This is a genomic window from Rickettsiella endosymbiont of Miltochrista miniata (assembly GCF_964031245.1).
Classification (GTDB): domain Bacteria; phylum Pseudomonadota; class Gammaproteobacteria; order Diplorickettsiales; family Diplorickettsiaceae; genus Aquirickettsiella.
Genome location: NZ_OZ035017.1, coordinates 1,268,774 through 1,326,444, shown reverse-complemented (window position 1 = coordinate 1,326,444; position 57,671 = coordinate 1,268,774). Strand labels below are relative to the sequence as shown.

Sequence of the window (57,671 nt, the reverse complement as noted above, 5' to 3'; positions counted from 1 at the left end):
CCGATTTTAAAAAAGGAGATATTTGGCAATTTGCTTTGCGTCTGCGTCGACCGCGTGCTTTTTGGAATCCCGGAAGCTTTGATTACCAAGCCGAGTTATTTCAACAAAACATTAGTGCCACAGGGTATCTTTTAGAAAAATTTCCTTTGCATTTAATTCAACGCGCAAATGCTTATTATTTTATTGATAATCTACGTCAAAAAATTACGGCAAATGTAAAAAAAGCTTTACAAGGTTACCCTTTATTAGGACTTATAAGTGCATTAACAACAGGAATACGCTGCGAAATTACCGATGAACAATGGCAAGTAATGCGCGGTACGGGGACTAATCATTTATTTGCTATCTCAGGTTTACATCTGGCTTCTATTGCGGGAATTATTTATTGGATAGTCCGTTTTATTTGTTGCCGGATACCTTATGCCACTTTGTATATTCCAGCGCCGAAAATTGCCAGTGCTTTAACGTTTTTATCCGCCATTTTCTATAGTGCTTTAGCAGGGTTTGCTATCCCTACGCAACGTGCTTTACTAATGTTATCCGCCTTTTCATTGGCGATAATAAAGCGACGTTATCTTACAAGTTGGCATTCATTTCATTTAGCGTTATTGATTATTTTAATCATAGAACCTTTTTCGGTTTTATCAGCGAGTTTTTGGTTATCCTTTACAGCGGTTATATTAATTTTTTATGCGGTTTCACATCGCATCAAGCCATCAAAGAATTGGCGAGCTTGGTGCCGAATACAATTGACTGTAAGCTTAGGATTAATTCCATTATCCTTATTATTTTTCCATCAAATTTCTTGGATAAGTTTTGTTGCTAATTTAATAGCCATTCCAACTATTGGGTTTTTAATTTTACCGCTCAGTTTATTAGGTAGTTTAATTAGCTTAGTAAGCTTAGTTTTGGGAAACCAACTCTTAATTTTCGCAGAACAAATACTGGAGTTACTTTGGAAAGGACTCAATTTTTTTTCAGAAATACCTCTGGCTCAATATTATGCATATTTATCAGGCCCTTGGATATTAGTTTCAAGTTTAATAGGTATATTATTAGTTTTGGCACCTAAAGGAATGCCAACTCGCTGTTTAGGTTTCATTTGGATCTTGCCCTTATTTTTTGGGGAAAGCCAGAGACCGCACTATGGCGATATTTGGATTCATCTTCTCGATGTAGGACAGGGTTTAGCCAGTGTAGTTCGTACTCAACATCACGTCTTGATTTATGATACAGGTCCTCGCTTAAGTCCATCTTTTGATACAGGAAAATTGGTTATACTTCCTTTTTTACAGACTATCGATGTTCAAAAGGTGAATTTGATGGTGATTAGTCATGGTGATAATGATCATAGTGGTGGAGCGATGATTATTTTAAAACAAATACAAGTCGACAAAGTGCTGAGTAGTCTTCCAAAAAAGTTTCTACCCAACATCGTAAATTTATGTGAAGAAAAGCTGCATTGGCAGTGGGATGGAATTAACTTCGAGATTTTATATCCACCTATGAATCATCATTATCTAGGTAATAATAGTTCATGTGTCCTAAAAATTAGTAACGGTTTACAAAGTATTCTATTAGTCGGAGATATTGAAAAAGCAGCAGAAAACTATCTTGTTCATTCAAAACAAAAAGATTTGCAAAGCTCAGTATTAATAGTGCCACATCATGGTAGTAAAACCTCTTCAAGCATAGAGTTTTTGAACCATGTGCAACCAGTCTATGCTTTATTTCCAACGGGTTTTCATAATCGATTTAAATTTCCACATAAAATCGTATTAAATCGCTATCAACGTTTAGGTTCTAAAATCTATAACACGGCAACGGAAGGAACTATTACGTTAAAATTAAATGCACTCTCTAATACTATACAAGCAGAGACTTATTACGAAAAAAATCATCATTTTTGGCAAGATTGAACATTAAGAGACAAAATATTTTAAATATTTATTTTGTGAACCGTATTATAAATTAAAAAGGGCCGTAAAACGGCCCAAGGGGGTATATCTGTGTTAGTAACGTCCTTGTAGCATCCTTGCTGACACTACATCCATGTAGTGCAGACATCCTTATCTATTCCACATAACATAAGGACTTGCTAATTAATTTCCAAATAAACAACCTTTTTAAGATTATCATTGAAAATTAAATCCTTGATTAGATCATTAGCAACACACATTACATAGATTAACAAAGTTATAATTTATTACAATGGGCGTTTGGCGGCTTCAGTTTTAACTTACACACTTTTGAGTAAAGACTTACAGGAGCTAAGGAGGGAAAGTTGAGTAAATGCTAAAGAAAATTAATAAATAAAATGAGTTAGCGTTTAATTATTTAAGTTAAAAGATTTTTTTTAAATCATCTTAAAATGTTGAAGTATAAAACTCATGATTTAATAACCATTTTTTAATAGATATTTCTTTTCCTAAATAGCCACCCAAATCCCCTTGGCCGATAACACGATGGCATGGGATTAATATCGGAAGAGGATTTGCTCGACAAGCATTTCCTATGGCTCGCGCACCTGTTTTTAATTGTTGGGCGAGGGTTCCGTAACTAATAGTTTTTTGTTTAGGAAGTTTACCCAATGCTTGCCAAACCCTATTTTGAAAAGGTGTTCCTTTTAGCTGGTAGGGGATGCTAAATTGAAAACTTGGATATTGGAAATACTGATTAAGCTGATTCACGATCCGGTCTACAATTTCTTCATTAGTGGCAATTAATGCCCTATCATCAGTTAAAAAATCAATCCTGGTAAGTAATTGCCCAATCGTGGATATCCCTAGCTTACCAATGGGAGTTTGGATGATAGCTTTATAAAACATAAAACGGTTAAGTTATCTACTCTTCTTTCTGTTTCAGTCTCTAGTAAAGCATTTTTCGTCATTGCGAGCGCGTAGCGCGCGGCAATCCATTGAAAAGCTTAATTTTTTCTGGATGGCCACGGCCTCACTGGCGTTTCGGCCTCGCCATGACGGGCCTATTAATTTTTGTACACACAAAGACTAGCACCTATTCTAAGGGATTGTTATCGCTAACATCTTCCTTTGTTGAAATAGAAGCTTGCATAGTTGTTACTAATTTTTCTTTAATACGCGCCGCTTTACCGCGAAGATTGCGTAAATGATATAGTTTTGCTTTTCGAACATCGCCGCGTCTCTTAATTTCTATGCTATCCGTTAGAGGACTATAAAGAGGAAATACTCGTTCCACTCCTTCACCATGTGAGATCTTTCTTACTGTAAAGGCAGAGTTGAATCCACGATTACGTCGAGCAATAACAACTCCCTCAAAGGATTGTAATCGTTCACGTGTACCTTCTTTAACTTTAATTTTAACCGCAACTGTATCTCCAGCACGAAAGTCGGGAATGTCCTTTTTTGATTGCATTTGTTCTTTTTCAATAGTTTGTATGAGATTGCTCATCGCTAACTCCAAATTTTATTCGCTATTTTCACGGATGAATTCGGCCAATAATACCTGCTCTTGCTCGCTAAGTATATGGTTTTTTAATAAATCTGGTCGGCGTTCCCAGGTACGTCCCAAAGCTTGTTTTAGGCGCCAACGAGCAATGGCGGAGTGGTCTCCCTGTAGCAAAACATCTGGAACCTTTTGCCCATCTATCTTTGAAGGGCGTGTATAGTGTGGGTACTCTAATAGAGCTGAGCTAAAGGAATCTTGCGAAGCAGATTCTAGATGACCTAATGCTCCGGGTCGCAGGCGGACTATAGTGTCGATAAGGCACATCGCGGCAAGCTCCCCGCCACTCAAAATAAAATCCCCTAAAGACCATTCCTCGTCGACTTCACTGTTTATAAGGCGTTGATCGATGCCTTCATAACGACCTGCAATTAAAATAAGTCCTTTACGTTGACTTAATTCTTGAGCCGCTACTTGATCGAATCGTCTCCCTTGAGGGGATAAATAGCTGACCTGAGGAGTTGAATGCAAGTTCTTTTGGCGCAATTTTGCCATCTTTATTGCAGCGAGTAATGGCTCAAACTTCATTACCATTCCGGGCCCACCACCGTAGGGACGATCATCTACAGTATTATGTTTATCTGTCGCAAAATCCCGAGGGTTCAAATAGGATATTTTTATCAACCCTCTTTTTTGTGCGCGTCCAGGTATACTCAAATTCAAAGGAGTAAACATTTCAGGAAATAGGCTAATAATCTGGATATCCATCAAAACTCAGCATCCCAATCGACAATCATGGTTTTATTCTCTAAATCGATAGACTGAATAGTTTGATCTAATAAAAAGGGAATTAAATGCCTTTTTTTGTCTGTGATCACCAATACATCGTTAGCACCCGTAGCAAAGATAGCTGAGATTATGCCTAGATAAATGTTTTCACAGGTATAGACTTTTAAGCCTTCTAAATCTGTCCAGTAATATTCGCGCTCTGTTAAGGGAAAGAATTTTTGTCGGTCAACATAGATTTTATAATTTGTATAAAGGCACGCTGATTCAGGCGTTGTACAGTTCGCGAGTAGCGCTAATATCTGTTGACCATGAAGGCGGCAATCTATTATCTCAATTGGAATAGGGGAAGAGGATTTATTGGGGGCTTCTAAATACCAGGGTCGGTAATCGATAATATTACTGACAGGTTCTGTATAGGAATTAATTTTAACCCATCCTTTGACACCGTAAGGTTTTCCTATCGTGCCTACTAAGACCTTTTTTTTTGTCATTTCTACCTCTTTACTCTAATTACAGCAGTATCATATCAAGCGTCTAGAGAGGTGGTCTTAGTAAGCTTTTGTATTAAGCCGCTATCGCCTGGTTGTCAGTTTTCTTAGCTTCATTTTTAGTTTTTTTCAGGAGACTTCGGACTTGCGCTGAAGTTTGAGCTCCTTGGGATAACCAATAGTTTACCCTGTCTTCTGCAATCTTTAACTCTACTTCTTTACCTGTAGCAACCGGATTATAAAAACCTAAACGCTCAATATAGCGTCCATCACGCGGTTTTCGGCTATCTGTTACAACGATGTGGTAGAAGGGGCGTTCGGTGCGGCCGCCTCGTGCTAAACGAATGGTAACCATGGAATAAATCTTCCTCTCTATTTGTACTATTTAAACGCTCAATTGAGTGCGCTTGCGTTAATAGCTAATGTTTTTAACATAAGCTTGCTAGATTGAAACCTGCCCGGATTCTACGCAAATTTTACTAATTTGGGAAGGGCTTTCCTCAGGGTTTCTAGACCTTACCGCGGGTAGTGGTTCTGTAGCCCTTGTAGCAGTTTGCCCATGGAGCCAGGTTTAGAGAAGCGTTTCATCATTTTTTGCATTTGATTGAACTGTTTTAAGAGTCGATTGACATCTTGGATTTGGGTTCCAGAACCATCAGCAATACGTCGTTTTCGGGAGCCTTGAATAGTGTCGGGAAAAAGCCGTTCTTTTTTAGTCATAGATCGGATGATTGCTTGCATTTGTAAAGTTAATTTTTTATTGAGCGTATTTTTAGCGCTAGCTAATAAAGCTGCATTATTGCTATCAGGAAGTTTATCTAAGAGCTTTTCCATTCCCCCCATATTGTCCATTTGTATAAGCTGATTTAAAAAATCTTCCAGATCAAATTTTTTGCCTTTTTGCAGTTTTTGATTGAGTTTTTGTATTGCTTTTTGATCAGTATGGCGTTGTACTTCTTCAACTAACGAGAGGACATCACCCATGCCGAGTATGCGCGAAGCAATTCTATCTGGGTAAAAAGGCTCAAGTGCCGTGACTTTTTCGCCGGAACCGATAAATTTAATCGGTTTACCTAAAGTAAATTTTACTGATAGCGCGGCCCCCCCGCGTGCATCACCATCCATTTTACTTAGGATAATCCCAGTAAGAGGGATAGTTTCATCAAAGCCCTTTGCTGTTTTTACAGCGTCTTGACCCATCATGCTATCGAGTACGAATAAAGTTTCTATGGGGTTACTGATAGCATGGATAGTACGCACCTCATCCATCATAGCGCTATCAATATGTAAACGACCGGCTGTATCGATAATAACGACATCTATCCCTTTATTTCGGGCAGCTTGGATAGCAGTTTGAACGATAAAAGTAGGTGTTTGTGAGGTATTACTCGAATGAAATAACACACCGATACTTTCGGCCAAGTTTTCAAGTTGTAAAATAGCGGCAGGGCGATGAATGTCGGTACTCGTCACCAAAACTGATTTATTTTTTTGTTCTTTTAGCCAATAAGCTAATTTTGCAACGGTAGTTGTTTTCCCCGAACCCTGTAAGCCTGCTAGCATAATTATGGCCGGCGTTTGCGTAGAAAGGTTTAATTCGGAAAGATCTGCGCCCATTATACTCGTTAAGGTATCATTCACGATTTTTATAAACGCTTGACCAGGCGCTAAGCTTTCTGTGACTTTTTGTCCAATGGCGCCCTGACGCACTTGTTCGATAATTGTTTTGACAACAGGATAAGCGACATCCGCTTCAATTAAAGCTTTTTTTACTTCACGTAGACTTTCCTTAATATTATGTTCGCTTAAGCGACCTTGGCCACGAATATTTTTAAAAGATTGTTTTAAACGAGCTGTTAAATTGTCAAACATGATTTTATAGTGATCCTGGATTTATCATAATTTTTAATGGGCTAATTCTACGCATAGTAGCAAAGCCCGGGTTTATAAAAAGGGACATGATGAACGACCCGAAAAATTCTGTTATTGTATACTCACAGCAATTGGGTTTTGGCCAAGGCGCCGCGAAAACGAAGCAACCAGAGTGTATTAGTATACATGAGGATTGCGAGTTGAGCGGCAACACAGGCAAAAATTCAAGTGCGAAGAGTATATCAGCTTAGCTGAGGAGTAAGCGAGACGCATTATGGTGCCCTATGCTGATTTTATTCATATTTTTCTTTCGACTCTCGCGCTAATTGTTTTAGGCGGTGCGGCACTCCAAGCATTGTTATTAGCCAGTCAAGAATGGATGCTTAAGCATAAACAAGCTATCGAGTTTATTCAATATTTCCCCCCTTTAGAAGTGATGGAAACCTATCTATTTACGTTGATTTCTATCGCTATCGTTTTACTGACATTAGTTTTGACAACCAGTTTAATTTTATTTCATCCTGTTTTTGAGCAGCGATTGTGGAAAAAGATACTTTTATCATTACTAGCATGGGGAGTGCTGTTAATGTTATTAGTCGGGAGAAGTTATTTTGGCTGGCGGGGAAAAATTGCGATTGGCTGGACGTTAATTGGCGCCAGTTTAATTGGAATAGTTTATTTAGGAACGATTTTTTTCATGCCTAATTTTTAAAGGATGAGACCTTAGCGCATGCACTATTCATTTGGATTTCTTGTTGGTTTATTAGTTTTTTTATTATTAGCGGCTGTCTTTTTTTCATTGGCAGAAGCTGCTATGTTATCCATAAATAGATATCGATTACGTCATTTAGTGAGGCAGCATAATCTTCTTGCTAAACGTGTGCAGGACTTATTAAAAAGACCCGATCGTTTGCTAGGGGTTATTCTTTTATGCGGAACTTTTGCTGATATCCTAGCTTCGGCAGTAGTTACATTGCTTGCGTTACATTACTTTTCGGCATCAGGTGTTTTTCTAGCAACCTTAGCGCTTACTTTTGTAGTATTAATTTTTTGTGAAGTTGCGCCAAAAACTTTAGCAAATTTATATCCTCAGCCAATTGCGTTGTTTGCTGTTTGGCCGCTAATTATTTTGCTGCATATTCTATACCCGTTTGTTTGGTTAACAAATTTAATGGCGAATTCTACCCTGCGTTTATTGGGAATAAAAATTCCCAAATTGAAGGCTGATCAATTATCCCGTGAAGAATTGGTAAGTTTATTGCGCGAGGGTACGGGGCATATGCCTAATGATTATAAAAATATGTTACTCAAGGTACTAGAACTAGGTAAAGGAACTGTAGAGGATATTATGATCCCTAGACAGGAAATTATTGGTATTGATATTAATCAGTCCTGGGATGTAATTTTAAAACAATTAATTAAGAGTGAATATACACGATTACCGATTTATCGCGGTTCTCTTGATGAAATAATAGGAATTTTACATTTTCGAAAAGTTTTAAACAGTTTAAGTCAGCAACAATTGAGTAAAGAGGTATTAATCGAAGCGGCAGAAGAGGTTCATTTTATACCTGAAGCAACGGCATTAAATAGTCAATTGTTAAATTTTCGTCGTGAGAAACATCGTATTGGTTTGGTCGTTAATGAATATGGTGAAATTCAAGGTCTTATTACCTTAGAAGACATATTAGAAGAAATTGTTGGTGAATTTACTACTGATATGGCCTTGATGCGTCGCGCTGTTTCATTACAAGCAGATGGCAGTTATTTGGTGGATGGAGGAATTGCATTACGAGATTTAAATCGTCAATTAAATTTAAATCTACCTTTACGCGGTCCTAAAACCCTAAGTGGATTAATTATTGAGACTCTTGAAGTTATTCCAAAAGTAGGTACCGTGTTTCAATTTGAAAATAAAACCATGGAAGTTATTCTGATTAAAGATAATATGATTAGAATCGTTAAGATTTTTCCAAATCGTGCTACTTTATCTAAAAATATTTAACTAAATTTGCTATTAAATTTATTTTTTTTGAAAAAAAATAAATAGTTGATATAATTACTATCGATATTTAATTTTCTATTGAAGGCGACTAAATGCGAAGAGTTACAGGGATAGGGATATCTCATTCTAAAAAACCATTTATTATAACAAGGATAAATTTTCTTGCTCGGGCGCGGTGCAGAGATAACCTTACTCAAGAACAAGGTTCAACTACATTTAAGCAAGCGGAAGATATCCCAGCTGGAAAAGATAATTCTCTCCCAGGAATTAAAAATATGAATTTTTTCTCGGGAGTAAAAGGGGAAGTGGGGGTTACTGTTTCTACGCCATCTCCCGCGCCTACGAAATAATTCTTTTTCGAATTTTTGAAAAATATACTCACAGCAATGGGATTTTTGGCAAGGCGCCGCGATAATGAAGCAACCGGAATGTATTCAAGATACATGAGGATTGCGAATTGAGCGGCAACATAGTCAAAAGTTCAATTGCGAAGAGTTATATTAAAATAGATAGCGTATTCCTACGCCTATCGCATTAGAGCTCAAGTTGCCGGCGCCAAATAATCCCCAAGCGCCACAACGGTGATGCGCTCTGACCACGAATTGTAAATCGGGATGACTAGGTACCGCAAAGGTCGCTTCTACGGTGAAAAAATTCAATAATCTTTTGGCATTGTTATTGGATGAATCATGCTCTTCTCGTAGAGGGATGCTGGTAGCATAAGAGAGTCCGTCACCAATAGCGAAAGTCGTTGTGACGTAATGATCCCAAGGAAAAGTTTTCCAGCGAAAGTTTAAATAAGGGTCGAATTCGTAAATGAGACCATTTGGGTCACGTCGCTGAGTTATATTGCCAGCCACTTCAACAGTACTGACCAAAGGCCGAAAAAAACGGCGTAAAGGGTTAGTTGGAGCTAATTCATAGGACAAATCGATGGAGTTCATGGTCCCGTATTTGAATTTAACATCTTGGGCAGTTAGCATCGGCCCAATATTATTACTAGTCATCCAACTATGGTAGAACAGGATCCCCCAGCGCTTATCAGGGATTGAAAATACATCCCTAGCTGTAGGTGCTGCTAATAAAGGGGTAGTGCACAGGCATAATAGTAAAGCCAAAAAATATCGACGCATAAATTTATTATTATTGTTTTTATATTGCGCAATATTATAAGTGAGGCTGGGTTGTAATTCAAGAAAAGACTCATTAATAAGAGGGTTAGGCTTAAGGCAGGTTTATCCAAATAAGGCTCAGCATCCGCCCTGTTATGTGGTCTCTGCGATAAGAGAAAAAACGCAGCTTATCGGAAAAAGTACAGTAGTTCCCCCCATAGATGGAGGTTATCCCTAGTTTGTGTAAACGTTGTTGGGCCAATTTATATAGATTTGCATGCCATAGGTTGTTCTCTATAGGCTGAAAAGCGCTTTCGGCAGTCTGATCTTTGTCCATGAAAGACCGAAAGACCTCTTCTCCGACTATAAAAGCTTGAGGGCTGATAGCAGGGCCTAACCAAACTAATATATCGCTGGGTGGTAAAGATAGTGCATCGATAGTAGTTTCTATAATGCCGCTACTTAGGCCTTTCCAACCGGCATGTATGGCTGCAATACAATAACTGCTGGAGCTGCAGACCAATAAGGGTAAGCAATCGGCGGTTTGTACAGCGCAAACTGTTTGTGCTGTTTTGGAATAAACGGCATCAGCCTGAAGGCTAGTGTTTGGATGATCGGCTGAAATAGCAACCTTCCCATGTATTTGTTCTAACCAGGTAATGGACTTTTTTAAGTGAAAGTTTTTTTGTAGTAATTGGCGGTTTTTAGATACATCGTCCAGGTTATCACCTACGTGCACGGCGATATTTAGACTATTATAGGGAGTCTGACTAAAGCCACCCGTTCTTGTCGTTGTGTAGGCTTTGACCCAGTGGGGAGCCGGCCAATCAGGAGTAATTAAATCAAGCATTGAGTTTATCTTCTCGCAAACAATTAATTAATTGTTTCATATCCTCAGGTAAAGGGCTTTGCCATTCCATGGGTTGCAAGGTAATAGGATGTATTATACCTAAACATTGTGCATGTAGAGCTTGGCGAGGAAACTGTTGCAAACAAATAATCAGCAATTCACTGGCCTTTTTTGGTAAGTGAAAGCGTCCCGCGTAGGTTTTATCACCGACCAATGGATGATGGATATGAGCCATATGCACGCGAATTTGATGAGTACGTCCAGTTTCTAATTTTACTTTAATGAGTGTGTGATGATTAAAACGTTCCATGACTCGATAATGGGATACCGCCGGTTTTCCACTCAATAATTCCGTGACGGCCATTTTCTTTCTTAGTCTCGGATGACGGCCGATAGGTGCATTGATAGTTCCACCGGCGATTAATAGACCTTGAATAACAGCTACATATTCGCGTTTCATAGTTCGTGCCTGTAATTGTTTGACCAATTTGGTATAGGCATTTAGAATTTTAGGAATGATTAATAGACCCGAAGTATCTTTATCTAAGCGATGTATGATTCCTGCTCGGGGAAGTTTTTTGAGTTCAGGTAAATAATGGAGTAAAGCATTAACCAGTGTTCTATGAGTATTTCCTACAGCAGGATGGACGACCAAGCCAGCAGGCTTGTTAACTACCAATAAAGCTTCATCTTCATAAATAATATCCAGAGGAAGCTCTTCTGCTTCCCAGCTAACTTCTTCAGTTAAGCTGGCCAAAATAGTAATTTTAGCTCCTGCTTTTATTTTATCCCGTGGTCGTTTGAGTTCATCATCAACCCAAACTTGTTGACAGCGAATCCATTGTTGTAAACGAGTACGGGAATAAGCAGGAAATAGCTGACTCAAAATTTGGTCGAGACGCTGCTCTGCTAAATGTTCTGGGACAATTGCTTGACAATTTATTACTTGAGCTGTGTTTTTCATAGAATATCGCTATAATGCTGACGGGAGCGATGCCTTTTTATTATGACTTAATAGAGGATACTATCTATGTTCAATGTAGCAAGCAATCTTGAATCCAATGAACGTCTTTCACGTTTAGTGATTGGGATCGTTTTATTGATTGGTGTGTTATTGGGTCTAGGCAAATTATTTGCATTTTTGGTGGGTGTTATTCTCATTATTGAAGCAATCATAGGTTGGTGTGGAATTCCTATTTTGGCAGAAAAATTTAAACTGAATGAGATTTTCCGTAAAAAAGATTAAATAAATTTGTTAGTCAAATTCATAATAATAAATTAATTTGACTTTTTGGATGTCGGATAAAAGAATAGCCAGTTGTTTCGCTTATTCCTTCCTTCACTTTAAAAAAGGGAATAAAGCATAGCTTTATTGAAATGAATTGTGAAAATATTTAAATTTGTTTTTTTAGTGGGTTTTATATCGGCTATGCTAACTGCATGCGCTAGCCATTCTAATGATCCTTTTATTGCATTTAAAGGACAAACAGTTAATCAAATCTATCAAAATGCAAAAGAATCATTGCTAAACCGCGATTTTAGTCAAGCTATTAAAGCTTACGAAGCATTAGATGTGTTATATCCTTTTAATCGCTATGCCGAAAAAGCTCAATTAGAATTGATATATGCATACTATAAAGATGGTGATGCGCCGTCAGCGAAAGCCGCTGCGGAGCGCTTTATCCATTTATACCCCAATAGCGAACATATTGATTATGCATACTATATGCAAGCTATGGCGGACATGGATCAAGATAGAGGTTGGTATTTACGTTATGTTCCGATTGATCTGTCTTTGCGTGATCCAGGCACCATGAATTTAGGATATCAAGAGTTTGCTGAATTAATTCGTCGCTATCCTGACAGCCAATACGTTCCAGATGCTCGTCAGCGCATGATCTATTTGCGCAATTTATTTGCAAGTTATGAATTACATATTGCTGATTATTATTTCCGTAGAAAAGCCTATGTTGCTGCGGCAAATCGTGCTAATGAGATTATCCAACGTTATCAAGGAGCGCCAGAAGTCAAACAAGCTTTGATCATTATGATTAAGTCTTATCGTATTTTGGGTTTAGAAGAGTTGGCGAGTCAGAGTTTGGCCGTGTTTAGATTAAATTATCCGGATGCGGATTATGTAAATATTTAAATTATTAAGTAATCACATAGATTTTAATTAGAAGAAAATCCTGAAGTAACCGGATAGCGTCGTTCCCGGCCAAAAGCGCGTGGCGTTATGCGAGGGCCTGGTGCCAATTGGCGACGTTTATACTCGTTCTTATCAACTAGATTAATAACTCTTTGCACTATTTCTCTGGCAAATCCTGCTTTAACAATATCATCTATACTTTTATCTTGTTCTATATAAAGTTCTAATATGGGATCAAGTTGAGAATAGGGAGGCAGAGTGTCTTCGTCTTTTTGATTTTCGGCGAGTTCAGCAGTGGGTGGGCGTTTCAATAACACATCAGGAAAAATACCATCACTGTTACGGTACGTCGCTAATTGATAAGCGCGAGTTTTAGACACGTCCTTTAGTACTGAAAACCCACCGGCCATATCGCCATATAAAGTACCGTAACCCACGGCCAACTCACTTTTATTAGTGCAATTTAAAAGCAGGCTTCCTTCTTGATTCGATAAAGCCATGAGTAAAATAGCACGGCAACGCGCTTGGATATTTTCCGTAGTAAGGCCTACGGGAGGATGCTTCGGATCTAAATTTAGTGTGCTTAAAAAAGCTGAAAAACTCGGCTCAATAGAAAATATACTCAATGTTATACTTAATTTTTTAACCAGTGTTTGTACAATCTCTTGGCTCAGTTTAGAGGTATAACGAGAAGGTAAAAAGACTGCATGAACACGATCTTCACCTAAAGCATCTACTGCAATAGCTAATACTAATGCAGAATCAATACCGCCGGAAAGGCCAATTAAAACCCCTGGAAAATGATTTTTATTGACATAGTCGCGTACCGCTAATACTAAGGCTTTATAGATGGCTTCATCAATTAAAGGTTTGGGTAAAAGAGTTTGTGGTATAAATTCAGCCAATGAATTAATTTTGAGGTCGATCAACCATAAGGTTTCAGTAAAAAAACCTGCTTCTGCTACAAGATGTCCCTTAGCATCAAATGCTTGGGAACCCCCGTCAAATACTAAATCGTCTTGACCACTCACAGCATGCACATAAAGTATGGGCAGCTTTGTTTCTTTTATGCGGGCTTCCGTAACCTTTAAACGTTGATTTGCTTTTGTGTAATCAAAAGGAGAAGCATTGATACATACTAATAATTGGGCGTCTTTTTCTTTAAGTGCTGATGCGGGTTTGCTGTACCAAAGATCTTCACAAATTAAAATACCTATACTTAGGCCTTTTATTTTAAACAAACCATCTGAATTTCCAGCTTTAAAATAACGTCGTTCATCAAAAACACCATAATTGGGTAAATATTGTTTATGGTAGGTCCTAACAATTTTTTTATCTTCTATCAGAGTTGCTGCATTAAAAACTCCCTCAGAACTATAATCTGGATGACCTAATAAAATGGCGATACCACTAGATCTTTCTTGAATACTTTTTAAGGAATGTTGGATTTGTAATTTAAAATCTTCACGTAAAAGTAGATCTTCAGGAGGATAACCACTTAAGGCGAGTTCAGGAAAAATCAATAGATTGACTGAAGCTTGCTTGGCTTTTTGTATACACTCTAAAATTATTTGTGTATTTCCTTTAATATCGCCCACTAAAAAATTTAATTGTGCTACGGCGATACGGAATATTGTTGGCATAATAACCTCGAGTTTATCTTGCCCAACGCATTAGTATAATGGCGATGAACATAAAAATGAGTATAGGGAGTAGTGCAGCTAAAAATGGTGGCCATTGATAGACAATGGCAAATGGGCCAAAAAAATCATTTAAAAGATAGAAACCAAATCCTACTGCGACCCCGGCAATCGTTTTCAAACTAGTAGCTAGGGTTCTTAAATGTTTGAAAGTGAAAGGAATAGCTAAACAAAGCATAACCCAAATAGCAGCTGGTTGTAGCAGTCGTTGCCAAAAAGCCAAAGAATATTGGCTGATATTTAAAAGATTTTTTCGGCGATAGCGAATATAATCATTAAGTTGTCTTAAAGACATTTCCTCGGGTTTAATAATAGAAATATTCAAGAGCTTAGGGCTAAAAGAAAACGGCCAAATTTCATGTGCAATATGCGTGGCTTGAATTTTTTTTAAGCTGATTATACTCGTTGAAATATCATAAGCATTCCATGCATTCTCTTCATAATTAACCTGTTTGGCAAAGCTTGCTTCCAATAGATTATTGTTATCATCAAATTGGTAACGGCTGACTTTATTTAAATGAGTGGGATCTAAAATTGATTGAATATAAATATAATTATGTCCATCTCGAATCCAAACTGCTCCTTGTTGGGTCATCAACGTTTGCCCATTTGTGGTAAGAAAGGACTTGTGATTTTCTGCGAGACGAGCGGCGTGCGGGGCTAATCCTTCCCCAATCAAAACAGTTAGAAAAACCATCAGCAAAGTCGCTTTAATTAAACTCCAAGCCATTTGATAAAGAGAGACACCATTAGAATGTAATATCATCAGTTCGCTGTGTTTCGCTAAAACACTTAGACCAAGAATACTGCCCAGTAAGATAGCTACTGGGAAAAAGCTATAAAATTGCGATGGGAGAGTGAGCAGTACATAATAAAAAGCACCTGCTAACGTATAGTGACCATATCCAATATCACGTGTTTCGGCAATTAATTTAATTAGCGAAAACAAGACTAACAATATCCCAAGTACAGAAAGAGTTGTGCTGATAATGGTTCTGCCTAAATAACGATCGATGATTTTCATGGTCTTAGCTTAACTATACGGAATAAATGATATTTGACCCTATTCCATCCCAAAGCATAACACCAGGCAAATATGATGGTAAGAATGAGCAGGCCATGTATCCACCAGAGACCCCAGTGGTAGGAAATATCACCATTTTCTATCCAATTACGTCCTACCAATAATAGATTTAGATACATAATATAAATGATTATGGCAGGTAATAGGTGTAAATATTTTCCTTGTCTTGGGTTAACCCGGCTGAGTGGGATGGCTAACAAAGCCAGAAGTAAAATCGAAATAGGAGCTGAAAGTCGCCATTGTAATTCAGAAAAATAACTCGGTTTATTCGCTTGACTTGCATCCCATAAAGTAATACTCGACAAAGCATCTTGCTGTTTATTAGCTGCCGTAGTATCTAAATCGATACGTATTCCATATTTTAGAAACTGCGTAATATAATATTCAGTTTGCCCAGGTATTCCTTGGTAGCGTTTTCCATTTACGGCGACAAAAAAAGGCTCTTTAGTGACAGAATTGACCATTTGGTAACCACTATTAGCACTAAGGATAGTCCAAGGGGTAATCTCGGAGGGTAAATCTTGTGGGTTTGTTTGTGCTAGGAAAATATTTTTTACTGATTTATGATCAGAAGAGACACTTTCCACATAAACGATGCGATGTCCTCCATTCGTTTGTTGAAAACTGCCGGGTTGTACCGTTTGTAATTCTACGGCTGTACCAGTCTGATTCAGCAGTTTATTTCGATAACTTAATAAGAATGGGTTTAACCATAGATTTAAACCTGCAACCATGAAGGTCAGTAGGAAAATAAAGGGTAAACTTAAACGCGTTAACCGACCTAGACTAAAACCACAAGCATTAAGTACTGTCATTTCATAATCAGCGTAAAGGCGGCCGTAAGTGAATAATATGGCAAGAAATAGGCTAAAAGGAAGCAGTATCGCTAAAAAGCGGGGAGACTCAAGGATTATCAGTTCCCATAGGATACCGGCAGCAAATTTTCCTCCTGCGACTTGATTAAGATAATGAACAAATTCATTGCTCATTAAAATAAGGAATAAAAGACTAGTAATGAGAGCAAGACTAGTGAGTATCTCTCGGGTTAGATAACGAAAAAGAATCATTTTGTAGGTTAAAAATAGAAGAGTTTAAATTATTTCATAAAGAAGGTATTGAATCTAGCAAATAAGTATAATTTAGGTAAACTGATCGATTAATAAAATAATTTGAGGTGGCTATGCAATATTCTATCAATTCAATTGATCTGATTAAACAAACCAGTGATTGTTCAATTTTCGGTATTTATCAAGGTAAGCGGCTCTCTCAATCTGCTCAGCTATTAGATAAACATAGTCAGGGATATATCCAAAAAATTTTAGATCAAGGCGATTTAATTGAAGAATGTGGTAACAGCATTGTGCTTTACAATGTCCCTGGAATATCGGCACCACGAGTCCTTCTTGTTTATTGTGGAGAAGAATCCAATTTATCCATAGGGGATTTCCGTAAAATTATCGGCTGTATGGCATGTGCCCTTAAGTCTTTGCAAATTGATGAAATAACAAGTTTTTTAACGGATATTTCCGTGAAAGCGTGTGATCTTGCTAAACAGATACGTCAGAGTATCGAGCTTATTGAAGATTGTTATTATTGCTTTGATAAATTAAAAACCGATAAAAAAAATGAAATATCTCCACCGAAAAGATTTATTTTTAATCTAACCAAGTCCCACGAATCAGAAAAAATTGCAGAAACGATAAAACAGGCCACGGCAATTACCGAGGGAATAAAATTAACTAAAGATCTAGCCAATCTGCCAGCTAATTTATGTACGCCCACTATCATGGCTGAATCAGCCAAAAAACTGGCGAATGAAGCCGGTCTTACGATTAACATATTAGATGAAGCAGCGATAAAAAAAGAAGGGATGGGTGGACTATTAGCTGTGTCGCAAGGTTCCGAAGAACCCGTCAAGTTTATTACTTTAGAATATCGAGGAGCAGCTGAACAAAAACCAGTTGTGCTGGTCGGTAAGGGGGTTACGTTTGACTCAGGCGGAATTTGTTTAAAGCCTGCTGCCGGTATGGAAGAGATGAAATACGATATGTCAGGCGCCGCTAGCGTGATGGGGATATTAAAAACCATTGCTGAACTTAAATTACCACTTCATGTGGTGGGGATAATGCCGTTAACTGAAAACTTACCGAGTGGCAGCGCAGTAAAGCCTGGCGATGTGATAAAAACATTATCGGGACTCAGTGTTGAGGTTATTAACACCGATGCGGAAGGACGTCTAATTTTGGCCGATGCCTTAACCTATAGCGAACGTTTTAATCCGGATGTGGTTATTGATATGGCTACTTTGACGGGCGCTATTATTGTTGCCCTAGGTGCAGTTGCGACGGGTATGATGAGTAATAATATTGAACTTGCTCTGGAAATCGAGAAAGCCGGCCAACAAAGTCAAGATAGAGTATGGCCTTTACCTTTATGGGATGATTATCAACAGCAAATTGATAGTAATGTAGCTGATATTTCTAATGTTGGTGTGGGAGGCGGTAAGAGTATTACCGCAGCTTGCTTCCTATCTCGATTTACTAAAAATCTGCAATGGGCGCATCTAGATATTGCTGGGACTGCCTGGAAAAGTGGACAAGAGAAAACCGCGACAGGTCGACCAGTATCTTTAATAGTGCAATTTTTACTGAACCGCTGTAAAAATAATAAGAAGTAAAATGCTCTTCTTATGCTTTTTTGCTTTTTATCTCACCCTATCATTAACGATGGGGCGAGATAAATAATCTTTTTTATTGTCCTTGAAACTTAATAGCGGGCGGTAAAGCAGAACATTTTTTCTGATCCGAGAGTGTACGTAGCCAATTATCACGTAATTGGTAAGATTGGATTTCTATACGTTCGGCATCAGAAAAGTCCATAAAAAACCAAGGAACAATTAAAAACGCCCCTGCAATCCCTAAACCAACATTTTTACCGGTTTTATTTTGTTTAGGAATAAGATTGGTGATTTTGGTTTGGTTATCCATTAACTCTTGCTTCAATGCACTGCAACTTAGACTTTCATCCCCTGGTTGACGCTGAGGAATTGGATTTGGCGTCTTTCCCGCACAAGCTGTCAATAATATGGCACTGACAAGAACACTGATTATTTTCTTTTTCATAGTCGGAAAACTCTTTTTATTGTTATAAAAATTTCAAGGCGTTGAAGTTTACTACCAAAGATAAAAAAAATAAAGTATTTAAATGTTTTATTGCATAATGAAAGTATTATTAATATAATAATTTAAAAGGAATGTCCTAGCTAGAATAGAAATGAAAAATCCAATGCTATTTAGCGTTCAACAAGGATTTAGCTTAATCGAAGTCATGGTTGCCGCGGCAATATTAAGTTTTAGTCTATTAAGTTTCGCTCAAGCTCAATTGATAGCTTTGCATGTCAGTGAACATGCTTACTTAATCAATCTAGCTGATTTAAAGAATGTAGACTTGGCTGAGAGTTTTACAATTTGTGGATCTCGGCCGCTTTGTATGCAGCAAGTTTTAAGCCTATGGAAAAAAGAGGTACTAGAAAGCTTTCCAGAAGGAATGGGGCAGGTTTCGAATCTTAACCTTTCTAACTATCAAAGTAAAATTCAATGGTTCTCCAATTTTTATAAACTGCCATCATCTCTTAATTTATTATTCAAAGCATGAATAGGATAGAGCAAGGATACAGTTTGTTAGAATTAATGTTAGCAATAAGTTTATCTTTATTTCTTAGTCTGGGGATGATGAGTATTTTTATTCATAGCAAAAATATTTATCGATTAACCCAGAGCTTGGGTACCATACCAACCAAAGCACGCATGGCATTTTACTTGCTTAGTCATGATATTCGTATGGCAGGTTTTATTGGTTGTGTACGTTTAATGGATGCTTTGCCAATAAATAGTGGCTTAACAGGCGATACTAGCTTAATTGTTTGGCATAAAGGCCATACTGCCGCAAAATTAAGTTTACCTAAGCTCGCGCGGTATCAAAAGGATAGCGACGCCATTTTAATACAATTTCTCGATCCTAATACTTTCCCAATAAAGGAAGCAAAATCTAGCCGTATTATTCTAGCACATTGGAAATTATTTCGACCTCGAGATATTTTACTCATCAGCGATTGTCAACACGCAGAGCTTATTCATTGGAGTGATATCCATCTAGCGCATAGCTACCAGATGGATAGTGAAATTGGCTTTTTTAATAAGATTATTTACTACATTGCCGATACAGGACGTGTGAGTGAAACTGGACAGCGAATTTATGCTTTATATCGACGTAATTTAAATCAATCGGTTTACAAGCCCACAGAATTAATAGAAGGGATAAACAGAATGTCGATACGCTTAGGCATAAAAAATAGCGATGGAATCTTATATTATAAGAATGCAAATGAGGTAAAACATTGGCCAGATGCACATAGTGTAGAAATTAGACTATTATTGACAGATGTAAAACAGTTGCATCGAGAATGGAAGCAAGTAATAGGACTACGTGAACGATGATGTTTAGGCGATATTTTCAAGAGGTAAAAAAATCGCCGTCATGGCGAGCGAATGGAATGAGTGTGGCCATCCAGTTTGCGCGGTTTTTCCTGGATTGCCGCGCGCTACGCGCTCGCAATGACGAGTAAATTATTTTAATTTTTTGCATCTTCAAGTATGAGCGGTATAGATACACTTAAAGTAAGAAGAGATACAAAATTTTGATATTCGATGGCAATAAAGAGGGTAAGCAACAGGGATTTATATTAGTAATGGTATTATTTTTTCTTTTTATCATGTCTTTAATGACCTTATCGATATTAAATAGTTCTTATTTAGAATTACGTATGAGTCAAAATTGGGTTATTGCTGCACAGCAGTTCCAGGCAGCGGAAGCAGGATTAAAATTAATCGAACATCGGCTTGCAAGCATTTCAACACCTATATCCATGTTACATGAACATTATAATTACGCAGGTTTTCAAATTAATGCAGAATTTAGGCGACATAAAACATCTTATTGTATTAATCAAAGATTGGCTTATGTTTATGATGTTATTGTGGCAGCAAAAAAAATGAAAGTTGGTGCACTTACGCTAAAAACTAATTATGTAATAAAAGCAAAAACCGCTTGTCAGTATGCAGAGCTTATATTAACAAAAACTGGACGTAGCTCTTGGCGAGAATTAAGTAGTCCAACTTAAAGTTATCAATGGAGTAGCTAATGTGGATACTGATTAGTTTATGCATTTTTATCTTGATTTTGATAATGCTGTTGTGTGTAACTCCATTGCGACAAGCTTTTTTAGTAAAACCTTTTTTAGTTTATTTAAGCACAATACTCCCAGCTATTAGCGAAACAGAAAAAATTGTTCTAGAAGCGGGTGATATGTGGTGGGAAAAAGATTTATTCCGTGGCCGGCCAGATTGGAAAGCTTTGCACAATATTTCCTTATCAAATCTAACCCCAGAAGAAGAAACTTTTATCAATGATCAAGTAGAAACGCTTTGTAGCATGCTTGATGATTTTAATATTTTAACAGTGGAACATGATTTACCATTTTCGGTTTGGGAATTTTTAAAAAAACAAAAATTTTTTGGTATGGTTATTCCAAAAAAATATGAAGGATTAGGTTTTTCTGCTTTAGCACACTCTTCTATTGTATTAAAGATAGCTACTCGATCAGTGAGTGCAGCTGTCAATGCTTTAGTTCCTAATTCTCTAGGGCCCGCTGAATTATTACTTCATTATGGAACTGAAGAACAAAAAAATTATTATTTGCCTAGGTTGGCTAGAGGAGAAGAAATTCCTTGTTTTGCATTAACTTCTGTGGATGCTGGTAGCGATGCAGCTGCACTTAAAGATAAGGGAGTAGTTTGCAAGGGAACTTATCAAGATAAAGAAATGTTAGGGATACGGCTCAACTTCAATAAACGTTATATTACTTTGGCCCCAATTGCTACGGTCATGGGTGTCGCTTTTAAGCTAAGCGATCCCGATCAATTATTAGGGAAAAAAAAAGAAATAGGGATTACCGTTGCTTTGGTACCTTCGTCATTAGCGGGCATTGAAATTGGTAAACGGCATTCGCCGATGGGTTTAGCTTTTATGAACGGTCCTATAATAGGTAAAAATGTTTTTATTCCTATTAGCTTTGTCATTGGTGGCGAGAAAATGTTAGGTCAAGGTTGGCGTATGTTGATGGAATGTTTATCAATAGGTCGTGGTATTTCTTTACCTGCCGTCAGTGCAGCACAGGCCCAATTAGCTTACCGTATGACAGGTGCTTATAGTGTATTAAGGCAGCAATTTCATCTATCGATTGCTCATTTCGAAGGTGTTGCGGCAGCATTAGCTAGAATAGCGGGACTCACTTATTTAATTGAAGCGACACGTCGATTTACCGTGACTGCAGTTGACGCTTTATTAAAGCCGGCATTAGCGTCTTCTATAGCAAAATATCATATGACAGAATTTGCACGCACCATTGTTAATGATGCAATGGATATCCATGGTGGACGGGGGATCCAAATGGGCCCACGTAATTATTTGGCGCAAGGTTATATTGCTATACCGATATCAATTACCGTGGAAGGTGCGAATATTTTAACCCGCAATCTTATTTTATTTGGTCAAGGAGCGGTACGCTGTCACCCTTATTTAAGAGATGAAATGCAAGCTGTCGAAAAAAAAGATGTTTTCGGTTTAGATAAGCTATTGATTCGTCATTTTTCTTATAGTATTAAAAATTTTTTTAAAACATTTCTATTTGCTTTCGGCTTAGGCCATTTTTTTGTAGAAACGCCTATAAAGAACTTTGGATACTATTATCGACAAATTTCTCGTTTATCAGCCGCTTTGGCCTTGGTGACGGATTTTACTTTGATAACTTTGGGCGGGAATTTAAAACGTAAGGAACGCTTGTCGGCGCGTTTGGGGGATGTTTTAAGTTATCTTTATATAGCATCCAGCGTCATTCGTTATATACAAGAATATCCATTATCCAAAGAAGACGATGATTATGCACGTTGGGGATTAAATTATTGTCTTTATCATATTCAACATTCGTTCGAAAGATTTTTTAATAATTTCCCCAAACTCTTAATAGCTAAGTTACTAAAATTTATTATTTTTCCTTTAGGACGGCCTTATCAATTACCTACTGACAAACAAGATATGCAATTAGTGGCTGCGATGTCCAAAATTTGTAAATTTCGCGATCGCATAACCCAGGATTGTTATTTAGGAAAAAAACCAGAAGACCCAACCGGTCGTATGGAGATCGCCTTTAATGAATTTATTAAGACGCAACCCATTCGTGAAAAATTAAAAAAACAAGGGTTTAATCGAGATTTAGATATTGAACAACAACTAGAATCTGCTTTAGCAGAAAAAATTCTTACTCATGCCGAAGTTGAGCAATTTCTTAAAGCTCAGAAATTTCAGCAAGATGCTATGCAAGTCGATGCTTTTTAAGCAGATGTAAACTATAGGTTAACTTGCACATTCAATGACAGCAGGTATATTAAATGACATTAACTGTTAATTTTAGTTCCATGTAAGAAATACTAGGAAAAATGTTTTATGCAAGCACTTGATCGGTCAGATTTTGCACGGTCAGTTTATATCGTGGATGGCATGCGTACTCCCTGGTTGAAAGTACGTGGAGGACCTGGCAATTTTTCAGCTTCTGATTTAGCTGTGCAAGCAGGACGTTATTTATTAGCACGCCAAGCATTTACTCCTGATCAACTGGATGAAGTGGTTACTGGATGTGTCATGCCAAATCCTGACGAAGCTAATATTAGTCGTGTAATTGCATTACGTTTGGGTTGTGGTAAAGCCGTACCTGCTTATACCGTGCAACGGAATTGTGCTTCAGGTATGCAAGCTTTAGATAGTGCAACTTTAGATGTCGCTTGTGGGAGATATAATTTAGTATTAGCAGGTGGTACAGAGGCGATGAGTCAAGCTCCTCTACTACTTAGTCGCGAAATGACTGCTTGGTTGGCTAAATGGAATTTAGCCAAAACTTTTGTAGCTCGCTTAAAACTACTGAGTCAATTTAAATTAAAGTATTTAAATCCTGTTATAGCCTTATTACATGGTTTAACCGATCCTATTGTGGGTTTAGCAATGGGCCAAACAGCAGAGGTTATTGCGCATCGTTTTGGGATTACCCGTGAAGAAATGGATGAATTTGCTTTACAAAGCCATCAACGTTTAGCGGCGGCGCAAGATGCCGGAATTTTTAAGGATGAAATCAATCCGATTTATGATAAACAAAATCTTTATTATTCTTTCGATAATGGTTTGCGTCGTGATACGAGTTTAGAGAAATTAGCATCACTTAAACCTTTTTTTGATAAACCTTTTGGATTTGTTACAGCAGGAAATAGTTCTCAAGTTACTGATGGTGCCGCCTTTTTAATTTTAGCAAGTGAAGAGGCAGTACAGAAATATCAGCTGCCAATTTTAGCGCGCATAGTGGATGTGGCTTGGGCAGGTGTTGATCCGAGTGAAATGGGTTTGGGTCCTGTACATGCCGTAGCAGCGCTTTTAAAAAAACAAGCACTTACTTTTAAAGATATCGATTTTTGGGAAATTAATGAAGCATTTGCAGGTCAGGTTTTGGCATGTTTAGCTGCCTGGCAAGATACTGATTATTGCAAAAATCAGCTGAGTTTAACTGAAGCTTTAGGCAAGCTAGATCAATCAAAACTTAACATAGATGGTGGAGCGGTTGCTATGGGTCATCCAGTGGGAGCTAGTGGCGCACGACTTGTTTTACATTTGGCACATATCTTAAAAAGAAAACAAGCACGTTTTGGTGTGGCAACACTTTGTATCGGTGGCGGACAGGGTGGAGCGTTGTTACTTGAAAATACCGATATATACTCATAGCAATTGGATTTTTGGCAAGGCGCCGCGAAAATGAAGCAACCGGAGTGTATTCAAAATACATGAGGATTGCGAGTTGAGCGGTAACACAGGCAAAAATTCAAGTGCGAAGAGTATAACTAAAACTGGAGCACTTTGATGAAAGTAGGCTATTTAAATTGGCAATTGCAGCAAAAAGAACAAATTCTTTGGCTGTATTTTGATAAAAAAAATAGCTCTAGCAATAACTTGGATAAAAATGTATTAGCAGAATTAAGTTCGATCATCAAAGAGGTAACTCATAATGAATCGGTGCAAGGTTTAGTAATTACCTCTGCCAAAACAAATGGTTTTATTGTAGGTGCTGATATTCAAACCATTAGAAAATTAAAAACTAAGGAAGAGATCTTTGCTTTTATTCGACAAGGCCAAAAGGTATTTGATGAATTAGCAGCACTTAATATTCCCACGGTAGCTTTGATCAATGGTTTATGTTTAGGAGGCGGTTTAGAGCTCGCTTTAGCATGTGATTATCGTATTGCGATTGATGAGGATAAAACACGTTTAGGTTTACCAGAAGTCTTATTGGGGATACACCCGGGTTGGGGAGGAACGGTACGTTTACCACGTTTATTGGGAGGTCCACAAGCATTAGAATTAATTTTAACAGGAAAAACAATTTCTCCTTATGCTGCCGTTAAATTGGGTTTAATCGATCAATTGGTTCCATCGCGACAAGCTGAACGAGCAGCCTTATATTACGCTTCAGCAAAAACTAAAAAAAAGAATTCTTTTTTTGCATTAAATTGGAAAAAAATAACTAATCATCATTGGATGAGAAATATTATTACTAAAATTGTGCAACGTCGTTTAAACCTCAAAGTTAATCCTAAACATTACCCTGCGCCTTATGCTGCGCTGCATCTTTGGCAGCAGTATGGTGTCAGTAAGCAAGCATTTTTACATGAAGCAGTTTCATTAAGTGAATTAGCGCTGACTCCCACAGCGAATCATTTAATTAGAGTCTTTTTTTTAAAAGAGCGTTTAAAGAAACTGGGAAAAAAAGATTTTACATGTTTCAAACATGTTCATGTTATAGGAGCAGGAACTATGGGAGGCGATATTGCTGCTTGGTGTGCTATGCAAGGATTGTATGTAACCTTACAAGATCGTGAAGCGAAATATATTGCTCCAGCTATGACGAGAGCTTATGCATTATTCCAAAAAAGATTAAAAACACCTCGCGCTATTCAAGCTGCGATGGATAGACTAGTACCTGATTTAGCGGGTTATGGTGTACGTCGTGCTGACATTATTATTGAAGCAGTATTTGAGAATTTAACTGTTAAACAAGATTTATTTCGACAGCTAGAGCAGCAAATTAAATCGGATGCATTATTAGCTACCAATACATCGAGTATTGTTTTAGAAGATATCCAACAAGGGTTACAACACCCGGAACGTTTAATTGGTTTACATTTTTTTAATCCTGTAGCCAAAATGCCTTTGGTGGAAGTGGTGCAATCGGCAATTAGTGCGCCGGACATCGTAGAAAGGGGCTTGGCATTCGTTCATCAAATTAACCGTTTGCCTTTATCTGTAAAAAGTTCACCCGGATTTTTAGTCAACCGTTTATTAATGCCCTATTTAATGCAATCGGTACTGTTGTTGCAAACTGGAATCCCTGCGCCAGTTATCGATAAAGTGGCTGTGGATTTTGGAATGCCGATGGGGCCTTTAGAATTAGCCGATACGGTAGGTTTAGATATTTGTTTAGCTGTTGCTAAGATACTAAGTCAATCTTTAGGCAGCGTTGTTCCTGAAGGTTTAGAAAAAATGGTGGCCAATAAGGAGCTAGGGCGAAAAACAGGAAAAGGGTTTTATCGTTATAAAAAAGGCAAACCTATTAAAGAAAAAATTCCTGAAGATTATAAAGCGCCAACGAATTTAGCGGATAGTTTAATTCAGCCGATGATAGATGAAGCTAAAAAGTGTTTGGAAGAAAAAGTTGTTGCAGATAGCGATTTGATCGATGCTGGAATTATATTTGGTGCAGGATTTGCCCCTTTTCGCGGTGGTTTGATGCAATACGCAAAGGAGCAAGGTGACTTGTAGACTGTTTTTGTAATTGTAAGATTGGTATTAAGTTCCTTTTTGTAAACGTTCGATGCGTAATTCCAAGGGTGGATGACTTGAAAATAAAGCACGAAACCCACCACTTTTATGTGATATTTTTAGAGTCGATAAAGAAGGGGCGCGTGTATCTTCGGGTTCCATTGCCTTTTGTAATGCTTGTAATGCTTCAATCATTTTGTCGCGACCTGCTAACAAAGCACCGCCTTTATCAGCGCGATATTCGCGATGTCTGGAAAACGCAGCCACTAAAATACTACCTAAGAATGTAAATAGAATATCAAACACCATGGATAGCATAAAAAACATCGGCCCAGGTCCACTGATCGATCCTTCATTATTACGTCCAGCAGCTCCCACAGAGATTACATAGGCGACAATGCGCGATAAAAAAAGTGCAAAAGCATTTATTATGCCTAAGATAAGTGTCATGGTGACCATATCCCCATTCGTGATATGGGTAATTTCATGTCCTAGTACACCTTCAATTTCACCTGGATTCATTTTTTGTAGTAAGCCACTAGAGACAGCCACTAAAGAATTATTTTTAGTCGGACCTGTTGCAAAAGCATTCAGCTCAGGTGAATTATAAATACCTACTTCAGGTAAAACCTTTAATCCAGCTTTGCGTGCTAAATTATGAATAACTTCAAGGATATTTTTTTCTTCACCTACCGCAGCATTGGGATCAATAATTTTTAAATCCATACTTTTTTTTGCAATGAATTTTGAGGTAAATAGTGAAATAAAGGCCCCCGCTGTACCCCATAATGCACAAAAAATAGCTAATGATAGATAATTAATTCCGTGTGAAGTGAGATAACTATGTAACCCTAATAAATTGGTAACGATAGAAATAGTAGCAATAACTAAAATATTAGTGCCTAAAAATAACAAAATACGACTAAACATAAAAATAATTCCTCATATAGGAGATCATTTTACACAGTTTATTAAGTGTAGCAGTTAATTCATTGAAAAAGAAAAACCCCGCGGGAGCGGGGTTTTTTATGAAACTAGACGGTCGGGTTGAAAGCTTACATCATTCCGCCCATACCACCCATTCCGCCCATACCACCCATGCCACCCATATCACCACCATGAGCACCACCTTCATCCTTCTTAGGGATTTCAGCAACCATGCATTCTGTGGTAATCATGAGACCAGCGATAGAAGCTGCATTTTGTAATGCAGTTTGGGTTACTTTAGTAGGATCTAAAATGCCCATTTTTATCATGTCGCCGTATTCACCGGTTGCTGCATTGTAGCCGTAGTTAACTTCTGTACTATGCAGTACTTGATCAATAACGACATCAGGACGTCCACCAGCATTAGTAACAATCTGACGTAAAGGTGAACACATTGCATCAGCAACGATACGAATACCATGCGCTTGATCCGAGTTAATGCCTTTAAGATTTTTTAAAGCGCTTAACGCACGAATTAAAGCCACGCCACCCCCAGGAACAATACCTGCTTCAACCGCAGCACGGGTTGCATGTAGCGCGTCTTCTACACGAGCTTTCTTCTCTTTCATTTCCATCTCAGTAGCGGCGCCGACTTTAATAACAGCAACACCACCGGATAGTTTAGCTGAGCGTTCTTGTAGCTTTTCTTTGTCATAGTCAGACGTGCTTATTTTAATTTGAGCATCAATCTCATCTATTCGAGATTGGATCATGCTTTTTTCACCTTGGCCGTCGATGATAGTGGTATTGTCTTTAGTGATAACAACACGTTTAGCTGAACCTAAGTCTTCTAAAGAAGCTTTTTCAAGGTTTAAGCCAATTTCTTCAGCGATGACATTAGCTTTGGTTAAAATAGCAATGTCTTTTAGCATTTCTTTACGACGGTCACCAAAACCAGGCGCTTTAACCGCACAAACTTTGACGATGCCACGAATGGTATTGACGACTAAGGTGGCTAATGCTTCGCCTTCTACATCTTCTGCGATGATGAATAAAGAACGACCTGCTTTGGCGACACCTTCAAGCACAGGTAGCATTTCGCGAATATTAGAGATTTTTTTATCCACTAACAGAATATAAGGATTATCCAATTCGCAAGCCATGCTTTGTTGGTTGTTGATGAAGTAAGGTGAGAGATAGCCACGATCAAATTGCATACCTTCTACTGTATCGAGTTCATTTTTCAGGCCGGAACCATCTTCTACAGTAATAACTCCTTTTTTACCAACCTTGCTCATCGCCTTAGCGATAATTTCACCAATCGCTTTATCATCATTCGCTGAAACAGTACCTACTTGCGTAATTGAATGATTGTCATCACAAGGTTTCGAAATATCTTGTAATGCTTCAATTGCGGCTGTCACTGCAGCATCAATACCTCGTTTGAGGTCCATAGGGTTCATCCCAGCAGCAACAGCTTTCATTCCTTCACGTAAAATAGCTTGAGCTAACACAGTAGCAGTGGTTGTACCATCGCCTGCTTCGTCTGAAGTCTGAGACGCCACTTCTTTGACCATTTGTGCGCCCATGTTCTCAAATTTATCTTTGAGTTCAATTTCTTTTGCAACGGAAACACCATCTTTAGTAATGGTAGGAGCGCCGAAACTTTTGTCTAAAATAACATTTCGACCTTTAGGACCTAAAGTTACTTTGACAGCCTCTGCTAATATATCAACACCTCGTAGGATAGAAGCACGTGCATCTACACCAAATTGTAAAACTTTTGCAGCCATTTTATTAATTCCTCTGAATAAAAATAAGGGTTAAAATTGTGATTAATCTTTGATTAACGCCAGAACATCATCTTCACGCATGATGAGATATTCTTTACCATCAAGTTTGATTTCAGTTCCACTATATTTTCCAAAATATATTTTATCGCCTACTGTAATGCCTAAAGCCTGAATTTGACCTGATTTCAAGCGTTTACCATGTCCTACAGCGACTACTGTACCCCTAACAGGTTTTTCTTTTGCTGTGTCTGGAATAACAATACCACCTACCGATCTTTCTTCTTCTTCATCGCGTTTGACAAGAATGCGATCGTTCATAGGAACTAAATTTTCAACTAAAGGTTTTTCTAATGCAACACTCATGCAGATTTCTCCTTAAGAATTACTGTCAAAATGAGGATATTAATCAATTAACCCCTCAACTGCAGGGGTCAATCATAATGATGTTTGGTAAAGAGCACAATAAGCTAACTTTACCACACCAACACCACTTTATATGGGGAGCATGCTAAGAAAATTCAAGTCGGATGGGTTAAAACTTACTGGATTTTAACTAATTTTTTAAGTTATACGCCTCAACCTTGAAAATACGAGTCAAGCCGTTTTATCGGCGACAGGAGCGGAATGATTATTATTAAAGTTATCACGTAAGTACCATAATAAGCCCAATCCAGGCAAGCAAGTGGCTAAGGATACTAGAAAAAATGTAGGCCAATTGAAGTGGCTAACTATTAAACCTGCTAAAGGACCCACGAAAACCCGTCCGGCACCCGCTAAAGCAGAAAATAGAGCAAATTGTGTTGCAGTGTAACGATGATTGCATAAGCTCATCAGTAAGGCAACGAAGGCAATACTCGCCATGGCATTACAAAAACTGTCTATAGAAATAGCAAAAACTAACCAATGGAAATTATGTCCTACGATAGCCAGTTTTAGTAAAGCTAAAATAGCCACAGCTTGTAAAATACCAAAATAGAGTAAGGCACGGAATAAACTAATACGTGCCATTAAGACACCGCCAGCCAGAAGACCTAGCATGGCTGCAACAAAACCTACGCCTTTATTTACAAAGGCTACGGTACTCAAAGAAAATCCTAATCCGCGAATGAGAAATGGTGTGGTTAATGAAATGCTGAGTGCATCGCCAAATTTGTATAAGACTATGAACAATAAGATAAGCCAAGCCGATTTTCGACTTAAAAATTCTTTAAAAGGGTCAACAATGGCAGAATAGAGAGAAGTGGGTGGATGTTTTTCTTCTTCATCGACGGGTTCTTCACCAAACCAAGCCCCAAAGAGACCGATCGCTATTAAAGCAGCCATCAGCACATAGGTGCTACGCCAGCCTATATACTCAGCCAGCGCAAGTGCTAAGGCCCCAGAAACCAACATAGCTGCTCTATAACCCCAGCTATAAAGTGTGGTTCCTAAGCCTCGCTCGTTAGGTTTAAGAATATCTGTTCGATAAGCATCGATAGCTATATCTTGTGAAGCTGAAAGGAAAGCGACTATAAAAGCAACCGTAATTAATAAGGAAGCACTGGTGTGCGGATTTGTTAACGCCATACCAATAATGGCTATTATAAGAACCAATTGAATTAGAATAATCCAACCACGGCGTCTTCCTAAAAGAGGAGGTATCCATCTGTCAAGTAAGGGCGCCCATAAAAACTTATAGACATAAGGTTGTCCAATTAGACTTAAACTTCCAATAGCAAGTAAACTTGCTCCAGTGACAGTAAACCAAGCTTGGAGTGTGCTAGAGGTTAATGCAAGTGGTAAACCGGATGAAAAACCTAATAATAGTGTAGAAAATAGATTGCGTTTACTGAGTTTATTCGTAGACATATTTTTTCCTGAAAACAAGGGAAGAATTTTAACTTCCCTTTATCGAGGAGCTTGAGAGTTAAATGATTAACGTGCGTAGTAATCAGGATCAGCAATAATGCGAGGACGACCGCCCGCGCCATATTGTACTAATACATGTTGGCCGCGGTTAAAAGTTGGCATCGGTGCTTGTACGACTGAAATTAACGAGTTATTTTTAAGCTTAACGACATATTCAACACCTGTTTGTGTTGAAAGACCTTTTTGAATCTCATTGCCTACAAAACCACCTAATAGGGCGCCACCAATTCCACTGGCTAAACTACCTCTCCCTCCACCTATTTCGGAACCAGCAATGGCACCTAGAGCACCCCCGGCTATACCGCCGGCACCAAGCCCGCCATTTCCAGTTACTTTTACAACTCGGCTATTTGTTACCACACCCTTAACAACACGATGGACTTGTCCGGCGCCACTTGCGGTATATACATCAGGGGATAAGGAAGATGCACAACCTGCTAATAGTGATAGGCCTAGGATGGATAGTAAGCAATGGATGTGAAACTTCATATGAACCCCAATATTGATGTATTGTTCTAAGTATAACGTTTAAGTAAGAGGATTTAATAACCACTTAGCTTATTAAAAGGGTGATATTAGTAGATGCCAACTCGCACGTCAACGTATTGATCCCTTAAAACCAGCATATTCTTGCCTCAATAATTAAAAATAGCTTTGTGAATTGCAATTACCAGTATTATGACAGCACTAATAATTCACGACTACGAATAATTTTTCCTTCGAGCAGATAGTTTAAAGCAAGACGAAATAAGCGTTTTGCATCTAATAGGTGTGTAGGAGTATCCCATGACTCATGGTGCACCGCCAAAAGAGATGCGCCGGAAAAAATCGATTGCTTAGGGAGTGATTTATTTAAGCAAACCACCAAGCCTTGACTCGGAATAAATTGGTAAGACTGCTCGGGTAAAAGAGCTTCGTTAGTTTGGCTATCCTTATCCAGGTATAAAGCATAACCCAATTCAGCGAGTAGTTTTTTTTCAAACACACGTAAAGCAATAACTGGATTGTCAGATAAGCTGCACAGTGCCGTTTGATAAGCTTGGAATAAGTGTGGGTAAGGATCGTAACGATAAAGTAAACGGATTAATAGTTCATTGAGATAAAGACCACAAACTAAAAGTTTACCTGTCAAATGCGGAAGAGGAGTAGGATGGGGTTCTGCATTGAGTAAATTCATGAGATCAGTTTTTCCGCGCCAGGAAAGTAGCAGTGGTACAAAAGCTTGTAGTGATCCTCTGAAGCGTGATTTTTTTCCACGTATTCCACGCGCGCCTTTGGCGATAAGATTTATTCTACCTTGTGTGGCGGTAAATGCGTCTATCAATAAACTAGTGTCTCGATAAGGACGGGTGTGCAAAATATACGCAGCTTGTAGTTGATCGGTGTTTGACATTGGACCAGAGAAATGCTTAGTAAGCGATATTAAGTTGCCTTGTATACTCTTCGCACTTGAATTTTTGTCTGCGTTGCCGTTCAACTCGCAATCCTCATGTATACTGAATACACTCCGGTTGCTTCGTTCTCACGGCGCCTTGCCAAAAATCCAATTGCTGTGAGTATATTTTTCTTGTACAAAAAATAAACTTTAATCTTTCATGTAAGAAAACTTCCACTTCTTATGGAAATCCAGTAACATTAGCCTATATAGGCGTTTTAATAGTGCATTCATCAATATATAGGGTGAGCACTGACTAAGCAATGCCGATAACCGAGTCTAAAAAATAATCTTAGCTGAAAATGATCGCTACAACATTCTTTAAATTGATAATAGGAGCAACCCTTGGCTGAAATTATTGTTATTACATCTGGAAAGGGTGGTGTCGGTAAAACGACAAGTAGTGCTGCAATGGCGGCAGGTCTTGCCTCCCGCAAATATAAAACAGTCGTTATTGATTTTGATATTGGTTTGCGTAACCTCGATCTGATTATGGGTTGCGAGAGACGCGTTGTTTTTGATTTTGTGAATGTAATTCGCGGCGAAGCGAATATTAAACAAGCTTTGATTAAGGATAAAAGGCTTGAGAATCTTTATATTTTACCTGCTTCACAAACTCGTGATAAAGATGCCTTGACCAAAGAAGGTGTGGAAAAAGTTTTAGAAGAACTCAAAAAAGAGTTTGATTATATTCTGTGTGATTCACCTGCTGGAATAGAACGCGGTGCAACCTTAGCCATGTATTTTGCTGATACTGCTATTGTCGTTAGTAACCCAGAAGTTTCTTCTGTCAGAGATTCCGATAGAATGCTAGGAATCCTAGATAGTAAATCGAGGCGGGCTGAACTAGGTCTTGAACCAGTGAAAAAGCACTTACTCTTGACACGCTATTCTTTAACACGTGTAGAAAGAGGCGATATGCTTAGCGTGGATGATGTATTGGATATCCTATCTATCCCTCTATTGAGTGTTATTCCAGAATCGCAAGCGGTATTACGCGCTTCTAATGCAGGTGTTCCAGTTACATTGAACGGAGAAAGCGATGCGCATCAGGCTTATGCGGATGCAGTTTCTCGTTTATTAGGCGAAGAAATACCTTTTAAGTTTATTAAATTAGAAAAGAAAGGTTTGTTACGCCGTCTCTTTGGCCGTGAGGAGGTAGCGACATGAGCTTATTAAATTATATTTTTAGGAATAAACCTAAAAATACCGCGACGCTTGCTAAAGAACGTTTACAGATTATTGTATCTCATGAACGTAGAACCGATAATAATTCTGACTTTTTACCGAAATTACAGCAGGAATTGATTGAAGTCATCGCCAAATATGTTGATATTGATCAAGACCAAGTAAAAGTTGAGTTGGAAAGAACTGGAAACTGTTCAATATTAGAATTAAATATAACACTACCTAATGCAGAAATATCTATAGGTAGTGATGCTTAGTCGCATCATTCGTCGGGAATTAAACGTTTTTCTCCAGGTTTTGATACAGCCACATAAACCAGACTTGCTTCTGAAACTTTGATTTGCGTAGATTCATTCACGCCCTCTTGGTAACGTTCTGCGTAGACCTCGACTTCAATAGTTACTGAAGTTTTACCTACCGCAATAATTTTGGTATAAAAGCTTGCAATATCATAAATAAATAAAGGTTGTAAGAATTTTAATTCTTTGACAGCAACCGTAACAACCGGTCCCTTCGCGCGTTGCGCTGCAGCAATTGCCCCGGCAATATCAATTTGTGACATCAACCAACCACCAAAAATATCACCTGCTTTATTAGCATCATTAGGTCTGGTTTTAACCCGTAAGGTAGGTTCTAGCAAATTAGTCGTCATCTCTATACTCGGAAATGAAAAGTTTAAGTATAGCAAAAAATTCTTAGTAGAGTGCTTATTGATTTTTTTTCATCTTAAAATATACTCAGCTCTTATTTAATTTTAATAATAAAATTAAATAAGTTCTATTTCCATATTATTATAATTTTTAGAAAACTTATGGTTAATGATACAAATATCTATGAAGAAATAAGTAGTTCTGATGAAGAAACAACCTTAAATGAACAATTTAGTGAATTGTTGCTTAAGTTAGAAAAAGACTTAGAAAGATTAAAAGTTGACAGTGACGAGGATCTTAGTGATCATTTCAAGCAATTAGAAGGATTAAAAAAAACCGCAAGTCTACCTGTTATTGATATTAGGGACGTAACAGGATTTTTGGAAACAGATATTTTTGCATTAATGGTTGAATTACCGGAGGCATTTAGCTTCAAACCATTAACTATTTATAAATGTATGTTAAAACATGTTGAGTCTTTTCCTAAAAGTGTTTATCAAGAACATTTGCAAGTGTTACTAGATTTAAAAAGTGATGAAACCAAAGATTTACTTCTACTGATTAATGATGAAAAAAAAGAGAAAAAGCAACAAAATTCTTTGTTATTAGAAAAAGAAAGTGAATGGCAACCTTCAGTTATTAGGCCTTTTTTTTCTATATTGAGCGCAACAAAAGCAAAAAAGAGGGCTTTATTAGAAAACGATACTGTTTCGCCTAAGCGGGGCAAACTGTTAAGCGTGTCTCCTTTGGCATTAACAAACAACACTTTATCAAACCAGATCGATGATGAATGTCATAAAAATTTATTACCGCCGGGAATGAAATTGACCTAAGTATTCAATAATATCGAGTGGTGAGGAAATCTTGGCAGTGGCGGCCCACTTATTAACATCATCTTCACTATTGATGTAACCGTATAATGCAATGAGACTATACATACCGGCGGCATTAGCGGCTTCAATATCACGCTTAGCATCACCCACATAAACGCCCTGTTCGGGAAGACAAGCGATACATTTGCAGGCATGCAATAAGGGCTGAGGATGAGGTTTACTATATTGGAGTGTATCTCCGGCGATAATGCATTTAGCTTTATTAAGTAATGGGAATTTCTTTATTAATTGCTCAGTTAAAATAGCAGATTTATTAGTGACAATACCCCATGGCCATTTTTCTTCTTGTAAGTAATTAATTAAAGTTTCTACACCTGGAAATAAATGAGTGTGCACACAAATATGTTTGGCATAATAGTCGAGGAATTGTTTGCGCAAGCTAGGGAAAATTGGATCTTGTGTGTCGATCCGCAGCCCCAGCTTTAATAAACCAGCTACTCCGGAAGATATTGCCGGACGAACGTCATTAACAGATAAAGGTTTTGCTTGTTGTGAGATTAAAACGTGATTGAGGGCAGCCGTTAAGTCAGCAGCGGTATCCAATAAGGTTCCGTCGAGGTCAAAAAGTACGCCACCAATTTTTGCGTGCTTTAATATTGAGAATGGCATGACTTAAGACCGTTTTTTAAAAGCGGCAAGATAATTGACTCGGATATCTTTTCCTAAGGCATAATATTGGGTTAGAGGATTATAGTAGATACCTTGAAACTTTTGCAGCACCAAATTAGCTTGTCGGGCTGCAGTAGCTAATTCAGAGGGGCGAATAAATTTTTTATAATCATGTGTCCCTCGAGGCAAAAGTTTTAAGAAATATTCCGCACCGAGTATAGCTAATAAGTAAGAACGTGGATTACGGTTAATAGTTGAGAAAAAAATATTAGCGCCTGGCTTAGCTAAGTCACTACAAGCTTGTATGAGCGAGCTGGGATCAGGAACATGTTCCAATAGTTCCATGCAGCACACGACATCAAAGGACTGACTATGTTTTTTAGCGTATGATTCTGCATCACTGAGGTAATATTCGATCGAGAGTTGATTTTCTTCGGCATGTTTTTTTGCCACTTCTATAAGGGCATCACTTTTATCGATACCAGTGACCTGTGCACCTACTTTAGCCGTTGCTTCGGTTAATATTCCTCCCCCACAACCGATATCGATTATTTTTTGACCTTTTAGAGCTTGTTGTGCCATCATAAATTCTAGGCGTAGAGGGTTGATGATATGTAAGGGCTTGCATATGCCCTCACTATCCCACCATTGCTCGGCCATAAGTGTAAATTTGTTGATTTCTGCTGAATCGCTATTAGAAGCTGACATAAAAATTAGATTGTTTTCATTGGTTTTTTGCAGGGAGCGTATTACAATGTGCTAGTTTACTTGACCCCTCATAATGTGTCTATTGGTTGTACTCAAGTGCGAAAAGAGTATATAAACAGGAGTGATGGATTTTAGGATAGCTCGCCAACTAGTATGGGGAATTTGTTATCACTCAATCTTATAGTTCAATATGAACAACCTTGCTAACCGTGTTTATAAATCGATCATAGATAAAATTTTAAGATTTGCACTACAAAAAGTGCCAAAAGAGCAATCTAAGTTATTTACTACTTTTGCCCAGCAGTATTACGCCCATACCGATTTAGAAACCTTGGAAAGTCGTTCCGCAGAAAATCTTGCGGCGGCACTTGCTTCTCATTGGAGCCTTATTTACCAACGTTTGCCTGGTCAAGCAAAGATTCGCGTTTATAATCCTAGCTTTGAAAAAGATGGTTGGGAAAGCAGATATAGTATTGTTCAAATCGTTGCCGAGGATAAGCCTTTCTTAGTGGATTCCACTCGAATGGAGATCAATCGGCAAGGGTTTAATATTTTTTTCAATATTCATTTTGGTAATATAAAATTACGTCGCGATAAACAGGGGAAAGTAATAGAAGTTTTACCCTACGATGCAATAGCAGACAAACAAACTGAAGCCTTAATTTACTTAGAAATTGATAAAGAAGCGAATAGTGAAATTCTTAGTAAGCTGGCTAAAAAGCTGGAAAAGGTATTAGAGCAGGTTAGTTTAGTTGTAAACGATTGGCCCGAAATGCGATCCAGAATGCAAAGTTGTTTAAAGGAACTGGAGCAAAATTCCCCGCCTTATGATCCTGAAGATGTTACGGAATCTAAAGATTTTTTGGCTTGGTTGTTGAATGATCATTTTACTTTTTTAGGTTGCCGTGATTATGATTTGAGTAAAGATCATAAGACATTGCGCATGATCAAAAAATCAGGTTTAGGTGTATTAAGAGATGAAACGAAAAGCAAAGAAGAAAAACCTCTAACAGAGCTGCCTCCCGAAGCACGTCGTTTAGCTTTTTCTCCACAAGTACTCGTCATATCTAAGACCAATAGCAAATCGAGAGTGCATCGATCGGTTTATGCTGATTATATTGGTGTTAAACGTTTTAATGAACAGGGAGAATTAATTGGAGAAAGACGTTTTATAGGTCTTTATACTTCGACTGTTTATCATAGTGATCCACGTAGCATCCCATTAATACGGCGTAAGATACAACTAATTTTACAGAACTCTAATCTACCTTTAAAAGGCCATGCTGGAAAAGCATTACTAGATATTTTATCTAGTTTACCCCGCGACGATTTATTTCAAGCTTCAGTCAAAGAACTGACTCAATTGGCGTTAGGTATTTTACATATACAAGAACAGAGAACGGTACGTTTGTTTGTTAGGCAAGATAATTATCGACGCTTTGTTTCTTGTTTAGTTTATCTACCAAAAGAACAACTAAACACCGATCTGCAACGGCAGATGGAAAAGATCTTGGTGCGAGAATTTTCTGGTATTGAAATTGGTTTTTCGACACTGTTTGGAGATTCTAATCTAGCACGCATCCATTTTCTAATTCGCACTGATCCTAAGAAAGATTTAACCTATGATGTTAAAAAAATTGAGGCGCAGTTGGTTGAAGTCGCACGTTCTTGGAAAGAGGAATTACGTCAGGCGTTGATCGAATATTATGGCGAACAAGATGGCGGGCGACTATTACAAAAATATATGTACGCTTTTCCAAGTGGATATCGCGATACATTTCCTGCAAACATAGCCGTACATGATATTGAGCAATTAGAAAGAATCTCGTCTGAACATCCTTTGGAAATGAATTTTTATCCATCTGCAAATGAAAAGGTTGTTCCATTAAGGTTTAAGCTATTCCAAGCAGGCAAACCCATCATTTTGTCTGATGCTTTACCAGTTTTGGAAAATATGGGCTTAAGGGTTATGGACGAGTGGCCACAAGAAATTACCTTACCCGATGGTCATCGCATTTGGATTAATGATTTTGGCGTAAAACCGGTTAATATTGATGATGTAGATGTTTCACAGGTAAAAGAAATTTTTCAAGAAGCGTTTAGCAAGATATGGTCTGGGGAAGTCGAAAACGATGGTTTTAATCGCTTAATATTAGCGGGTCAATTAACTTGGCGAGAGGTTTCAATATTAAGAGCTTATACCAAATATCTCCGTCAAATCGGCGTGCCATTTAGCCAAACTTACGTAGAAACAGTGGTATCGCGTAATGCAGGTATTGCTAAAATTTTAGTTAAACTATTCAAATATTATTTTGATCCTAGTCGCCAAGATGAGTCTGGTAGCGTGACGGCTAGTCTGGAAAAAAGTTTACAGTCCGCTTTGGATGCAGTTGTCAGCCTAGACGAGGATCGCATTTTGCGAAACTTATTTGAAGTCATACGGGCTACTTTACGAACTAATTATTATCAGACCGATCACGAAAACAACCCTAAGCCCTGGTTGGCACTTAAATTAAATCCTAGTCAAATTATGGATTTACCGCTGCCAAGGCCTATGTATGAAATTTTTGTATATTCCCCGCGTGTTGAGGCAGTTCATTTGCGGGCTGCGAAGGTTGCCCGTGGTGGTATACGTTGGTCAGATCGAAGAGAAGATTTTCGGACTGAAATATTAGGTTTAATGAAGGCTCAGCAGGTAAAAAATGCAGTGATAGTTCCTGCGGGTGCCAAAGGTGGTTTTGTTTGTAAGCAATTACCAGAAAATGCCGATCGTGAAGCAGTGATGAATGAAGTGATCCTCTGCTATCAAACTTTTATGCGTGGCTTATTAGATTTAACCGATAATTTGCAAAATAATGTGGTTATACACCCCAAGGATGTGGTGCGATACGATGAAGAAGATCCTTATTTAGTCGTCGCGGCTGATAAAGGTACGGCAAGTTTTTCTGATATTGCCAATGCTATTGCTGCTGAATATAACTTTTGGCTAGGAGATGCATTTGCTTCGGGTGGCAGTGTAGGTTATGACCACAAAAAAATGGGGATTACTGCGCGCGGGGCATGGGAGTCTGTTAGAAGGCATTGTAGAGCATTAGGTTTAAATCCAGATAAAGATGATTTTACCGTGGTAGGTATTGGCGACATGTCAGGCGATGTTTTTGGTAATGGAATGCTACTCTCTCATCACATTAAGCTAGTCGCAGCATTTAATCATATGCACATATTTATCGATCCTAATCCAGATGCTGAAAAAAGTTTTCAAGAACGAAAACGATTATTTAATTTACCTCGTTCTACCTGGCAAGATTATAATGCTAGCTTGATTTCTAAGGGCGGTGGTATTTTTTTACGTTCACAAAAATCTATCGTATTGTCTAATGAAATTAAAAAATTGCTAGATATTAATCAAGATTCCATTGCGCCTGATGGATTAATTCGAGCCATATTAAAAGCCAGTGTAGATTTATTATGGAATGGCGGTATCGGTACTTACGTTAAGGCATCGAGCGAAAGAAATGCAGATGTCGGTGATAGAACTAACGATAGCTTGCGTATTGATGCCAAAGAATTACGTTGTCGGATTGTGGCTGAAGGAGGCAATCTGGGTTTAACGCAACTAGGTCGAGTTGAATATGCTTTAAATGGTGGATTAATTTATACGGACTTTATTGATAACTCGGCCGGGGTAGATTGTTCGGACCATGAGGTTAATTGTAAGATTTTATTGAATGCAGTCGTAGCTGCGGGCGAAATGACTCTTGAACAACGGAATGCATTATTAGCAGAAATGACCGATGAAATTGCCAAACTGGTTCTTTATGATAATTATTGTCAAACTCGTACTATTAGTTTAGCGGCGATGCATGCTCAGCAAGAATTAGAGTTTCATCGTCGTTATATTCAAGAATTAGAACGGCACGGTAAATTAGATCGGGCATTAGAATTTCTTCCGGATGAAAAGGCCTTATTGGAAAGGAAAGCTTTAGGTAAAGGATTAACGAGTCCGGAAATTGCCGTATTACTTGCCTATACAAAAATGTGGGTAAAGGCTGAATTACTGGAAAAGCATTCGTTAGAAGAAGACTATTTAAAGCGTGTTTTGGAGTCTGCATTTCCAAAACCCTTGCGCGGTCGTTTCTCTAAGTTTATGCAGCAACATAGCTTACGTCGCGAAATTATTGCGACTAAGATTAGTAATGCCATGGTCAATGATATGGGCATTACATTTGTTTTCCGTTTAAAGACCGAAATTGGTGCAGATATCGCTTCTATTGCACGCGCTTATGCAATTGCACATCACGTGTTTGGCTTTTCTGAATTGATCGGATTGGCAGAAAATTTAAGTGATGAGGTAGCACCTACCACTCGTTACGCTATTATGCGTCAATTTAACCGCTTAATAAGACGCGCAACTCGGTGGTTTATCTATAATTATAAAGAACAATTAACCGATATTTTAGGGATGGTCGATCGATTTAAACAGTCTATTGTTGAGTTGAATAAAAACTTACCTAATTTACTCATAGGCGAAGAACGTGAACAATGGGAAAGAAATGTCCAGGGACTTATCGAAGCAGGTATATCTGAAGATATAGCTAAGCGTATTGCCAATGTGGATCATGAATATGCCTTATTAGATATTATTGATGCAGCCCAGAAAAATAATTTGGCCTTACAAGATGTAGCCGAACTATATTTTATGGTAGGCGAAAAGTTTGGTTTTACTTGGCTGCGATCCCAAATTATGAAGATAACGATTGAAACTTTATGGGATAATTTAGCTAGAGTGATCTTATTGGATGATCTAGACACTCAACAACGTCATTTGACCGTCATTATTTTACAATGTGTTGTTGATAAAATGGGTAATAATGAAATCTGCTTGGAACAATGGGAAGCAGACAATCAAGATTTTATTAAACGCTGGGAACAATTTTTAGCGGATTTACGTAGTACGGGTGAATTAAAATTAATGATGTTTTCAGTGGTGATTCGAGAATTAGTCAGTATGGTTGATGCCGCTAATGTTTCTAAAGTAACAAACTAGACAATAGTTTGTTACTTTAATCGTTCTTTCCAAAATAATTTTTTTAAAAAATTATTCTCTATTTAGATATAAATATAAAAAATTTTAATTAAATAATAAAATTTAAATATTTATCCTAAATTTAACTCATCAAAAACTTTATTTTTTAAATACTTTTAATATGTTTAAAATGGTAATATAATTTACCTTGTGTGAATTCTTACAACAAAAATGGAATAAAAAAAATGTTAATTCTTTCTACATTTACTTCGGATTATCTTCAAAAACCTCTTCAATATTTACTTAAAGATTTTAGCTCAGAGACAGTAGATATAAAATATACCGATACGAATTTACCGATATGGCTGACGCAATTACACTCAAGTGAAGAAAAAAATCAAACTATTACCATTTTGTTCAGATTAGTTGATCTTGCTGATGATAATAAAAAAATAAATGAGTCCGATTTAAAAGAAAACCTAAGTAAACTTGTTAAACAAATTATTGAATTAAAAAAAATTAAAAAACAATCACTCATAGTTACATTATGTCCAAGTCCAGATCATTTTTATGATAAAGAATTTAAAGATTTAGAAAATTACTTTTTGGAAGAAATGCAGACTAATAAAATTCATACCTTATCACAGTTAGATATTTACCAGCATTACGCATTTTCTGATTTTGATAACAAGGTGGAATATGAGACCCGTATTCCTTATATCTTTGAATTTTATGTTGGGTTGGCTTGTTTAATAGCTAGAAAGTTGCATTGCATTAAACAACAACCCTATAAAGTTATAGTAGTAGATTGTGATAATACCTTATGGACAGGAGTAGCAGGCGATATTGGGCCAAAAAATGTAAAAATTGAAGAACATAATCGTGACTTACAAAAATTTTTAGTTGAGCAAAAAGAAAATGGAGTATTTATTTGTTTATGTAGTAAAAACGAAGAAGAAACTGTAAACAGCGTTTTTTCTCTTAAAGAAGAAATGATATTAAAAAGGTCTGATGTGGCGATTAAAAAAATTAATCGAGATGCTAAATCTAGCAATATCAAAGCGATCCTGAATGAATTAAAGCTCGCTAATGCGAAAAATGCTATGTTTATTGATGACTCAGAAAGAGAAATTGATGAAGTAAGCCAAAACTTGCCAGAGATTTTTTGTGTACTGATGCCGCAAACAATCGATGAATTTAATAAAATCTGGTCATTCGATATTAATGAATACTTATCCATTACACAAACAGATAAAGATAGGTTGAAATTAATTCAACAAGAAGAGGCTTTGAAGCCGTATTTCTCTCAAATTAAGGATCCTATCGAAAGTCTTAAAGCTAAACGAGAGAAACAGCGTTTAGTTATTAGTAAAGTAAATAAAGAAAGTGAAGCTGAAATACTAGCAAGAGTTGAGCAAATACCAAAAAGAACTAATCAATTTAATTTATTTCCTTTTTCCGAAAATCCTGAAAAGGAATGGAATTTAGAAAGTTTGATTAAAAGTGATCAAATAGATTGTTTTATTGCTACGATACAAAATAAACCAAATTCTGTAGATAAAAAAGTTGGAGAAGATGAGGATTTAATTCGGGGCGATTTAACTGCTTTAGCCGTTTGTAAAAGTTATAGCGACTATTTATTAGTGAATGGATTTTTTCTGAGCTGTAGAAATACCGGATTAGAGGTTGAGTATGTCCTTGCGAAGCAAATTGCTATTTATGCAGAATCGAAAAAATTAGATAAAATTAAATTTAAATTTAAAAAAACAGAAGTAAATAAACTAGCCGAAAGCTTTATAGATATTCTGTGCCAAGAAACTAACAAATATTCTGTAGTAAGGTTTTTATTAAAAAATGCCAAGAAAACTCCATCGATCCAATCTTTTCTTTTTTATTTTTTTAAAAGAATTGGTATTTTACCTGTCGATTTTAATAAAGCCATGGGTAAAGAAATTATTTTTGAATTTTCTGTTAATTCTTTAATTCAATTAGATCCATATTTACTGATGCGTAATACGATAGAATTAAATGCAGTGAATAATAATATTGCAAACCAAAGATTAATAAATTACAAGGACTTAGGGAATGCCAAATTATATTTACCTGATCTACAAAATGAAGCAGGAAATATTCAATATTTAGTAGAAAAATTTATGACGGGATGTCAAAAAACTAATGATTTAACTCAAATGTTGATTGATCAAATAAAGTTTCTGATGACGGGTCAAGAAAAGAGTGAAAAAATATTTGATATTCCACTAGATACTCCCTTGCTTTGTTTAGGATTAAAATCACTAGAACTGACTTGCTTAAGCGGAAGTATATATAAAAACCTAGGTGTGAAAGTAGATATGAATGTGTTACTTAGTCCAGAAACGACCGCGTCAGTTTTGTTAGAGTATATTAATCAACAAAAAGGCAAACAGATTGTTTTTGATAAAGAACCTTCATTAGCGGAACTTAATCCAACTTGTTTGAAAATTTCCGCACAGGAGGAAAGAATTTTTTCTGCTGAGCAAAGCGAAGGTGTGAAAAGTAGCTCTAGGTTCCATATGCTAGCCTGTTTTTTGGCTTACGAGTTAAATTCTGATCTTTTTAAGAATGCTTATGAAAGAATGATTCAATTTTACGACGTTTTTGGTTTTTATTATTCGATTGTTGATGGTCATTTAAATAAATCCGTTTTACCACCAGAAAAAAGAAAAATTCACTTTTATGGTGAAAAAATAAACGGTGAATTTGAGTTAATGGATATAATTCGAAAAAAAACAAGCGAACCTTTGGCTATGATTAATTCTAATGAGCTTATTAGAATTTTCATTTTTGAAAATGATAAAAAATACTATATTTTGTTTCATATTCATCATTGTATTTTTGATGCGTTCTCATTGAATCTATGTTTAGAGACCTTGTCTAAATTTTATAATGCAGAATTGAAATCAATCTCCTTAGAATTAGCGAAACCTTTATCCTATCAGAACTTTATAACCTACCAAAATGATAAAATTTATAATGAAAATTATCAACTCGAAGCTAGACAATTTTGGTCTCAACATCTTTCGATATGCGAAGGTGCAGTAGAAATCCCCTCTGATAAGGAAATTGTTTTGAATTTTAAATCAATTACCGAACTAAAGGCCAATCGATATCCCTTTGAACTTTCTCAACAAGATTCTGAATCATTAAATGCGCTTGCTAGTAAAAATGGAGTGACTGTTTATAGTGTGATAATTAGTTTGTTTAGTATTTTAGTAGCTAACTATACATATAATGAAAGGATACCTATTACTACAGCTACTTCGGGAAGGGAGGCGCTTTTTCTGGATACGCCAGGTTTTTTTGTAAATTTACTCATCCATGCATTTGATTTAAAAGCAAACAAAACCTTCTGTGAATTTATTGTTGAAAATCATAAAAATCTTATTACTGGAATTAAATTTCAAGATTTCTCTTCATCAGAAATCCAGAAGTTTATTCTTCATAATACATCTCAAAATGTTGCTGTTGTTTTTCAAAGCAATGAGATTCCTAAACTTGTATTAAAAGATGAAACTGCTGAATTAGTTGTGCCTAAATCTAGTATATTAGATCTAAGAGAGCATTGTCGATTTAGCCCTTTGACTATGTTTATACAGGAAGTTCGGGGAATATATACTTTCACTTTTGAATATGCTGAAGCCAAATATACTGAAGATTTTATAAAAAATATTGCTAACAACTTTCTTCATCTTATTCAAAATGTTTGCGGAAATCCTAATCAAAGGTTACATGATATTTCCGTTGTTTGTGATGAAGAACGCGAGCAATTAATTACCTTAGGTAAAGGTCCGAAACTTAATTATGCTGAAGACGATAATCTAGTAAAAAAATTTCAACAGATAGTTAAAAATTCTCCTCTTAATAATCATGCCCTCTGTTACGGTGAGATACGTCTTAGTTACAAAGCGGTGGATCAACAATCAACGAATTTAGCACATGTTTTAATTGTAAAAGGCGTAAAATCAGGAGATTTTGTTGGGATTTATTTAGAAGCAAATCATTTATTTTTTATAGCTGAATTGGCGATATTAAAAATAGGAGCTGTTTTTATTCCACTTTCCAAAGAAGATCCCTATGATCGTCTAAAATCCATTATTGAAGACGCCAACATTAAATTTTTTATCGTAGATAATGCAACCAAAGGTTTGTTTGATACAGATTTTCAAGCACGCACATTAATTCCTATTCATTTTGCTGAATGTGCTAGTTTGGATAGAGATCTCCCTCCGTTGATTAAAACAAGGGAAGATAGATTCTGTATACTATATACATCTGGTTCTACTGGAAAGCCGAAAGGGGTTATACTGCGGGAAAAAGGAATCTTCCGGGTTGTGGAATCATCAGGGTTTGTAAAGGTTTTGCCTGAGGATAAAGTAGCACAAACCGCAAACCAAGCCTTTGATGCCGCGCAGCTCGAGTGTTGGCTTGCTTGGAATAATGGGGCTTGTTTAGTTCTTTTTGATAAAGAAACTATCTTAAATACTGACTCATTACAAAGTAAGCTAACTGATGAAAAGATTACTCATATGTGGTTAACAGCAGGGTTATTCAATATACATGCCAATATTAAATCGGATTTGTTTAACAGTTTAAAATATTTAATGGTTGGAGGAGATGTCGTTTATAAAGACAGCATCGCAAAAATTTTAGAATTCGAAAAATCTCCTCTCATTATCAATGGATATGGCCCTACCGAGACAAGTATTTTTGCATTGACCTATACTTTTCATAAACAGACACTTAAAAATTTTGTTACATCTCCGATTGGGATTCCTATTAATAACACGACATTAAAAATATTAACTTCATTAGGAGGCTTAGCTCCAATCGGTGCTATAGGCGAATTATTAATATCTGGAGATGGTGTGGGAAGTTATTTAAACTTACCAGAGTTAGAAAAAGAACGATTTATTGGTAACCCAGAACTAAGAAAATTTCTAACAGGTGACTTAGTCAAATTTGATTCAAAATATCATCAAATAATGTTTGTGGGTCGAGCAAATAAACAACAAATTAAAATCAATGGAAATCTTGTTTCTTTGGAAGAAGTTAGAAAAAATTTATCGAAGCACCCGGCGATTAAACAAGCTGAAATTATCATTAAAAAATTAGATGGGTTTAACCAATTAATTGCTTTTTATATCTTGCATGAAAATGCTACTAAGCCTACTAACCAAGAGGTTCGTAATTTTCTAAAAGAAAGCATATCTTCTTATATGATTCCGGTCTTTTACTGCCAAGTGGATATTTTTAAGACGAATGCTAATGGAAAATTAGATGTAAAATGGCTTGAAGAATATCAATTAAAGACAAATGATAATAATTTTTCTAAAGAAATAGTAGGGAATGAGAAAAAGTTATTAAAAGTATTTAAAGCAGAGTTGTCTTATTTTCCAAATGATATAGAAGCTGATTTTTTTGCTTGGGGTTGTAGCTCTATTCAAGCGGTATCATTAGTTAACAAAATTAATAATACATTTAAAGAAATTAATTTGCGTCCTAGTGATTTATATGAGAATCCAACGGTTGCCCTCTTGACTAATTTAATCAAAAAACCCAAGGACAATATAAAAAAAACGGTACTTCGTTTATTAAAAAATGGTAATGGCAGCTTACCAGCCATAGTATTTATCCATCCTGCGGGAGGAGGCATAAGTTGCTTTAATAAGTTACTTGAAAAGGTTACATTTGGTAATTCTTGCTATGGTATCGAAGATCCATTCCTAGATAACAGGGGGTTAAAGTTACTAAGTATGGAACAGATGGCGAGAAATTACTATTATGACATTACTAAAACATTGCAAAGACCTATAGTTATCGTGGGATTTTCTTTTGGGGGTTTATTAGCGTTGGAAATCGCTAAACTATTTGAGACTCAATCCGAAAATAATTATTTATTTGAAGTAGTGTTGTTGGATACATGGGTCGTTTCATGCGCAAGACAGACAACCAAAGATAAATTAATTAAAGACGTATTAGCCCATTGTGCGAAGCAAAGAGATAAAGCAAATGTTGGGAGTTCAGCTAAAATAATGGTTGATTTGAAAAAATTATGTGAACATCATCAAGAAATTGGGTTTGAATTTACACCCGAGCAACTTAACTTAACGTACGTAACCTTATTTAAAGCTACAAATTTAGATGATAAGTTTTCGGATATGAACAAACAGGACCCGGATAATTTTGTGAAGAAATTTTCGAATGAAAAATTATTTAAAAAAATTGCAATTCCAGCATCTCATTTTGATTTATTGGAAAATTCAGATAATAATTCTTTATCCCAATCTTTCTCTGACCATATAAAAGAAATTACTCAAAAAATAGATTCTAAAAAATGTAGTAGTAAAAGCAGGAGTAATAGCTCTATGCTTTTTTATCATCCTCTAGCTGAAAATAATTTTGAACCTACTTTTTCACAACAAAGATTCAAACAATAAACTTAAGGATATTATTTTTTAGGAATTTATATATGAAGCTTCAAATTATTTTAGATGCATTACCTTTTTCGGTCTACTGGCTGGATAGTAAAAAAAAGCTTTTTGTAGGAGGTAATCTACATTTTTTCTCTTTATTAAATATTGGTTCTTTAGCAGAATTGATTGATAAGCCGATATCAAATATTTTTGTGAGTGATTATTTAAGAATAGCTAACGATTTATTTAACAAAAGTATTAAAAATAAAGGTAAGAGTTTTTCTGCTATTTATCATAAAGTTTCGAATGATCATGGGGATTCTGTATTAATTCAATGTGTTTCAATTACATCCAAAAAAGAATCGATCACTATCTTTAGTGAAATTAACCCATCTCTCAAGGATTTTAACCAATATTTATGGGAAGAAAATGAAAAGCTAACTATTTATTTAAATAACATCATTGAAAATGTTCCGGCCAGTCTCTATTGGAAAGATACCAATAGCGTAATTTTGGGTGGGAGTAAATTACATACCGAGCTAACTGGTTTTTCTGATTCAAAAGCGGTTATCGGCAAGACAGATTTTGATTTTTCTTGGAAAGATCAAGCAGAAAGGATACAAGAAAATGACCGTTTTGTGATGCAAAATAATCAAATGGTAAGTTTTGAAGAAAGAGCTAAGTTATCCGATGATAGTATGCATATTTTCTTGACCCAAAAATCACCTTTAAGGGGAAAATTTGAAAAAATAATTGGTGTCCTAGGAGTCTCAATTGATATTACCGAGCTTAAAAATACTCAAAAAAAATTAAAAAAATCGAAATTATTAGCCGATGCGGCTAATCAAGCTAAAACTGAGTTTCTTGCGAATATGAGCCATGATATCCGAACGCCTTTAACAGGCATCATTGGTTTATCGCAGTTACTTGAGGAACGTTTAAAAATAGTGGAAAATAAAAACGACTTGGGTTTAATGCATAAAGCTAGCCAGCAGTTATTAAATTTGCTTAATAATGTACTTGATGTTGCTTCTTTAGAAAATGCAAACGAAGCCCAGCTTAAGGTAAATAGTTTTTCTTTGCAGGATTTAGTAGAATCTTTAAAGGATTTATTATTGCCATCAGTAAAAACTAAAGGACTTACATTGCAGGTTAATTTAGATGTTTCTATCACAGAAAACATAGTAAGTGATCAAAATAAGCTCGAACGTATTTTACTCAATTTAGCGACTAACGCGATTAAATTTACTGAGAAGGGCACAGTGGTTGTAACCATTAAAGAATTAGAATCATTACCACAACAAGTAGATGGCGTGTATATTGAATTTACCATCTGTGATACAGGAATAGGGATTCCCGCCGATAAATTGACGTCTGTGTTTGACCCTTTCTTTCGAATAACTCCTAGTTTTGCAAATACTGATCAAACTCAAGGATATGGTGTCGGCCTTCATATTGTGAAAAAATTTATTAATTTATTAGGTGGTGAGATACAAGTAAAAAGCGAAATTGGTGTTGGAACAAGCTTTACTTTTACCTTATTTATGAATTTGGCCAAAAAAAATAAACTTATAAAATTTAAAAATAAAAACTCTGAACCTTTTGTCTTTTTGGAAACCAATAAATTAGTTGAAGCAAAAAAGCTGCAATCGGAACAGGTGCAACTTCCAAAAAAACCCATTAAAAAACACATTTTGTTGATAGAAGATGATCTTTTAACAATTAAATTCTCTCAAGAGCTGCTGACGCAGGCTGGATACAATCTGACGGTAGTATCTACCATGCAAGAAGCTTTACCGTTTGCAAAAAATCATAAGTTTGATTTAATCATTGCCGATTTGGGTTTGCCTGGACTTAGTGGCAATGAAATTGCCGTGTTATATCGTTATTGGGAACGTATTAACCAAAAACCGTTGACTCCAATTATTACCTTAACGGCGCATGGAGAGGGAAAATTTAAAGAAGAATGTTTAGCGGCGGGCATCAATGAAATTTGGCTAAAACCTTTGACTAAAGAAAAAATAAAAAAATTAGATAAGTATTTTCAAGATAAAAAAATCAATGTGATTGAATTTAATCCCGCGCTAAAACAATCAAAGCCTACTAAACATGAATATGTTGAGGAAAATAACTTAACCATAGAAAAAGCCAATTTACTCGATATTATAAATTCATATCCTATATATGATAAAACCATTAGTCTCCAAAATTTGAGTGGAAATATAGATTTGTTTAATGAAATTATTGAAATGTTCAAACAATCTATCCCGGGACATCTCCAAGAGCTTGAAAAGACCTATCAGGTAAAAGATTGGGAAACCATTGAAAACATAGTGCATAAAATAAAGGGCGGAGCCTGTTATGCAGGCGCAGTCAGATTAAATTATGTATGTAAAAATTTTTTACGCTGCTATTTAACAGGTCAAACTCAACAATTAGACACACTGTATTCGTATTTAATCTATAGCTTAAAAGAAACCTATAAAGCACTGGAGTCTTAGGGCTTAGGACCGCCGGTAATTTTTCTTGCAGAACACTAGAAATTTATTAAAGCTTTCTTTTCAAATTAACTATGGCAAAATACAAGGTTTCTGCGGCTCATATCTAGTTTACTCACAGCAATTGGATTTTTGGCAAAGGCGCCGTGAGAATGAAGCAACCGGAGTGTTTAATATGCATGAGGATTGCGAATTGAGCGGCAACACAGACAAAATTCGAGTGCGAAGCGTATATGCCATCCTTTATCCACCTGCATTTACATACAGAATACTCTTTGAGTGATGGTTTGGTTCGTATTGATAAGCTAGTTGCTAAAGCTGACGAGTTATCGATGCCAGCTATTGCGGTGACAGATCTATCTAATTTATTTGCAACAATCAAATTTTACCAGGCGGCGATTAAAAAAGGCATTAAACCTATAGTGGGAGCTGAATGTCGGATAAAGAATGACCAATTTCCCGATCAAGCATTTCAATTAATCTTACTTTGTCAAAATCAACTTGGTTATCGAAACTTAATTCAATTAATTTCGCGTGCCTACTTGGAAAACCAACAGGAAGGCAGGCCAGTTCTCCAAAAAAATTGGTTTGCAAATTATTCTGATGGCTTAATTGCATTATCAGGAGCAAGAGAAGGTGATATTGCATCTTGTTTAATGAAAAATAATAAGCCATTAGCAGCCGAAGTATTACAGTCTTGGCTAAGGTTATTCCCTAATCGTTTTTATTTGCAGCTGCAACGTTTAGGCAGATCCTTAGAGGAAGAATACATCGGGTCGGCTGTAGAACTAGCAAAAGAATATAGTGTACCAGTGGTTGCTACCAATGAAGTTTGCTTCATTGCTGCTGAAGATTTCGACGCACATGAAGCTAGAGTCTGCATTAATAGTGGCTATACCTTAAATGACCCTAAGCGGCCCAAGATTTATACCGATCAGCAATACCTGCGTTCTATAGAAGAAATGGTGGCTTTATTTGCCGATATTCCATCGGCATTGACCAATTCAGTGGAAATTGCCAAGCGTTGTAATTTAGAAATTGAATTAGAGGCATCTTTTTTGCCTAATTTTCCTATTCCGGCAGAAATGAATGCAGAAAATTTCTTGATAGAAGAAGCCAAGCAGGGTTTGGTGCAATGTCTAGAGAAACGCGCTAAAACTTTTCGTTTATCTCAACCCAAGAATATCGAGTGCAAGTTAGTAACAACCACTGAAAAGGAAGACACGAAGAAACTGTGTGCTAATTCTGATGAAGTTGAAAAAATTTATTTTGAGCGATTGCATTCGGAGCTCAAAGTGATCAATTCCATGGGTTTTGCAAGTTACTTTCTTATTGTGGCGGACTTTATTCGTTGGGCCAAGAAAAATCAAATACCTGTCGGGCCTGGTAGAGGTTCAGGAGCGGGTTCTTTAGTAGCCTATGCATTGCAAATTACTGGTTTAGATCCTCTGCAATATGACTTACTTTTCGAACGTTTTTTAAATCCAGAACGTATTTCTATGCCGGATTTCGATATTGATTTCTGCATGGAAGGACGGGATAGGGTTATTGATTATGTAACAGAACGTTATGGGCGTGATGCGGTTTCTCAAATTATAACCTATGGAAGTATGGCTGCCCGCGCGGTAGTCAGAGATGTGGGACGTGTTCTAGGTTATCCCTATGGCATGGTGGATAAAATTGCCAAGTTAATTCCTTTTGAGTTAGGTATTACACTCGAAAAAGCGCTCGATCAAGAAGATGAACTCAAACATCGTTATGCAAACGAGGATGAAATAAAAGTATTAATCGATTTAGCGAAGAAATTGGAAGGACTGGTGCGTAACGTCGGTAAACATGCGGGTGGGGTGGTGATTGCACCTTCCAAACTGACTGATTTTACGCCGCTCTATTGTGAGCCAGGGGGAATACACTGCATTACCCAATTTGATAAAGATGATATTGAAAAAGTTGGTTTAGTTAAATTTGATTTTCTGGGCTTGCGGACGTTGACTATCATTGATTGGGCTGTACAAGCAATTAATGCAAAAAAACCACCAGGAGAATCTTTACTAGATATCACAGCCATCCCCATAGATGATGTGAATACCTTTGCGCTATTAAAAGCTTGTAAAACTACCGCGGTATTTCAATTAGAGTCTCGAGGAATGCGAGATCTTGTTAAACGATTAGGTCCAGATAGTTTTGATGAAATTATTGCTTTAGTTGCTTTATTTCGACCAGGGCCTTTGCAGTCGGGTATGGTTGATGACTTTATTAATCGTAAACATGGACGTGCACAGGTTCAGTATGATCACCCTTTTTTAGAGCCGATATTAAGTCCTACGTATGGAATAATTTTGTATCAAGAACAAGTGATGCAAATTGCACAAGTACTAGCAGGTTATACTTTAGGGGCAGCTGATTTATTGCGTCGTGCTATGGGGAAAAAGAAAGCAGAGGAGATGGCGCAACAAAGAACGATTTTTATTAAGGGTGCAGAACAGAAAAGCATAGAGTCTCGTTTAGCGAATCAAATCTTTGATTTAATGGAAAAATTTGCAGACTATGGATTCAATAAATCACATTCCGCGGCATATGCTTTAGTTTCTTATCAAACAGCATGGTTAAAGACACATTATCCCGCGGAATTTATGGCGGCAGTATTATCATCCGATATGGATCATACCGAAAAGGTAGTCACCTTTCTTGAAGAATGTCGTTTGATGAAATTGAATATATTGCCACCCGATATCAATCATAGCGACTATAAATTTACCGTAGATGATACTACAGGCTCGATACGCTATGGTTTGGGTGCTCTTAAAGGTTTAGGTGCTGGAGCAATAGAAATGCTCATAGAACAACGTCGGCAACATCCATTTAGTGATTTATTTGATTTATGTCATCGTGTCGATTTGCAAAAAATAAATCGTCGAAGTTTAGAAGCCTTGATCTTTTCAGGTAGCTTAGATGGTTTTGGTTTAAACAGAGCGAGTCTTTTGGCCAATATAGAAGCCGCTTTACAAGCAGCTGATCAGAAATCTTTGGCGAAACTTTCTGGCCAACAAGATTTTTTTGGTCTAGATATGGTTTCTCAGTCAAGTCAAATGGTGAATCATGATGATTGGCCAAAATTGCAACGCTTACAGGCTGAAAAAGAAGTCTTAGGGTTTTACTTAAGTGGTCATCCCTTAGAAAATTATGCTAAGGAATTGTCGTATTTTATTACTACATCTTTAAATGAGTTAACTGCCAAGGCGGGTCATCACATGACCATTGCAGGTTGGGTACTGTCTATTCGTTCGCTATGGACTAAACGCGGTGATCGTATGGCGGTAGTTAATTTGGAGGATGCCAGTGGTCGTTTAGAAGTAACCTTGTTTAGTGATACCTATGCTAAATATCGTGAAAAATTGAATAAAGATAAGCTATTAATCATTGAAGGAGAGATCCAACGCGATGAGTATACAGGTAATACGCGAATATTAGGGAAAAAAATTTTAGATATCACTGAAGCACGTGAAAGTCACGCGAAAAACTTAACGATTAAGCTATCTCAGCCTGTCATTAATCCTAGTCTACTTGATGGTTTACAAAAATTAATGATCAATTTTTGTCCAGGACTATGTCCAACCCGTATCGCTTATTATCATCCTGAACTAAGTACAGAAGTTTATTTGAGTTTGGGAAATAATTGGAGAGTGAAGCCCGCTGATGATTTATTGAAGGCTTTACGGGAAAGCTTTGGTGAAGAATCTATTAGTATTCAATATTAATTTTAATAATACAGAGAATTAGGCGTTTTGCGAAAAGCGCTTAGCAAAAGAAGAATTTAAGCGTGATCGGATAATGGCTTACTCGTCATTGCGAGCGCGGAGCGCGCGGCAATCCATTAAAAAGCTTAATTTTTTCTGGATGGCCACGGTCTCACTGACGTTTCGGCCTCGCCATGACGCGCAATTTTTAATTTTTGTACTAGCCAAGCTAAGCAGTAAAACTGGCAGAAACACACTATATAGATTATTATCCCCTTTGATTTCTTGTATTTCTGATGGCTAAGCGATGGTTAAAAATGGGAAAGTAGTTGAAAACCAACGATTCCAACGGCAACGCGATAAACCTAGATTTACTCGTTTAAGTTCTCAATTGCCTTCAAGAGGATGGTTTTTTAAGTTTTCATTGAGTCTATTACTTGTATTAAGTTTTGTTTTATTATGGCAAAAATTAGCCAATCCTAGTTGTTTTCCTGTCAAAAATATTAAAATTAGCGGCGATTTAACTTATGTTAAGCAAAGTCATTTGCAGCAGATTATTCTACCGTTTATTGCAAAAGGTTTTTTTCGTTTAGATAGCCAAGGATTAAAAGAACAAATTTCACATATGCCATGGATAGCTAATGTAAGCATAAAACGATATTGGCCGGATACATTAGCAGTAAGCTTTATTACTAAAAAACCTATCGCTTTTATTGGAAAGCATGGCTTATTAGATGAGCAGGGTAATATTTTTATTCCAGATGGAGATTCTATAGCGTTAGACCTACCAATTTTTGTGGGGCCGTTAGGCCAACAAAAATATTTATTACAAACCTATGCCGTACTGAATCCAATGTTTGCTCAATTAAACTTAAAAATTAAATTATTAAAACTAGTGGATCAACAATATTGGTATCTGAAGTTGAATAATGGGTTAACCGTTTATTTGAGTCGAAGTCAACCTTATATACAATTAGAGCATTTGGTAGATGTTTATTCTGATGTTATCGCAAGTAAAGTATCTATGGTAGATTATGTGGATCTCCGTTATGCCCATGGTATGGCAGTAAAATTTAAGAAACGGATTTCTTAGAAAAATTATTAATGACATAAAACAGATTTTTTTCCAAATGCAGTTTTTGAGTTTATGAAAAAAGATTCGGTTCACATAAAAATAGAGTAAGAGCTATATCCTAACAATGAAGTCAAGTGATGAAGTTTGAAAAGATCTAGAGAATTTAATTGAAGGTGAAATAATATGGCAAAGAAACCGACTAAGAATTTAATTGTAGGTTTAGATATTGGCACATCTAAGGTCAATGCCTTGGTGGGTGAAGTAAAACCCAATGGTATCGAAATTATTGGTATGGGGATTTATCCTTCATTGGGATTAAAGCGAGGTGTTGTTGTTAATATCGATGCAACCGTTGATTCAATTCAACGTGCTGTGGGCGAAGCAGAAGCAATGGCAGGGTGTCCAGTTCGAAGCGTATATACCGGTATTGCTGGAAATCATATTCGGAGTTTGAATTCTCACGGAATCGTTGCGATTCAAAATCAAGAAGTAACGCATGCGGATGTTGAACGTGTTATTGACGCAGCTAAAGCGGTCGCAATTCCAGCGGATCAAAAAATATTACACATTTTGCCCCAGGAATTTATTATTGATAGCCAAGAAGGTATTCGTGAGCCAATAGGCATGTCAGGCGTGCGTTTAGAAGCTAAGGTACATATGGTAACGGGTGCGGTAAGTGCTGCACAAAATATCATTAAATGTATTCAACGCTGTGGGTTAGAAGTTTCAGAAATAATTTTAGAACAACTTGCTTCAAGTCAATCCGTATTAACAGAAGATGAGAAAGAGTTGGGTGTGTGTTTAATTGACATTGGTGGTGGGACAACCGATATCGCTGTATTTACTGAAGGGGCCATACGTTTTACATCCGTTATTCCGATTGCCGGTGATCAAGTCACGAATGATATTGCCGTTGCATTAAGAACGCCCACACAAAGTGCGGAGCAGATTAAAAGAAGACATGCCTGTGCTTTGCCTGAATTAGCAAACCCAGATGAACTTGTCGAGGTATCTGGAGTAGGCGATCGTCCCGGACGCACACTGACTAAACGTGCTTTAGCTGAAGTTGTGGGGCCACGCTATGAAGAGCTCTTCCATTTAGTGAAAGCAGAATTATATCGTAGTGGTTTTGAAGAGTTTCTTGCAGCGGGAGTGGTATTAACGGGTGGTGCTTCTAATGTCAGTGGTAGTGTCGAATTAGCAGAAAAGATTTTTAAGCTACCCGTAAGACTGGGACATCCTCAATATATTACTGGAAATAACGAAGTAACGACGAACGGGATGTATGCGACCAGTACGGGCTTACTATTATATGGCTATCAACAACAATGCGAACAGCGAAAACCTAATGTTTTATTTGGTAGAAAAATAGCACGTATAAAAAATTGGTTATGCGAAAATTTTTAAAAAATACTGAAATCCTTAGGAGTTAATTATGAGTGCTAAATTTGATGCGCACAATCCCCCATTGCAAAATGCTGTCATAAAAGTCGTTGGTGTTGGAGGCGGTGGTGGTAATACGCTGGAACATATGTTGGCACAAGATATTCCAGGAGTAGAGTTTATCTGTGCAAACACGGACGCCCAAGCGTTAAAAAACTCTTCTGCTAATTGTTTATTACAATTGGGTCAACAAATCACCAAAGGTTTAGGCGCTGGAGCAAATCCTGAGATAGGCCGTCTTGCTGCCGAAGCGGATAGAGAAAGAGTGAGATCGGCGTTAGAGGGAGCGGATATGGTTTTTATTACCGCGGGAATGGGTGGAGGTACAGGAACGGGTGCTGCACCGGTTATTGCAGAGATTGCCAAACAGATGAAAATTTTAACGGTAGCAGTGGTGACTAAGCCTTTTGAGATTGAAGGAAAGAAACGTTTGCGCTTGGCTGAAGAAGGAATTAAGCAACTTAGCCAGCATGTTGATTCTCTCATTACTATCCCTAATGAAAAGTTAATGAACGTTTTAGGTGATGAAGTTAGTTTTTTAGATGCATTTAAAGCAGTAGATGATGTATTATTTGGTGCCGTTAAAGGAATTGCTGCATTAATTACGCGTGCGGGGTTAATCAATGTGGATTTTGCAGATGTAAAAACGGTAATGTCCGAGATGGGGACCACCATGATGGGGACAGGTGTAGGATTAGGTTCAGACAGAGCGTTATCAGCAGCAAACGCCGCTATAGGCAGTCCATTACTAAAAGACATAAATTTAAAAGGTGCACGTGGAGTATTAGTTAATATAACCGCGGGACCGGATTTATCCATGAAGGAATTTGGGATAGTCGGTGGAGTGATTAAAGAAATTGCATCAGAAGATGCTAATGTGGTTATT

The 57,671-nt window shown here is 37.0% G+C and carries 45 protein-coding genes (2 of these 45 running past the window's edge); 23 read left to right on the top strand and 22 right to left on the bottom strand.

The genetic code is table 11. The features are described from left to right. Nucleotides 1-1,919, top strand: partial view of a DNA internalization-related competence protein ComEC/Rec2 gene (locus tag AAHH40_RS06055; RefSeq protein WP_342219778.1) — the 3' portion only. 412 nt of this gene lie to the left of the window's left edge; 1,919 of the gene's 2,331 nt are visible here — the last part of the coding sequence; its start codon lies off the left edge, out of view; the stop codon is at nucleotides 1,917-1,919. A 447-nt stretch (nucleotides 1,920-2,366) separates the two neighbouring features. Here AAHH40_RS06055 and AAHH40_RS06050 read toward each other — a convergent pair whose 3' ends face one another. From AAHH40_RS06050 to ffh, 6 genes are all read right to left on the bottom strand, one after another. Then, nucleotides 2,367-2,828, bottom strand: a complete 462-nt coding sequence (locus AAHH40_RS06050; RefSeq protein WP_342219777.1) for a methylated-DNA--[protein]-cysteine S-methyltransferase — start codon at nucleotides 2,826-2,828, stop codon at nucleotides 2,367-2,369. Between the two features lie 187 nt (nucleotides 2,829-3,015). After that, the gene (gene rplS, locus AAHH40_RS06045) at nucleotides 3,016-3,429 is read right to left on the bottom strand and encodes a 50S ribosomal protein L19 (RefSeq protein ID WP_342219776.1); all 414 of its coding nucleotides are present in this window, start codon (nucleotides 3,427-3,429) and stop codon (nucleotides 3,016-3,018) included. Between the two features lie 15 nt (nucleotides 3,430-3,444). Next, nucleotides 3,445-4,191 carry a tRNA (guanosine(37)-N1)-methyltransferase TrmD gene (trmD, locus tag AAHH40_RS06040; protein WP_342219775.1) on the bottom strand — a complete coding sequence of 249 codons (747 nt, stop codon included), beginning with the start codon at nucleotides 4,189-4,191 and terminating at the stop codon, nucleotides 3,445-3,447. Continuing rightward, a complete protein-coding gene (gene rimM / locus AAHH40_RS06035; RefSeq protein ID WP_342219774.1) occupies nucleotides 4,191-4,703 on the bottom strand; it encodes a ribosome maturation factor RimM in 513 nt (170 codons plus the stop codon). Before rimM ends, trmD begins: the two co-directional genes overlap by 1 nt. A gap of 73 nt (nucleotides 4,704-4,776) precedes the next feature. After that, complete coding sequence (gene rpsP / locus AAHH40_RS06030) at nucleotides 4,777-5,055, bottom strand: 30S ribosomal protein S16 (RefSeq protein ID WP_342219773.1); 279 nt, start codon at nucleotides 5,053-5,055, stop codon at nucleotides 4,777-4,779. A gap of 161 nt (nucleotides 5,056-5,216) precedes the next feature. Beyond that, the gene (gene ffh, locus AAHH40_RS06025; protein WP_342219772.1) at nucleotides 5,217-6,572 is read right to left on the bottom strand and encodes a signal recognition particle protein; all 1,356 of its coding nucleotides are present in this window, start codon (nucleotides 6,570-6,572) and stop codon (nucleotides 5,217-5,219) included. A 274-nt stretch (nucleotides 6,573-6,846) separates the two neighbouring features. Between ffh and ccsA the strand changes: the two genes are divergently transcribed. From ccsA to AAHH40_RS06010, 3 genes are all read left to right on the top strand, one after another. Next, nucleotides 6,847-7,284: a cytochrome c biogenesis protein CcsA gene (gene ccsA, locus AAHH40_RS06020; protein WP_342219771.1), complete on the top strand. Its 438-nt coding sequence runs from the start codon at nucleotides 6,847-6,849 to the stop codon at nucleotides 7,282-7,284. Between the two features lie 18 nt (nucleotides 7,285-7,302). Then, the gene (locus AAHH40_RS06015) at nucleotides 7,303-8,577 is read left to right on the top strand and encodes an HlyC/CorC family transporter (RefSeq protein WP_342219770.1); all 1,275 of its coding nucleotides are present in this window, start codon (nucleotides 7,303-7,305) and stop codon (nucleotides 8,575-8,577) included. A gap of 92 nt (nucleotides 8,578-8,669) precedes the next feature. After that, a complete protein-coding gene (locus tag AAHH40_RS06010) occupies nucleotides 8,670-8,927 on the top strand; it encodes a hypothetical protein (protein ID WP_342219769.1) in 258 nt (85 codons plus the stop codon). Between the two features lie 150 nt (nucleotides 8,928-9,077). Here the strand turns inward: AAHH40_RS06010 and AAHH40_RS06005 are convergent, their stop codons facing one another. The 3 genes from AAHH40_RS06005 to rluD form a co-directional block, all read right to left on the bottom strand. Next, nucleotides 9,078-9,710 carry a hypothetical protein gene (locus AAHH40_RS06005; protein ID WP_342219768.1) on the bottom strand — a complete coding sequence of 211 codons (633 nt, stop codon included), beginning with the start codon at nucleotides 9,708-9,710 and terminating at the stop codon, nucleotides 9,078-9,080. Between the two features lie 91 nt (nucleotides 9,711-9,801). After that, a complete protein-coding gene (gene pgeF, locus AAHH40_RS06000) occupies nucleotides 9,802-10,539 on the bottom strand; it encodes a peptidoglycan editing factor PgeF (RefSeq protein ID WP_342219767.1) in 738 nt (245 codons plus the stop codon). Beyond that, the gene (gene rluD / locus AAHH40_RS05995; RefSeq protein ID WP_342219766.1) at nucleotides 10,532-11,503 is read right to left on the bottom strand and encodes a 23S rRNA pseudouridine(1911/1915/1917) synthase RluD; all 972 of its coding nucleotides are present in this window, start codon (nucleotides 11,501-11,503) and stop codon (nucleotides 10,532-10,534) included. Before rluD ends, pgeF begins: the two co-directional genes overlap by 8 nt. A gap of 66 nt (nucleotides 11,504-11,569) precedes the next feature. Here rluD and AAHH40_RS05990 point away from each other — a divergent pair, with 66 nt between their 5' ends. Together AAHH40_RS05990 and AAHH40_RS05985 are read left to right on the top strand one after the other, a co-directional pair. Further along, nucleotides 11,570-11,785, top strand: a complete 216-nt coding sequence (locus AAHH40_RS05990) for a YgaP-like transmembrane domain (protein WP_339050021.1) — start codon at nucleotides 11,570-11,572, stop codon at nucleotides 11,783-11,785. 138 nt (nucleotides 11,786-11,923) lie between these two features. Continuing rightward, entirely contained in the window at nucleotides 11,924-12,688 is a 765-nt protein-coding gene (locus AAHH40_RS05985; RefSeq protein WP_342219765.1) for an outer membrane protein assembly factor BamD, read from the top strand. A gap of 23 nt (nucleotides 12,689-12,711) precedes the next feature. Here AAHH40_RS05985 and AAHH40_RS05980 read toward each other — a convergent pair whose 3' ends face one another. From AAHH40_RS05980 to lptF, 3 genes are read right to left on the bottom strand one after another with little or no spacing between them, the layout of a single operon-like run. Further along, on the bottom strand, nucleotides 12,712-14,331 hold the full coding sequence (locus tag AAHH40_RS05980; protein ID WP_342219764.1) for an NAD+ synthase: 1,620 nt from the start codon (nucleotides 14,329-14,331) through the stop codon (nucleotides 12,712-12,714). 13 nt (nucleotides 14,332-14,344) lie between these two features. Then, the gene (gene lptG / locus AAHH40_RS05975; RefSeq protein ID WP_342219763.1) at nucleotides 14,345-15,412 is read right to left on the bottom strand and encodes an LPS export ABC transporter permease LptG; all 1,068 of its coding nucleotides are present in this window, start codon (nucleotides 15,410-15,412) and stop codon (nucleotides 14,345-14,347) included. Continuing rightward, nucleotides 15,409-16,539: an LPS export ABC transporter permease LptF gene (gene lptF, locus AAHH40_RS05970; RefSeq protein WP_342219762.1), complete on the bottom strand. Its 1,131-nt coding sequence runs from the start codon at nucleotides 16,537-16,539 to the stop codon at nucleotides 15,409-15,411. Before lptF ends, lptG begins: the two co-directional genes overlap by 4 nt. A 113-nt stretch (nucleotides 16,540-16,652) precedes the next feature. Between lptF and AAHH40_RS05965 the strand changes: the two genes are divergently transcribed. Beyond that, nucleotides 16,653-18,149 (top strand): leucyl aminopeptidase, encoded by a 1,497-nt coding sequence (locus AAHH40_RS05965; RefSeq protein WP_342219761.1) that lies wholly within the window; start codon nucleotides 16,653-16,655, stop codon nucleotides 18,147-18,149. A 73-nt stretch (nucleotides 18,150-18,222) separates the two neighbouring features. Here the strand turns inward: AAHH40_RS05965 and AAHH40_RS05960 are convergent, their stop codons facing one another. After that, nucleotides 18,223-18,594, bottom strand: a complete 372-nt coding sequence (locus AAHH40_RS05960) for a hypothetical protein (protein WP_342219760.1) — start codon at nucleotides 18,592-18,594, stop codon at nucleotides 18,223-18,225. Between the two features lie 151 nt (nucleotides 18,595-18,745). Here AAHH40_RS05960 and AAHH40_RS05955 point away from each other — a divergent pair, with 151 nt between their 5' ends. The 6 genes from AAHH40_RS05955 to AAHH40_RS05930 all read left to right on the top strand — a co-directional run bounded on the left by AAHH40_RS05955 (nucleotide 18,746) and on the right by AAHH40_RS05930 (nucleotide 26,443). Further along, nucleotides 18,746-19,126: a type IV pilus modification PilV family protein gene (locus tag AAHH40_RS05955; protein ID WP_342219759.1), complete on the top strand. Its 381-nt coding sequence runs from the start codon at nucleotides 18,746-18,748 to the stop codon at nucleotides 19,124-19,126. 23 nt (nucleotides 19,127-19,149) lie between these two features. Further along, nucleotides 19,150-19,968: a PilW family protein gene (locus AAHH40_RS05950; RefSeq protein WP_342219758.1), complete on the top strand. Its 819-nt coding sequence runs from the start codon at nucleotides 19,150-19,152 to the stop codon at nucleotides 19,966-19,968. A gap of 251 nt (nucleotides 19,969-20,219) precedes the next feature. Further along, the gene (locus AAHH40_RS05945) at nucleotides 20,220-20,651 is read left to right on the top strand and encodes a PilX N-terminal domain-containing pilus assembly protein (RefSeq protein ID WP_342219757.1); all 432 of its coding nucleotides are present in this window, start codon (nucleotides 20,220-20,222) and stop codon (nucleotides 20,649-20,651) included. 20 nt (nucleotides 20,652-20,671) lie between these two features. Continuing rightward, the gene (locus AAHH40_RS05940) at nucleotides 20,672-22,924 is read left to right on the top strand and encodes an acyl-CoA dehydrogenase (RefSeq protein WP_342219756.1); all 2,253 of its coding nucleotides are present in this window, start codon (nucleotides 20,672-20,674) and stop codon (nucleotides 22,922-22,924) included. A gap of 108 nt (nucleotides 22,925-23,032) precedes the next feature. Continuing rightward, nucleotides 23,033-24,352, top strand: coding sequence for an acetyl-CoA C-acetyltransferase (locus AAHH40_RS05935; protein ID WP_342219755.1), 1,320 nt, complete (start codon nucleotides 23,033-23,035; stop codon nucleotides 24,350-24,352). Between the two features lie 135 nt (nucleotides 24,353-24,487). Further along, complete coding sequence (locus AAHH40_RS05930) at nucleotides 24,488-26,443, top strand: 3-hydroxyacyl-CoA dehydrogenase NAD-binding domain-containing protein (RefSeq protein ID WP_342219754.1); 1,956 nt, start codon at nucleotides 24,488-24,490, stop codon at nucleotides 26,441-26,443. A gap of 27 nt (nucleotides 26,444-26,470) precedes the next feature. On the opposite strand, the gene htpX is transcribed toward AAHH40_RS05930, so the two are convergent. The 6 genes from htpX to recO form a co-directional block, all read right to left on the bottom strand. Further along, the gene (gene htpX, locus AAHH40_RS05925) at nucleotides 26,471-27,373 is read right to left on the bottom strand and encodes a protease HtpX (protein ID WP_342219753.1); all 903 of its coding nucleotides are present in this window, start codon (nucleotides 27,371-27,373) and stop codon (nucleotides 26,471-26,473) included. Nucleotides 27,374-27,498: 125 nt separating this feature from the next. Continuing rightward, nucleotides 27,499-29,163 carry a chaperonin GroEL gene (gene groL / locus AAHH40_RS05920; RefSeq protein WP_342219752.1) on the bottom strand — a complete coding sequence of 555 codons (1,665 nt, stop codon included), beginning with the start codon at nucleotides 29,161-29,163 and terminating at the stop codon, nucleotides 27,499-27,501. Between the two features lie 42 nt (nucleotides 29,164-29,205). Beyond that, entirely contained in the window at nucleotides 29,206-29,526 is a 321-nt protein-coding gene (gene groES / locus AAHH40_RS05915; RefSeq protein WP_342219751.1) for a co-chaperone GroES, read from the bottom strand. Between the two features lie 231 nt (nucleotides 29,527-29,757). Then, complete coding sequence (locus tag AAHH40_RS05910; RefSeq protein ID WP_342219750.1) at nucleotides 29,758-31,011, bottom strand: AmpG family muropeptide MFS transporter; 1,254 nt, start codon at nucleotides 31,009-31,011, stop codon at nucleotides 29,758-29,760. A gap of 66 nt (nucleotides 31,012-31,077) precedes the next feature. Beyond that, a complete protein-coding gene (locus tag AAHH40_RS05905; RefSeq protein ID WP_342219749.1) occupies nucleotides 31,078-31,560 on the bottom strand; it encodes a glycine zipper 2TM domain-containing protein in 483 nt (160 codons plus the stop codon). Between the two features lie 187 nt (nucleotides 31,561-31,747). After that, a complete protein-coding gene (gene recO, locus AAHH40_RS05900; protein WP_342219748.1) occupies nucleotides 31,748-32,548 on the bottom strand; it encodes a DNA repair protein RecO in 801 nt (266 codons plus the stop codon). 303 nt (nucleotides 32,549-32,851) lie between these two features. Here recO and minD point away from each other — a divergent pair, with 303 nt between their 5' ends. Together minD and minE are read left to right on the top strand one after the other, a co-directional pair. Continuing rightward, nucleotides 32,852-33,676, top strand: coding sequence for a septum site-determining protein MinD (minD, locus tag AAHH40_RS05895; RefSeq protein ID WP_342219747.1), 825 nt, complete (start codon nucleotides 32,852-32,854; stop codon nucleotides 33,674-33,676). Continuing rightward, the gene (minE, locus tag AAHH40_RS05890; RefSeq protein WP_342219746.1) at nucleotides 33,673-33,951 is read left to right on the top strand and encodes a cell division topological specificity factor MinE; all 279 of its coding nucleotides are present in this window, start codon (nucleotides 33,673-33,675) and stop codon (nucleotides 33,949-33,951) included. The genes minD and minE overlap by 4 nt, the downstream gene beginning before the upstream one ends. Before the next feature lie 5 nt (nucleotides 33,952-33,956). Here minE and AAHH40_RS05885 read toward each other — a convergent pair whose 3' ends face one another. Then, the gene (locus AAHH40_RS05885) at nucleotides 33,957-34,346 is read right to left on the bottom strand and encodes an acyl-CoA thioesterase (protein ID WP_342219745.1); all 390 of its coding nucleotides are present in this window, start codon (nucleotides 34,344-34,346) and stop codon (nucleotides 33,957-33,959) included. Between the two features lie 159 nt (nucleotides 34,347-34,505). On the opposite strand from AAHH40_RS05885, the gene AAHH40_RS05880 reads away from it, so the two are divergent. After that, nucleotides 34,506-35,177 carry a hypothetical protein gene (locus tag AAHH40_RS05880; protein ID WP_342219744.1) on the top strand — a complete coding sequence of 224 codons (672 nt, stop codon included), beginning with the start codon at nucleotides 34,506-34,508 and terminating at the stop codon, nucleotides 35,175-35,177. Here AAHH40_RS05880 and AAHH40_RS05875 read toward each other — a convergent pair. Next, nucleotides 35,151-35,846, bottom strand: a complete 696-nt coding sequence (locus AAHH40_RS05875) for an HAD-IA family hydrolase (protein WP_342219743.1) — start codon at nucleotides 35,844-35,846, stop codon at nucleotides 35,151-35,153. The genes AAHH40_RS05880 and AAHH40_RS05875 overlap by 27 nt on opposite strands. 3 nt (nucleotides 35,847-35,849) lie before the next feature. Further along, nucleotides 35,850-36,554, bottom strand: coding sequence for a bifunctional 2-polyprenyl-6-hydroxyphenol methylase/3-demethylubiquinol 3-O-methyltransferase UbiG (gene ubiG, locus AAHH40_RS05870; protein WP_342219742.1), 705 nt, complete (start codon nucleotides 36,552-36,554; stop codon nucleotides 35,850-35,852). A 190-nt stretch (nucleotides 36,555-36,744) separates the two neighbouring features. Here ubiG and AAHH40_RS05865 point away from each other — a divergent pair, with 190 nt between their 5' ends. The 7 genes from AAHH40_RS05865 to ftsZ all read left to right on the top strand — a co-directional run. Next, nucleotides 36,745-41,601, top strand: coding sequence for an NAD-glutamate dehydrogenase (locus AAHH40_RS05865; RefSeq protein ID WP_342219741.1), 4,857 nt, complete (start codon nucleotides 36,745-36,747; stop codon nucleotides 41,599-41,601). A 224-nt stretch (nucleotides 41,602-41,825) separates the two neighbouring features. Further along, on the top strand, nucleotides 41,826-48,056 hold the full coding sequence (locus AAHH40_RS05860; RefSeq protein WP_342219740.1) for an HAD-IIIC family phosphatase: 6,231 nt from the start codon (nucleotides 41,826-41,828) through the stop codon (nucleotides 48,054-48,056). 32 nt (nucleotides 48,057-48,088) lie between these two features. Beyond that, entirely contained in the window at nucleotides 48,089-50,533 is a 2,445-nt protein-coding gene (locus tag AAHH40_RS05855) for an ATP-binding protein (RefSeq protein WP_342219739.1), read from the top strand. A 230-nt stretch (nucleotides 50,534-50,763) separates the two neighbouring features. Then, the gene (dnaE, locus tag AAHH40_RS05850) at nucleotides 50,764-54,288 is read left to right on the top strand and encodes a DNA polymerase III subunit alpha (RefSeq protein WP_342219738.1); all 3,525 of its coding nucleotides are present in this window, start codon (nucleotides 50,764-50,766) and stop codon (nucleotides 54,286-54,288) included. 286 nt (nucleotides 54,289-54,574) lie between these two features. Beyond that, on the top strand, nucleotides 54,575-55,360 hold the full coding sequence (locus AAHH40_RS05845; protein ID WP_342219737.1) for a cell division protein FtsQ/DivIB: 786 nt from the start codon (nucleotides 54,575-54,577) through the stop codon (nucleotides 55,358-55,360). Between the two features lie 165 nt (nucleotides 55,361-55,525). After that, nucleotides 55,526-56,749 carry a cell division protein FtsA gene (gene ftsA / locus AAHH40_RS05840; RefSeq protein WP_342219736.1) on the top strand — a complete coding sequence of 408 codons (1,224 nt, stop codon included), beginning with the start codon at nucleotides 55,526-55,528 and terminating at the stop codon, nucleotides 56,747-56,749. 28 nt (nucleotides 56,750-56,777) lie between these two features. Next, a protein-coding gene (gene ftsZ / locus AAHH40_RS05835) for a cell division protein FtsZ (protein WP_342219735.1) crosses the window boundary here: on the top strand, nucleotides 56,778-57,671 show its 5' portion. 285 nt of this gene lie beyond the right edge of the window; 894 of the gene's 1,179 nt are visible here — the first part of the coding sequence; the start codon lies at nucleotides 56,778-56,780; the stop codon falls past the right edge of the window.

Bases quoted from the DNA above. Each gene is read 5' to 3' on its own strand.
- AAHH40_RS06050 (WP_342219777.1), bottom strand. From the start codon at position 2,828: ATGTTTTATAAAGCTATCATCCAAACTCCCATTGGTAAGCTAGGGATA.
- rplS (WP_342219776.1), bottom strand. From the start codon at position 3,429: ATGAGCAATCTCATACAAACTATTGAAAAAGAACAAATGCAATCAAAA.
- trmD (WP_342219775.1), bottom strand. From the start codon at position 4,191: ATGGATATCCAGATTATTAGCCTATTTCCTGAAATGTTTACTCCTTTG.
- rimM (WP_342219774.1), bottom strand. From the start codon at position 4,703: ATGACAAAAAAAAAGGTCTTAGTAGGCACGATAGGAAAACCTTACGGT.
- rpsP (WP_342219773.1), bottom strand. From the start codon at position 5,055: ATGGTTACCATTCGTTTAGCACGAGGCGGCCGCACCGAACGCCCCTTC.
- ffh (WP_342219772.1), bottom strand. From the start codon at position 6,572: ATGTTTGACAATTTAACAGCTCGTTTAAAACAATCTTTTAAAAATATT.
- ccsA (WP_342219771.1), top strand. From the start codon at position 6,847: ATGGTGCCCTATGCTGATTTTATTCATATTTTTCTTTCGACTCTCGCG.
- AAHH40_RS06015 (WP_342219770.1), top strand. From the start codon at position 7,303: ATGCACTATTCATTTGGATTTCTTGTTGGTTTATTAGTTTTTTTATTA.
- AAHH40_RS06010 (WP_342219769.1), top strand. From the start codon at position 8,670: ATGCGAAGAGTTACAGGGATAGGGATATCTCATTCTAAAAAACCATTT.
- AAHH40_RS06005 (WP_342219768.1), bottom strand. From the start codon at position 9,710: ATGCGTCGATATTTTTTGGCTTTACTATTATGCCTGTGCACTACCCCT.
- pgeF (WP_342219767.1), bottom strand. From the start codon at position 10,539: ATGCTTGATTTAATTACTCCTGATTGGCCGGCTCCCCACTGGGTCAAA.
- rluD (WP_342219766.1), bottom strand. From the start codon at position 11,503: ATGAAAAACACAGCTCAAGTAATAAATTGTCAAGCAATTGTCCCAGAA.
- AAHH40_RS05990 (WP_339050021.1), top strand. From the start codon at position 11,570: ATGTTCAATGTAGCAAGCAATCTTGAATCCAATGAACGTCTTTCACGT.
- AAHH40_RS05980 (WP_342219764.1), bottom strand. From the start codon at position 14,331: ATGCCAACAATATTCCGTATCGCCGTAGCACAATTAAATTTTTTAGTG.
- lptG (WP_342219763.1), bottom strand. From the start codon at position 15,412: ATGAAAATCATCGATCGTTATTTAGGCAGAACCATTATCAGCACAACT.
- lptF (WP_342219762.1), bottom strand. From the start codon at position 16,539: ATGATTCTTTTTCGTTATCTAACCCGAGAGATACTCACTAGTCTTGCT.
- AAHH40_RS05965 (WP_342219761.1), top strand. From the start codon at position 16,653: ATGCAATATTCTATCAATTCAATTGATCTGATTAAACAAACCAGTGAT.
- AAHH40_RS05960 (WP_342219760.1), bottom strand. From the start codon at position 18,594: ATGAAAAAGAAAATAATCAGTGTTCTTGTCAGTGCCATATTATTGACA.
- AAHH40_RS05955 (WP_342219759.1), top strand. From the start codon at position 18,746: ATGAAAAATCCAATGCTATTTAGCGTTCAACAAGGATTTAGCTTAATC.
- AAHH40_RS05945 (WP_342219757.1), top strand. From the start codon at position 20,220: ATGGTATTATTTTTTCTTTTTATCATGTCTTTAATGACCTTATCGATA.
- AAHH40_RS05940 (WP_342219756.1), top strand. From the start codon at position 20,672: ATGTGGATACTGATTAGTTTATGCATTTTTATCTTGATTTTGATAATG.
- AAHH40_RS05935 (WP_342219755.1), top strand. From the start codon at position 23,033: ATGCAAGCACTTGATCGGTCAGATTTTGCACGGTCAGTTTATATCGTG.
- AAHH40_RS05930 (WP_342219754.1), top strand. From the start codon at position 24,488: ATGAAAGTAGGCTATTTAAATTGGCAATTGCAGCAAAAAGAACAAATT.
- htpX (WP_342219753.1), bottom strand. From the start codon at position 27,373: ATGTTTAGTCGTATTTTGTTATTTTTAGGCACTAATATTTTAGTTATT.
- groL (WP_342219752.1), bottom strand. From the start codon at position 29,163: ATGGCTGCAAAAGTTTTACAATTTGGTGTAGATGCACGTGCTTCTATC.
- groES (WP_342219751.1), bottom strand. From the start codon at position 29,526: ATGAGTGTTGCATTAGAAAAACCTTTAGTTGAAAATTTAGTTCCTATG.
- AAHH40_RS05910 (WP_342219750.1), bottom strand. From the start codon at position 31,011: ATGTCTACGAATAAACTCAGTAAACGCAATCTATTTTCTACACTATTA.
- AAHH40_RS05905 (WP_342219749.1), bottom strand. From the start codon at position 31,560: ATGAAGTTTCACATCCATTGCTTACTATCCATCCTAGGCCTATCACTA.
- minE (WP_342219746.1), top strand. From the start codon at position 33,673: ATGAGCTTATTAAATTATATTTTTAGGAATAAACCTAAAAATACCGCG.
- AAHH40_RS05885 (WP_342219745.1), bottom strand. From the start codon at position 34,346: ATGACGACTAATTTGCTAGAACCTACCTTACGGGTTAAAACCAGACCT.
- AAHH40_RS05880 (WP_342219744.1), top strand. From the start codon at position 34,506: ATGGTTAATGATACAAATATCTATGAAGAAATAAGTAGTTCTGATGAA.
- AAHH40_RS05875 (WP_342219743.1), bottom strand. From the start codon at position 35,846: ATGCCATTCTCAATATTAAAGCACGCAAAAATTGGTGGCGTACTTTTT.
- ubiG (WP_342219742.1), bottom strand. From the start codon at position 36,554: ATGTCAGCTTCTAATAGCGATTCAGCAGAAATCAACAAATTTACACTT.
- AAHH40_RS05865 (WP_342219741.1), top strand. From the start codon at position 36,745: ATGAACAACCTTGCTAACCGTGTTTATAAATCGATCATAGATAAAATT.
- AAHH40_RS05860 (WP_342219740.1), top strand. From the start codon at position 41,826: ATGTTAATTCTTTCTACATTTACTTCGGATTATCTTCAAAAACCTCTT.
- AAHH40_RS05855 (WP_342219739.1), top strand. From the start codon at position 48,089: ATGAAGCTTCAAATTATTTTAGATGCATTACCTTTTTCGGTCTACTGG.
- dnaE (WP_342219738.1), top strand. From the start codon at position 50,764: ATGCCATCCTTTATCCACCTGCATTTACATACAGAATACTCTTTGAGT.
- AAHH40_RS05845 (WP_342219737.1), top strand. From the start codon at position 54,575: ATGGTTAAAAATGGGAAAGTAGTTGAAAACCAACGATTCCAACGGCAA.
- ftsA (WP_342219736.1), top strand. From the start codon at position 55,526: ATGGCAAAGAAACCGACTAAGAATTTAATTGTAGGTTTAGATATTGGC.